This window comes from Streptomyces lushanensis (genome assembly GCF_001700515.1).
GTDB classification, from domain to species: Bacteria; Actinomycetota; Actinomycetes; order Streptomycetales; family Streptomycetaceae; genus Streptomyces; species Streptomyces lushanensis.
Genome location: NZ_MAUD01000120.1, coordinates 1 through 43,731, shown reverse-complemented (window position 1 = coordinate 43,731; position 43,731 = coordinate 1). Strand labels below are relative to the sequence as shown.

38 protein-coding genes are annotated in these 43,731 nt (G+C 68.0%); 17 read left to right on the top strand and 21 right to left on the bottom strand.

The window, feature by feature from the left end; all coding sequences use genetic code 11:
• Window positions 1–225: 225 nt before the first annotated feature.
• The 5 genes from BFF77_RS11250 to dnaA all read right to left on the bottom strand — a co-directional run bounded on the left by BFF77_RS11250 (window position 226) and on the right by dnaA (window position 7,021).
• Window positions 226–810 (bottom strand): DciA family protein, encoded by a 585-nt coding sequence (locus BFF77_RS11250; RefSeq protein WP_066947180.1) that lies wholly within the window; start codon window positions 808–810, stop codon window positions 226–228.
• Window positions 807–2,024, bottom strand: a complete 1,218-nt coding sequence (gene recF, locus BFF77_RS11245) for a DNA replication/repair protein RecF (protein ID WP_066947178.1) — start codon at window positions 2,022–2,024, stop codon at window positions 807–809. The genes BFF77_RS11250 and recF overlap by 4 nt, the downstream gene beginning before the upstream one ends.
• Before the next feature lie 137 nt (window positions 2,025–2,161).
• On the bottom strand, window positions 2,162–3,049 hold the full coding sequence (gene gnd / locus BFF77_RS11240; protein WP_066947176.1) for a phosphogluconate dehydrogenase (NAD(+)-dependent, decarboxylating): 888 nt from the start codon (window positions 3,047–3,049) through the stop codon (window positions 2,162–2,164).
• 78 nt (window positions 3,050–3,127) lie between these two features.
• Window positions 3,128–4,258: a DNA polymerase III subunit beta gene (dnaN, locus tag BFF77_RS11235; RefSeq protein ID WP_066947173.1), complete on the bottom strand. Its 1,131-nt coding sequence runs from the start codon at window positions 4,256–4,258 to the stop codon at window positions 3,128–3,130.
• Between the two features lie 957 nt (window positions 4,259–5,215).
• Window positions 5,216–7,021, bottom strand: coding sequence for a chromosomal replication initiator protein DnaA (dnaA, locus tag BFF77_RS11230; RefSeq protein ID WP_079125034.1), 1,806 nt, complete (start codon window positions 7,019–7,021; stop codon window positions 5,216–5,218).
• Between the two features lie 362 nt (window positions 7,022–7,383).
• Between dnaA and rpmH the strand changes: the two genes are divergently transcribed.
• The 9 genes from rpmH (at window position 7,384) to BFF77_RS11190 (ending at window position 14,262) form a co-directional block, all read left to right on the top strand.
• Window positions 7,384–7,521, top strand: coding sequence for a 50S ribosomal protein L34 (gene rpmH, locus BFF77_RS11225; protein ID WP_003949374.1), 138 nt, complete (start codon window positions 7,384–7,386; stop codon window positions 7,519–7,521).
• 18 nt (window positions 7,522–7,539) lie between these two features.
• Window positions 7,540–7,911: a ribonuclease P protein component gene (rnpA, locus tag BFF77_RS33080; RefSeq protein WP_079125033.1), complete on the top strand. Its 372-nt coding sequence runs from the start codon at window positions 7,540–7,542 to the stop codon at window positions 7,909–7,911.
• Window positions 7,908–8,267 carry a membrane protein insertion efficiency factor YidD gene (gene yidD, locus BFF77_RS33075; RefSeq protein WP_079125032.1) on the top strand — a complete coding sequence of 120 codons (360 nt, stop codon included), beginning with the start codon at window positions 7,908–7,910 and terminating at the stop codon, window positions 8,265–8,267. Before rnpA ends, yidD begins: the two co-directional genes overlap by 4 nt.
• A gap of 3 nt (window positions 8,268–8,270) precedes the next feature.
• A complete protein-coding gene (gene yidC, locus BFF77_RS11215; protein WP_066947165.1) occupies window positions 8,271–9,554 on the top strand; it encodes a membrane protein insertase YidC in 1,284 nt (427 codons plus the stop codon).
• A 14-nt stretch (window positions 9,555–9,568) separates the two neighbouring features.
• On the top strand, window positions 9,569–10,078 hold the full coding sequence (locus BFF77_RS11210) for a Jag family protein (protein ID WP_066947163.1): 510 nt from the start codon (window positions 9,569–9,571) through the stop codon (window positions 10,076–10,078).
• Between the two features lie 105 nt (window positions 10,079–10,183).
• Window positions 10,184–10,900, top strand: coding sequence for a 16S rRNA (guanine(527)-N(7))-methyltransferase RsmG (gene rsmG, locus BFF77_RS11205; RefSeq protein ID WP_066947160.1), 717 nt, complete (start codon window positions 10,184–10,186; stop codon window positions 10,898–10,900).
• A gap of 265 nt (window positions 10,901–11,165) precedes the next feature.
• The gene (locus tag BFF77_RS11200; protein WP_079125030.1) at window positions 11,166–12,242 is read left to right on the top strand and encodes an AAA family ATPase; all 1,077 of its coding nucleotides are present in this window, start codon (window positions 11,166–11,168) and stop codon (window positions 12,240–12,242) included.
• Window positions 12,239–13,342, top strand: coding sequence for a ParB/RepB/Spo0J family partition protein (locus BFF77_RS11195; RefSeq protein ID WP_079125029.1), 1,104 nt, complete (start codon window positions 12,239–12,241; stop codon window positions 13,340–13,342). Before BFF77_RS11200 ends, BFF77_RS11195 begins: the two co-directional genes overlap by 4 nt.
• Before the next feature lie 302 nt (window positions 13,343–13,644).
• The gene (locus tag BFF77_RS11190) at window positions 13,645–14,262 is read left to right on the top strand and encodes a GNAT family N-acetyltransferase (RefSeq protein WP_066947157.1); all 618 of its coding nucleotides are present in this window, start codon (window positions 13,645–13,647) and stop codon (window positions 14,260–14,262) included.
• Window positions 14,263–14,371: 109 nt separating this feature from the next.
• Here BFF77_RS11190 and trxA read toward each other — a convergent pair whose 3' ends face one another.
• The 7 genes from trxA to BFF77_RS11155 all read right to left on the bottom strand — a co-directional run bounded on the left by trxA (window position 14,372) and on the right by BFF77_RS11155 (window position 23,973).
• Window positions 14,372–14,704, bottom strand: coding sequence for a thioredoxin (gene trxA / locus BFF77_RS11185; RefSeq protein ID WP_066947153.1), 333 nt, complete (start codon window positions 14,702–14,704; stop codon window positions 14,372–14,374).
• Between the two features lie 44 nt (window positions 14,705–14,748).
• Entirely contained in the window at window positions 14,749–15,720 is a 972-nt protein-coding gene (trxB, locus tag BFF77_RS11180) for a thioredoxin-disulfide reductase (RefSeq protein ID WP_066947151.1), read from the bottom strand.
• Between the two features lie 118 nt (window positions 15,721–15,838).
• The gene (locus BFF77_RS11175) at window positions 15,839–16,825 is read right to left on the bottom strand and encodes an anti-sigma factor family protein (RefSeq protein WP_066947149.1); all 987 of its coding nucleotides are present in this window, start codon (window positions 16,823–16,825) and stop codon (window positions 15,839–15,841) included.
• A complete protein-coding gene (gene sigM, locus BFF77_RS33070) occupies window positions 16,822–17,526 on the bottom strand; it encodes an RNA polymerase sigma factor SigM (RefSeq protein ID WP_079125028.1) in 705 nt (234 codons plus the stop codon). The genes BFF77_RS11175 and sigM overlap by 4 nt, the downstream gene beginning before the upstream one ends.
• A gap of 43 nt (window positions 17,527–17,569) precedes the next feature.
• Window positions 17,570–19,285, bottom strand: coding sequence for a protein kinase family protein (locus BFF77_RS11165; protein ID WP_066947141.1), 1,716 nt, complete (start codon window positions 19,283–19,285; stop codon window positions 17,570–17,572).
• A 119-nt stretch (window positions 19,286–19,404) separates the two neighbouring features.
• Window positions 19,405–21,543 (bottom strand): murein biosynthesis integral membrane protein MurJ, encoded by a 2,139-nt coding sequence (murJ, locus tag BFF77_RS11160; protein WP_066947139.1) that lies wholly within the window; start codon window positions 21,541–21,543, stop codon window positions 19,405–19,407.
• Window positions 21,544–21,588: 45 nt separating this feature from the next.
• The gene (locus tag BFF77_RS11155; protein WP_079125027.1) at window positions 21,589–23,973 is read right to left on the bottom strand and encodes a DUF6049 family protein; all 2,385 of its coding nucleotides are present in this window, start codon (window positions 23,971–23,973) and stop codon (window positions 21,589–21,591) included.
• A 213-nt stretch (window positions 23,974–24,186) separates the two neighbouring features.
• Here BFF77_RS11155 and BFF77_RS11150 point away from each other — a divergent pair, with 213 nt between their 5' ends.
• A complete protein-coding gene (locus BFF77_RS11150; RefSeq protein ID WP_211280198.1) occupies window positions 24,187–25,665 on the top strand; it encodes a CCA tRNA nucleotidyltransferase in 1,479 nt (492 codons plus the stop codon).
• Window positions 25,666–25,790: 125 nt separating this feature from the next.
• Here the strand turns inward: BFF77_RS11150 and BFF77_RS11145 are convergent, their stop codons facing one another.
• The 3 genes from BFF77_RS11145 to BFF77_RS11135 all read right to left on the bottom strand — a co-directional run bounded on the left by BFF77_RS11145 (window position 25,791) and on the right by BFF77_RS11135 (window position 29,104).
• The gene (locus tag BFF77_RS11145) at window positions 25,791–27,053 is read right to left on the bottom strand and encodes an MFS transporter (RefSeq protein WP_066947185.1); all 1,263 of its coding nucleotides are present in this window, start codon (window positions 27,051–27,053) and stop codon (window positions 25,791–25,793) included.
• Between the two features lie 191 nt (window positions 27,054–27,244).
• On the bottom strand, window positions 27,245–28,327 hold the full coding sequence (locus BFF77_RS11140) for an inositol-3-phosphate synthase (protein ID WP_066947135.1): 1,083 nt from the start codon (window positions 28,325–28,327) through the stop codon (window positions 27,245–27,247).
• Window positions 28,328–28,387: 60 nt separating this feature from the next.
• A complete protein-coding gene (locus tag BFF77_RS11135) occupies window positions 28,388–29,104 on the bottom strand; it encodes a PadR family transcriptional regulator (protein ID WP_066947133.1) in 717 nt (238 codons plus the stop codon).
• Between the two features lie 370 nt (window positions 29,105–29,474).
• On the opposite strand from BFF77_RS11135, the gene BFF77_RS11130 reads away from it, so the two are divergent.
• Window positions 29,475–32,183: a transglycosylase domain-containing protein gene (locus tag BFF77_RS11130; RefSeq protein WP_066947132.1), complete on the top strand. Its 2,709-nt coding sequence runs from the start codon at window positions 29,475–29,477 to the stop codon at window positions 32,181–32,183.
• 189 nt (window positions 32,184–32,372) lie between these two features.
• On the top strand, window positions 32,373–33,863 hold the full coding sequence (locus tag BFF77_RS11125) for a glycosyltransferase family 87 protein (RefSeq protein ID WP_066947129.1): 1,491 nt from the start codon (window positions 32,373–32,375) through the stop codon (window positions 33,861–33,863).
• Window positions 33,864–33,998: 135 nt separating this feature from the next.
• Here BFF77_RS11125 and BFF77_RS11120 read toward each other — a convergent pair whose 3' ends face one another.
• The 3 genes from BFF77_RS11120 to BFF77_RS11110 all read right to left on the bottom strand — a co-directional run bounded on the left by BFF77_RS11120 (window position 33,999) and on the right by BFF77_RS11110 (window position 36,688).
• Window positions 33,999–35,030 carry an alanine racemase gene (locus BFF77_RS11120; protein ID WP_066947126.1) on the bottom strand — a complete coding sequence of 344 codons (1,032 nt, stop codon included), beginning with the start codon at window positions 35,028–35,030 and terminating at the stop codon, window positions 33,999–34,001.
• A 114-nt stretch (window positions 35,031–35,144) separates the two neighbouring features.
• A complete protein-coding gene (locus BFF77_RS11115; protein ID WP_066947116.1) occupies window positions 35,145–36,263 on the bottom strand; it encodes a lipid II:glycine glycyltransferase FemX in 1,119 nt (372 codons plus the stop codon).
• A 110-nt stretch (window positions 36,264–36,373) separates the two neighbouring features.
• Entirely contained in the window at window positions 36,374–36,688 is a 315-nt protein-coding gene (locus tag BFF77_RS11110; protein WP_066947113.1) for a hypothetical protein, read from the bottom strand.
• 273 nt (window positions 36,689–36,961) lie between these two features.
• Here BFF77_RS11110 and rpsF point away from each other — a divergent pair, with 273 nt between their 5' ends.
• The 4 genes from rpsF (at window position 36,962) to rplI (ending at window position 38,662) form a co-directional block, all read left to right on the top strand.
• The gene (gene rpsF / locus BFF77_RS11105; RefSeq protein WP_006604399.1) at window positions 36,962–37,252 is read left to right on the top strand and encodes a 30S ribosomal protein S6; all 291 of its coding nucleotides are present in this window, start codon (window positions 36,962–36,964) and stop codon (window positions 37,250–37,252) included.
• 74 nt (window positions 37,253–37,326) lie between these two features.
• On the top strand, window positions 37,327–37,917 hold the full coding sequence (locus BFF77_RS11100; protein WP_066947110.1) for a single-stranded DNA-binding protein: 591 nt from the start codon (window positions 37,327–37,329) through the stop codon (window positions 37,915–37,917).
• A gap of 43 nt (window positions 37,918–37,960) precedes the next feature.
• Entirely contained in the window at window positions 37,961–38,197 is a 237-nt protein-coding gene (gene rpsR / locus BFF77_RS11095) for a 30S ribosomal protein S18 (protein ID WP_003967857.1), read from the top strand.
• Between the two features lie 18 nt (window positions 38,198–38,215).
• Complete coding sequence (gene rplI, locus BFF77_RS11090; RefSeq protein WP_066947107.1) at window positions 38,216–38,662, top strand: 50S ribosomal protein L9; 447 nt, start codon at window positions 38,216–38,218, stop codon at window positions 38,660–38,662.
• Between the two features lie 165 nt (window positions 38,663–38,827).
• Here the strand turns inward: rplI and BFF77_RS11085 are convergent, their stop codons facing one another.
• On the bottom strand, window positions 38,828–40,165 hold the full coding sequence (locus tag BFF77_RS11085) for an MATE family efflux transporter (protein ID WP_066947104.1): 1,338 nt from the start codon (window positions 40,163–40,165) through the stop codon (window positions 38,828–38,830).
• Between the two features lie 441 nt (window positions 40,166–40,606).
• On the opposite strand from BFF77_RS11085, the gene dnaB reads away from it, so the two are divergent.
• Window positions 40,607–42,067, top strand: coding sequence for a replicative DNA helicase (dnaB, locus tag BFF77_RS11080; protein WP_066947102.1), 1,461 nt, complete (start codon window positions 40,607–40,609; stop codon window positions 42,065–42,067).
• Window positions 42,068–42,193: 126 nt separating this feature from the next.
• Here dnaB and BFF77_RS11075 read toward each other — a convergent pair whose 3' ends face one another.
• Window positions 42,194–42,757, bottom strand: a complete 564-nt coding sequence (locus BFF77_RS11075) for a dihydrofolate reductase family protein (RefSeq protein WP_066947100.1) — start codon at window positions 42,755–42,757, stop codon at window positions 42,194–42,196.
• 101 nt (window positions 42,758–42,858) lie between these two features.
• On the bottom strand, window positions 42,859–43,569 hold the full coding sequence (locus BFF77_RS11070; RefSeq protein WP_066947098.1) for a maltokinase N-terminal cap-like domain-containing protein: 711 nt from the start codon (window positions 43,567–43,569) through the stop codon (window positions 42,859–42,861).
• Between the last annotated feature and the right edge of the window lie 162 nt (window positions 43,570–43,731).

The following is a 43,731-nucleotide window of genomic DNA, read 5'->3' as shown; positions in this document are numbered from 1 at the left end:
CCGGTGGGGAGGGCGGAGGAGGGGCGGGGAGTGTCCCGCGTCAGGAAGGTTTCCCTGGTCACGTCACAGCGGATCCGCTCCTTCACTCGTAGGGGTGAGGCGCCGCCCGCTGCTCCCGGCAAGCCGCACGGCCGGCCCGGCAGAGCGCCGTACGACCGATCCGTACGACCGGGCCCGTACGGGGTGGTCCGTCCGGCCGGTCCGGGAGGCCGGCTCCCGGGGCCGTCAGCCGTAGGTGTCGCCCGGTCCCTTGCTTCCCGGCGCGCGCAGCCGGCCGTACCGCTGCGGCGGGCCACCGGGCCCCAGCACCTTGATCGTCCGTACGGTGCCATGGCCCAGATCCTCGTTCAGCCGGGCCACCAGCCGGGGCGCCAGCAGCCGCAACTGCGTCGCCCAGGCCGTCGAATCGCACTGGACCGTCAGGACCCGCTCGTCCTTGCCGTCGTCGTAACGCTGCGGCACACAGTGCTTCGCCACGTCCTCGCCGACGATCTGCGGCCAGCGGCCCATCACCCCGCCCACGGCGGCCGGCGTCTCCCAGCCCCGCTCCGTGATCAGCCGGTTGATCGCCGCGCCGAGCGGCAGGGGATCACGGCCGTCGGCCCCGGACCCCGACCGCAGCCCGCCGCCCCATCTGGCCTGCTTCTTCTGCTGTACGGCGGCACCACGCGCCCGTGCCTGCTCCTTGGCCGCGCGCAGCGCGACCCGCGCCAGATCCACACCGGAGGACCCGGCAACCGGCGGCGGCACCGCGCCGGACGGCCCGGTGGGCAGCTGCGCGGGCGGCTCCGAGCCTCCGAAGCCGGTCATACGCGCTCCACCGCGCCCTCGGCCACCATGAAGCGGGCGCCCGCCAGCACTCCGGGGACGTCGTCGTCCACCGCCGCGGTCACCAGCACCTGCTCACCCGGAACCACCAGTTCCGCGAGCCGCTCCCGCCGTCGGGCGTCCAGCTCGGCGAACACGTCGTCCAGCACCAGCACCGGCTCATTGCCCTCGGCGCGCAGCAGATCGTACGAGGCCAGCCGCAGCGCCAGCGCGTACGACCAGGACTCGCCGTGGCTGGCGTACCCCTTCGCGGGCATACGGCCCAGATTCAGCACCAGGTCGTCGCGGTGCGGACCGACCAGCGTCACACCGCGCTCGATCTCCTGCTTGCGCACACCGGCCAGAGCGGCCAGAAGCTGCGCGTACAGCTCGTCGCGTGTGTGCGCGGACGCGGCGCTGTACATGTCCACGCCCGTGCCCACACCAGGGACCGGATCCGCGCCGGAGACCGCGAGACCGGCCGCGGCGTCGTCGAGCGCGACGGCGTCCAGGGCGGAGGAACGGTACTCCAGCGCCACCGGTCCGCCACCGGGCGCCAGTTGCTCGTACGCCTTGTCCGTGAGCGGCTGAAGGGTCGCGATCAGATCGACCCGCTGCGCCAGCAACTCCGCACCCGCGCGCGCCAGATGCTGGTCCCACACGTCCAGCGTGGACAGATCCATGCCACGCCCACCGTGCCGCCGGGCCATCGCCGCGGATTTCAGCAGGGTGTTGCGCTGTCTGAGCACCCGGTCGTAGTCGGAGCGCACGCCCGCCATCCGGGGTGAGCGGGCGGTGATCAGTTCGTCGAGGAACCGGCGGCGCTCGCCCGGGTCGCCCTTGACCAGCGCCAGATCCTCCGGCGCGAACAGCACGGACCGTACTATCCCCAGCACATCACGCGGTCTGACCTGCGAGGACCGATTGATACGGGCGCGGTTGGCGCGACCGGGATTCAGTTCGAGCTCGATCAGCTGCGAACGCTCACCCTGGGTGACCGAGGCCCTGATCACCGCGCGGTCCGCACCCATCCGTACCAGCGGCGCGTCGGACGACACCCGGTGGCTGCCGAGGCTGGCCAGATACCCGACGGCCTCGACCAGATTGGTCTTTCCCTGGCCGTTCGCCCCGACGAAAGAGGTCACGCCCGGATCGAGCGGCACCTCGACCCGGGCGTAGGAACGGAAGTCGGCCAGTGACAGATGCGTGACGTGCATGGGTGTGCGTCGGCCTCCCCCGGCTCGGTGCTCTGTTCTCCACTGCGGCTGCTTCGTCTCCGCCGCTCTTTCGCTGTCTCGTCGGCCTCCGCCGCTTCAGCGGCGCCGGCGGCTTCGGCCGCTGATCGCCGAAGCGTTCACTTCTTCGGTTCGCTCGACTCGACCGCGTGGCCGCCGAACTGGTTGCGCAGCGCCGCGACCATCTTCATCTGCGGCGAATCGTCCTGCCGGGAGGCGAAGCGCGCGAACAGCGACGCGGTGATCGCGGGCAGCGGCACCGCGTGGTTGATCGCCGCCTCGACCGTCCACCGGCCCTCGCCGGAGTCCTCCGCGAAGCCCCGCAGCCGGTCCAGGTGCTCGTCCTCGTCCAGGGCGTTGACCGCCAGGTCCAGCAGCCAGGAGCGGATGACCGTGCCCTCCTGCCAGGAGCGGAAGACCTCCCGGACATCGGTGACCGAGTCGACCTTCTCCAGCAGCTCCCAGCCCTCGGCATAGGCCTGCATCATGGCGTACTCGATGCCGTTGTGGACCATCTTGGCGAAGTGGCCCGCACCGACCTTGCCCGCGTGTACGGAGCCGAAGTCGCCCTCGGGCTTGAGCGCGTCGAGGATCGGCCGCACCTGCGCCACATGCTCCGGGGTACCGCCGTACATCAGCGCGTAGCCGTTCTCCAGGCCCCAGACACCGCCGGAGACCCCGCAGTCGACAAAGCCGATGCCCTTGATGCCGAGCTCCACGGCGTGCTTCTCGTCGTCCGTCCAGCGGGAATTGCCGCCGTCGACCACGACATCGCCGGGGGACAGCAGCGCGGCCAGCTCGTCTATGGTCGCCTGGGTCGGCGCACCCGCCGGGACCATCACCCAGATGGCCCGAGGTCCCTTGAGCTTGCTCACCAGCTCCTGAAGGCTGTGCACATCGGCAAGGTCCGGATTGCGGTCGTACCCGATGACGGTGTGGCCCGCGCGGCGGATGCGCTCGCGCATGTTGCCGCCCATCTTGCCGAGACCGATGAGACCGAGCTCCATCAGGGATTCCTTAAGCGTTGAGGCGATTGCGTACCCGGATCCGAGCCTACGCCCGGACCCGGCCACTCACCTGTGGGGTCAGCCGCTCAGGCGTACCGGCATGATCAGGTACTTGTACGCCTCGTTCGCCTCGGCGTCGACCGCCGGCCGGCCGCTGAGCAGCGCCGGCTTGGTGGAGGTGGTGAACGCGAGCTGCGCCACCGGCGAGTCGATCGCGCTCAGACCGTCCAGCAGGAAGGTCGGGTTGAAGGCGATGGAGATGTCGTCGCCCTCCAGCTGCGCGTCGACGCGCTCCACAGCCTGTGCGTCGTCGCTGGAACCGGCCTCCAGGATCAGCACGCCCTGCTCGAAGCTGAGCCGCACCGGGGTGTTCCGCTCGGCGACCAGGGCCACGCGCTTGACGGCCTCGACGAACGGGGCGGTCTCGATCACCGCGACCGAGTTGAACTCGGTGGGGAACAGCGTGCGGTACTTCGGCAGGTCGCCTTCGAGCAGCCGGGTGGTGGTGCGCCGTCCGGCGCCCTCGAAGCCGATCAGCCCCTCACCGGCACCGGACCCGGAGAGCGCCAGGGTGACGGTGTCGCCGTTGGTGAGCGCCTTGGCGGTGTCCAGCAGCGTCTTGGCGGGCACGAGGGCGACCGCGGAGATCTCCGGGGACTCCGGCTTCCAGAGGAACTCACGGACCGCGAAGCGGTAGCGGTCGGTCGAGGCCAGGGTGACCGTGTCGCCCTCGATCTCGATCCGTACGCCGGTGAGCACCGGCAGCGTGTCGTCGCGCCCGGCGGCGATGGCGACCTGGGCGGCGGCCGAGGCGAAGACCTCACCGGGGACGGTGCCGGTGGCCGTCGGCATCTGCGGCAGCGCCGGGTACTCGTCCACAGGGAGTGTGTGGAGCGTGAAGCGGGAGGAGCCGCAGACGACCGTCGCCCGGACACCGTCCGTGGAGATCTCCACCGGGCGGTTGGGCAGGGCGCGGCAGATGTCGGCGAGGAGCCGGCCGGAGACGAGGACGGTGCCGTCCTCCTCGACCTCGGCGTCCACCGAGACCCGTGCCGAGACCTCGTAGTCGAAGCTGGAGAAGCTCAGAGCGCCGTCCTCGGCCCTCAGCAGAAGGCCCGCAAGTACGGGCGCCGGCGGACGGGCCGGGAGGCTGCGGGCCACCCAGGCCACCGCCTCCGCGAGTACATCGCGCTCCACCCGGATCTTCACCGGAACCGCCTCCTGCTGTTGCTGGCTCGCCCTGCTGGCCTTCGTCGTCGGCTGTGATGCCGGGGACCAGTCTGACGTACGGCGCCGACAGTCGGTGCGGCTGCGGGTCAAGTCGGTGCGAGCGGCGGCGGAGGCTCGGAGGCCGAGTTGTGCACAGGGCCCACTTCCAAGCGGATTCCCAGCTAACTCTGAGTGGGAGTAGTAGTAGGGCCTGTGGAAACCGTGGATAACGTCGTTTCCGCAGGTCAGACCCGCTTTTTTGTCCACCGGTCCTGTGGGCGCCGCCCGTGGACAACTCGGTGGTTCTGTGGACACGCGAAAGTTCTGCACAACCGATGCACAGGCCACAGGGAGTTCTCCCCAGAGCTGTCCCCAGCTTTACCCAGGTTCCCCACAGCCCAATCCGCCTTCTTGGTGTGACGCCTTTCACTCGATTCAGCGATCCTGGGTGTTTCGTTGCCGAACAGTGGACAGGGATGTGGACAGCCTGTGGGCAACGCGGGTCCGCCTGTGGGTCGCCGGTGGACAACCGAGACGCCGCCCTGTGGAAGATTTTTTCGTCCACAGTCTGTGGAGGGGCGTCAGCCACAATTCCACAGGGGCCTGACCTGGCCCGATGGATCTCCGGCCGGTGAGCCTGTGGACACAGTCTGAACAACTTCCCGGTCCCCAGGCTGTGGACGGAAGATCGCTCCCGAATCTGTGGAGAAGGCCCTCGGCCGGGCGCTGATTCGAACAGCTCAGGAGCGGGACCGACGCGCCGGCGACGTCGTCGAGAGGTCCGGGCGGGGTTTCGCGGCAGGAAAAAGGGCGCCCGGGACCGTCTCGGACGGTGTCCCGGGCGCCCTTCGCCCACAGATGGCGCGTCGGCCGAGCCGGCCGTGTCAGCCGCGGCCGGCCGTGCTGGGCGTGACGAGTGCGTCGGCCGTGCTGGGCGTGACGGCTGCGCCGGCCGTGTCAGCCGTTCTTGATGCGGTTCGTGAGTTCGGTGACCTGGTTGTAGATGGAGCGCCGCTCGGCCATCAGCGCCCGGATCTTCCGGTCCGCGTGCATCACGGTCGTATGGTCACGGCCGCCGAACTGCGCACCGATCTTGGGCAGCGAGAGATCGGTCAGCTCCCGGCAGAGATACATCGCGATCTGGCGGGCCGTCACCAGCACCCGGCTCCGCGAGGAACCGCAGAGATCCTCCACCGTCAGACCGAAGTAGTCGGCGGTCGCCGCCATGATGGCGGCGGCGGTGATCTCCGGAGCCGAGTCCTCGCCGCCCGGGATCAGGTCCTTGAGCACGATCTCGGTGAGCCCGAGATCCACCGGCTGCCGGTTGAGCGAGGCGAACGCCGTGACCCGGATGAGCGCGCCCTCCAGCTCGCGGATGTTGCGTGAGATACGGGAGGCGATGAACTCCAGGACCTCGGGCGGTGCGTTGAGCTGCTCCTGCACCGCCTTCTTGCGGAGGATCGCGATACGCGTCTCCAGCTCCGGCGGCTGCACATCGGTGGTCAGCCCCCACTCGAAGCGGTTGCGCAGCCGGTCCTCAAGGGTGATCAGCTGCTTGGGCGGCCGGTCCGAGGACAGCACGATCTGCTTGTTGGCGTTGTGGAGCGTGTTGAAGGTGTGGAAGAACTCCTCCTGCGTCGACTCCTTGCTCGCCAGGAACTGGATGTCGTCGACCAGGAGGATGTCGACATCGCGGTACCGCTTGCGGAAGGTGTCGCCCTTGCCGTCACGGATCGAGTTGATGAACTCGTTGGTGAACTCCTCCGAGCTGACGTATCTGACGCGGGTGCCCGGGTAGAGGCTGCGGGCGTAGTGCCCGATGGCGTGGAGCAGATGCGTCTTGCCGAGCCCGGACTCCCCGTAGATGAAGAGCGGGTTGTACGCCTTCGCCGGCGCCTCGGCGACGGCGACGGCCGCCGCGTGCGCGAACCGGTTGGACGCGCCGATCACAAAGGTGTCGAAGAGGTACTTGGGGTTGAGCCGGGCGTGCGGCTCGCCGGGGCCCGCCGGGGCGGGCTGGGCGCCGAGCGGTCCCGGAACGCCACCGCGGGGTCCGCCGTGCGGTCCTCCTCCGGGTCCGCCGCCGGGCCCTCCCCCCGGCCCGCCGCCGTGGCGCGGCGACGGCGGCTCCTGGAGGTCGTGACGGTCGTGCCGGTCGGGACGCTGTTCGTACGGCGAGGGGTCGAGGCCCTGCGGCTGCCGGTAGTCGTGCTGCTGCTGCGGGCGGACGGTGGCGTACGGATCGTGCTCCTGGTAGCCGCCGAGCCGGGGCTGCTGCCAGGACAGGTCCTCCTGGGTACGCGGCCAGGCACCGGGTTCGGGGCGCTGCTGCTGGTAGTCCGGGTAGGCCGGGCGTACGGAGGGCATGCCGTCGTCGGACGGGCGGTGCCCGTAGCTGTCGTATGTATCGCTCTGCCGCTGTTCGTCGTGCTGCGGGCCCTGGTAGCGGTGCTGCTGAGGCACGGCGGGAGCCGGCGGTGTGGGCTCGCCCGCCGAGTCGTCGACGGTGATGGCGATGCGGATGGGCCGGCCGCACTCATGGCTCAGGGTCTCGCTGATGAGAGGGGCGAGCCGTCCCTCCAGGACGCGCTTCCCCCACTCGTTGGGGACGGCGAGCAGGGCGGTGTCGGCCACGAGGGCCAGGGGCTGGCAGCGCTCGATCCACTGCTTGTCCTTGGGCTCGACGCCCTGCTGGCCCTCCCTGAGGAGCTGCTCCAGCACTCGTGGCCACACTGCGGCAAGATCGGCAGGTACATCAGCCACAAGGCACGCTCTCTCGCAGGTCCCACGAATGTGTGGTTCTCGGGACGGGATGGGAAGACCGGCAGGAAACGAAGCCGGAGTTCAGCCACGGTAGTCACGGCGACCCACGCGGTTCAAGTTGTTGTCCACAGCCTGTGCACAATGGAGCCCGGCACGGAGCTGGTTTGACCGGATGGCGTAGCCGCGCGTACCGTGACCAGGTCGAGTTGTCGATGGCTGCTGCCGCCTGCCTCCGATGGGCAAAGATCACGATCTGTGGTTGTGAAGCGGTGCACTCGGGCGTAAACGCGAGCTACTCGTGGGCGCACGGTGACAGCCAGGCGATGTCCCGCCATCACACACATCATCTCTGGAGCCCCCGAGTGAGCAAGCGCACCTTCCAGCCGAACAACCGTCGTCGCGCCAAGACCCACGGCTTCCGGCTGCGGATGCGTACCCGTGCCGGCCGCGCGATTCTCGCGTCCCGCCGTGGCAAGGGTCGCGCCCGTCTGTCCGCCTGATCGCCGTCAGGTCATGACGTGCTGCCTACCGAGAATCGGCTGAGGCGGCGCGAGGAGTTCGCGGCCGCGGTTCGCCGAGGACGCCGGGCCGGACGCCCGCTTCTTGTCGTCCATCTACGCAGCGGTGCAATGGACCCGCACGCGCCTGGGGAGAGCGCCTCCCCGACGCGTGCGGGTTTCGTCGTAAGCAAGGCCGTGGGCGGTGCCGTCGTACGTAACCAGGTGAAGCGCAGACTTCGTCATCTGATACGTGAACGACTGCCCGAGCTGCCCCCCGGTAGCCTGGTTGTCGTACGGGCGCTGCCCGGAGCGGGTGACGCCGATCATGCACAACTGGCCCGAGACCTGGATGCCGCTCTCCGGCGGCTGCTGGGAGGGGGCACGCGATGAAATACCCGCTGCTGGCTCTTATCAAGCTGTACCAGTGGACGATCAGCCCGCTGCTGGGGCCCGTCTGCCGGTACTACCCGTCGTGTTCGCACTACGGATATACGGCCATCGACCGGCATGGCGCGGTGAAGGGCACGGCGCTGACCGCTTGGCGCATCCTGCGGTGCAATCCGTGGTCGCCGGGCGGTGTGGACCATGTCCCGCCGCGTAGACGCCCACGGTGGCACGAACTGCTGCGCAATGCGTGGCGCGGCAGTAAGGGCGGGCACTCCGCCGCTGGCGTGCCTTCCGGGGGACCGGCCCCCGAAACTCCCGGTCCAGCCGCAGAGACCTCGTCCAAAGCTCAAGGAGCCTGATTAGTGGACACGATTGCCAGTTTTTTCAGTTTTATCACCACACCTGTTTCATGGGTCATTGTCCAGTTCCACTCGCTGTACGGGACGATCTTCGGCCCCGACACGGGCTGGGCCTGGGGACTGTCCATCGTGTCCCTGGTGGTGCTGATCCGGATCTGTCTGATTCCGCTCTTTGTGAAGCAGATCAAGTCGACCCGGAACATGCAGGTGCTCCAGCCCAAGATGAAGGCGATCCAGGAGCGCTACAAAAACGACAAACAGCGTCAGTCCGAAGAGATGATGAAGCTGTACAAGGAGACGGGCACCAACCCCCTCTCCTCATGTCTTCCCATCCTGGCGCAGTCACCGTTCTTCTTCGCCCTGTACCACGTGCTCTCCAGCATCGCGAGCGGCAAGACGATCGGCGTCATCAACCAGTCGCTGCTGGACAGCGCGCGTCAGGCGCATATCTTCGGCGCCCCGCTGGCCGCCAAGTTCACCGACAGCAGTGACAAGGTCGCGTCCCTGAGCGCTTCGCTGACCGATGTGCGCGTGGTCACCGCGATCATGATCGTTCTGATGTCGGCCTCGCAGTTCTACACCCAGCGCCAGCTGATGACCAAGAACGTCGACCTCACGGTCAAGACGCCGTACATGCAGCAGCAGAAGATGCTCATGTACATCTTCCCGCTGATCTTCGCCGTCACCGGTATCAACTTCCCCGTCGGTGTGCTCGTCTACTGGCTGACCACCAACGTGTGGACCATGGGCCAGCAGATGTATGTGATCAACCAGAACCCGACGCCGGGCAGCAAGGCGCAGGACCAGTACCTTCAGCGGCTGCTCAAGAGCATCACCGCCCACAGCGAGGTCCGCTCCCGTCGTAAGCGCAATATCGTCAAGGCGATCGTGGCCAAGGGGCCCGACCGCAACGACAACGAGCGCAAGTTTGTGACGGGTCTGGCCAAGGTGGGTCTGGCCGCCCAGGCCGACGGCACGGTGATCAAGAGTGAGACCACCTCTGCCGACGCCGAGTCCGGCAGCGCGGCGAGGCGGCAGCAGCCGAAGCGCCAGACCAAGGCGCAGCGGCAGGCCGCCGCCGCTGCCCACCCGGGTACGGAGAAGCCGGCCGAGGACAAGGACTCCGAGGCCGCCGACGACATGGCGAAGACCTCGTTGCAGAAGAAGGACGAGCCGCAGGACACCACGTCCAAGCCGACGGGCAAGCCCGCCGCCGGTTCCGCACGCCAAGCCAAGTCGGGGCAGCGTAAGGGCCAGCAGCGGCCCAAGCACCCGTCCAAGAAGTAAGAAGGAGTCCATCCGTGACGGAAGGCACCATCTCCGCCGCCGAGGGGGGCGACACCCTGACCCGCCTGGAGCAGGAAGGGGAGATCGCGGCCGACTACCTCGAAGGCCTGCTCGACATCGCTGATCTCGACGGCGACATCGACATGGACGTCGAGGCCGACCGGGCCGCGGTCTCGATCATCAGCGACTCGGGCGGCCGGGATCTGCAGAAGCTGGTGGGACGCGACGGTGAAGTGCTGGAGGCGCTTCAGGAGCTGACGCGGCTCGCGGTCCATCGGGAGACCGGGGACCGCAGCCGGCTGATGCTGGACATCGCGGGCTTCCGGGCCAGGAAGCGCACCGAGCTGGCCGAGCTGGGTGCCAAGGCCGCGGACGAGGTGAAGAGCACCGGTGAGCCGGTGAAGCTGAACCCCATGACACCCTTCGAGCGGAAGGTTGTGCATGACGCGGTTGCCGCCGCGGGTCTGCGCAGCGAGTCCGAGGGCGAGGAGCCCCAGCGTTTCGTCGTGGTGCTCCCGGCCTGACCGGTCCACCGCTTTCCGGCCCCGTCTGTTCCGCAGGCGGGGCCGATTTTTGCCAGCCTGATAGTCAGCCACCGCTCGGTGGTTCGGTATGGAAGGACGGTTCCCGTGACGGAAGCAGCAGAGCTTCCCCCTGCACCGGACGCGGCTCGTGCTGTCTTCGGTGAGTTCTTTCCCGAGGCTGTCCGCTACGCGGAGCTGCTGGCGGACGCGGGGGTCAAGCGCGGTCTGATCGGTCCACGCGAGGTACCACGGCTGTGGGAACGCCATCTGCTGAACTGCGCGGTGCTCTCCGAGGTCGTGCCCGAAGACGTCATGGTCTGCGACGTCGGTTCGGGGGCGGGGCTTCCCGGGATCCCGCTGGCGCTCGTACGGCCGGATCTGAAGATCACGCTGCTGGAGCCGCTGCTGCGGCGGACCAACTTTCTCCAGGAGGTGGTCGAGCTGCTGGGCCTGGACCATGTCACGGTGGTGCGTGGCCGTGCCGAGGAGGTCCTCGGCACACTCCAGCCGGTGCATGTGGTGACGGCACGTGCGGTGGCTCCACTGGACCGGCTGGCGGGCTGGGGGGTGCCGCTGCTCCGTCCGTACGGCGAGATGCTGGCGCTCAAGGGCGACACGGCCGAGGAGGAGATCAAGGGGGCCCGTGCGGCGCTGAGCAAGCTCGGTGTCCTGGAAACCTCGGTGCTCCAGGTCGGAGAAGGTATCGTCGATCCGCTGGCCACCGTGGTGCGGGTCGAGGTCGGGGAGAGTCCCGGTGGGGTGAGGTTCGCCACGAAGCGGGCCAAGGCCGCCCGGGCGGGCCGTGCGCGGCGACGCCGCTGAGCGGTACCGGACTACGCTGCTACCGGTGGTGCTCCATACAAGCTGCCCTGCCCATGCGGTGCGGAGTGTCGTGACGATGTAGCCCTGCGGCGCGTGCATCGTGTTTCACGTGAAACGTCGCTCACTGCTACAAGGAATCATCGGCCGTGGCCGCGCGGCTTCCACACCACGCGGCCGAAAGCCCCTCGTAAGGGGCACGGGGTTGTCCACAGATGTGGATTCATCCACAGAACCACGGGCCTCGCTGGTTCACGACCCCGAAAGCATGGCAGGCTCTCTTCATTGCGAGTCTGAAGTCGAGGAGAGTGAATCCTTGCGGTCCGACGCCAACATCGCGGGACCGATGACCGATCCGGTCCCCGGTCCCCGCACCGAGTCGGTGGGGGAGGATGTTTCACGTGAAACGCCACCCCCGATGGACGACACCCCCATTGGTCGCGCTGCCCAGCTGGCAGTCGAGGCACTGGGCCGAGCCGGCGAGGGTCTGCCCCGTCCTGAGCAGACGCGTGTCATGGTCGTTGCCAATCAGAAGGGCGGCGTAGGGAAGACCACCACCACGGTCAACCTTGCCGCCTCGCTCGCGCTCCACGGCGCGCGCGTGCTGGTGATCGACCTCGATCCCCAGGGCAATGCCTCCACGGCGCTCGGTATCGACCATCACGCCGAAGTCCCCTCGATCTATGACGTCCTGGTGGAGAGCAAGCCACTCTCCGAGGTGGTCCAGCCCGTTCCGGACGTCGAAGGCCTCTTCTGTGCCCCCGCCACCATCGATCTCGCCGGTGCGGAGATTGAGCTGGTGTCGCTGGTGGCACGGGAGAGCCGGCTTCAGCGGGCGATCGAGGCCTATGAGCAGCCGTTGGATTACATCCTGATCGACTGCCCACCCTCGCTCGGCCTGCTGACCGTCAATGCGATGGTCGCCGGCGCGGAGGTGCTGATTCCCATCCAGTGCGAGTACTACGCGCTGGAAGGGCTGGGTCAGCTCCTGCGGAATGTCGACCTGGTGCGGGGGCATCTCAATCCCTCGCTGCATGTGTCGACGATCCTTCTCACCATGTACGACGGCCGGACTCGGCTCGCCTCGCAGGTGGCGGAAGAGGTGCGGAGTCACTTCGGTAACGAGGTGCTGCGGACGAGCATCCCTCGTTCCGTGCGTATCTCGGAGGCGCCGAGTTATGGCCAGACGGTGCTGACGTACGATCCAGGATCCAGTGGATCCTTGTCCTATCTCGAAGCCGCCCGCGAAATCGCACTCAGGGGGGTCGGGGTGCACTATGACGCCCAGCAGGCCCATGTGGGCAGCCAGAACAGTCAGCAGAGTATGTCGGAGGGGATCCAGTGAGCGAGCGACGTAGAGGATTGGGGCGTGGGCTCAATGCGCTGATTCCTGCCGCTCCGCAGGAGAAGCAGGTACCCGCTCCAGGAGTGGCCCCGGCGGCTCCCGGAGCGGCTCCGGTGCTGACCGCGCACCGCGGTGTGGCCGCTGCGAAGGCGACCTCGCTGCCACAGGCGGCCATGGCGCCGGACGACGAGACGGTTTCACCCGAGTCCGAGACGGTGCCCGAGTCGACGGGGACCGATGTGGCGCACTTCGCCGAAGTGCTGATCGGCTCCATCACACCGAATCCCCGTCAGCCACGTGAGGTGTTCGACGAGGACGCCCTGGCCGAGCTGGTCACCTCCATCAATGAGGTGGGGCTCCTCCAGCCCGTGGTCGTACGGCAGGTGGGCCCGGAGCGCTATGAGCTCATCATGGGCGAGCGGCGCTGGCGGGCCTGCCGGAAGGCGGGGCTGGAGCGTATTCCGGCGATCGTCCGTGCGACGGACGACGAGAAGCTGTTGCTCGACGCGCTGCTGGAGAATCTGCACCGCGCCCAGCTCAACCCGCTGGAAGAGGCCGCGGCGTACGACCAGTTGCTCAAGGACTTCAACTGCACGCATGACCAGCTCGCCGACCGGATCGGCCGCTCCCGTCCGCAGGTCTCCAACACGCTGCGGCTGCTCCGGCTCTCTCTCCCGGTACAACGCAGGGTTGCCGCCGGAGTGTTGTCGGCCGGTCATGCGCGGGCCCTGCTGTCGGTGGACGACTCCGAGGAGCAGGACCGGCTGGCGCATCGCATCGTGGCTGAAGGGCTCTCGGTGCGTGCGGTGGAGGAGATCGTGACCCTGATGGGGTCGCGTCCGCAGAGCACGCCCAAGGCGAAGGGACCCAGGGCCGGTGCGCGGCTGTCGCCGGCGCTGACCGACCTCGCATCACGTCTCTCCGACCGCTTCGAGACCCGGGTGAAGGTCGACCTGGGTCAGAAGAAGGGAAAGATCGTGGTCGAGTTCGCCTCGATGGACGATCTGGAACGGATTCTCGGCACCCTCGCTCCTGGCGAGGGACGCGTCCTGGACAAGGGACTTTCCGGGGATTCCGCGGAGGACGACGACGAGAGCTGAGATTCTCGCGCTGCCATCGGGCGGGCTGTGTTCCATGCTTACCGGAACACAGCCCGCCCTTTGCTGTCCCTCGGTGTGCCAGATACCTCTGGGTGGATACGATGCGTTCTGGTATGGCGCATCCACCTTGATCACCTCAGAAGGAGAACGAGGGCCATGCGATCGGTGAGCCGCAGTCATCTGGTGTCAGCAGGACTGAGTCTTGGGGTGATCGGCGGCTTTGTCGGTGGCCTGCTTCGGGAACGGGGTGCGCTGGCAGCCGCCCGTGGTGCGGCAGGCGAAGGAAGTGGAGAACAGCCTTCATGGGGCGTCGGCTCGTACCGCTCACGCTGGACAACCTTCCGGATCTTCCCAAACGCTGTCGTGCGTGTGTCTTCTGGGAGCTCGATCCGGTCAGCGGAGAAGCCGCGGTAGGAGCCGGCAGATCCGAGATGGAGAAGGAAGCCTGGATCTCGGCCGTCCTGCTGGAATGGGGATCCTGCGGCCGTGTCGTCTATGTGGACGATCTGCCGGTGGGCTTTGTGCTCTACGCGCCGCCCGCATATGTGCCGCGCTCGATGGCCTTTCCGACGAGTCCCGTCTCTCCGGACGCGGTTCAGCTGATGACCGCCTGGATCAAGCCGGGCTATCAGGGACAGGGGCTCGGCCGGGTGATGGTGCAGACCGTGGCCAAGGATCTGTTGCGGCGGGAGTTCAAGGCGATCGAGGCGTTCGGTGATGCCCGGTGGAAGGAACCGGCCTGTGTACTGCCCGCGGATCATCTGCTGGCGGTGGGCTTCAAGACCGTACGTCCTCATCCACGGCATCCACGGCTGAGGCTGGAGCTACGGACTACGCTCTCCTGGAAAGAGGATGTGGAGCTGGCGCTGGACCGGCTGCTGGGCGCGGTGAAGAAGGAACCCGCGCTTCGACCGCTCTGATCGCTCGCCAGTCCGGGCGGCCTGAGGCACAGGAAAACGGGCCCATTCCCAACCGGGGAATGGGCCCGTTTCACGTGAAACATTGGAGTCGGCCAGCGGCTGCCGTCGACTACTCGCTGATGAAGCTCTCCAGGTCGCGGACGAGCGCGGCCTTGGGCTTCGCACCGACGATGGTCTTGGCGACCTCGCCGTTCTGGTAGACGTTCAGCGTCGGGATGGACATGACGCCGTACTTGGCTGCGGTGGCCGGGTTGTCGTCGATGTTGAGCTTGACGATCTCGATCTTGTCACCGTACTCGGCCGCGATGGCTTCGAGCGACGGGGCGATCTGGCGGCAGGGTCCGCACCAGGCGGCCCAGAAGTCCACCAGTACGGGCTTGTCGCTCTTGAGGACATCCTGCTCGAACGATTCGTCGGTCACATGCTTCAGGTCGCCGGCCACGGCGGCCTCCTTAGGTTTATGAGGTGTGGGGTTGCTACAGAGGTTCAGACGGTGGCGGTCTTCTCCGGCTCGGCGTGCTCGCTGTCGCTCAGCGCAGCGAGGAAGCGCTCGGCGTCGAGAGCCGCGGAGCAGCCGGTGCCCGCGGCGGTGATCGCCTGACGGTAGGTGTGGTCCACGACATCACCGGCACCGAAGACGCCGGACAGGCTGGTCCGTGTCGACGGTGCATCGACGGTGAGGTAGCCCTCGCTGTCCAGATCGAGCTGCCCCTTGAAGAGCTCGGTCCGCGGGTCATGGCCCACCGCGATGAACAGGCCGGTCACCGGGAGAGCCGAGAGCTCACCGGTCTTGGTGTTGCGGAGGGTCAGTCCGGAGAGCTTCTGATCGCCGTGAATCTCCGCGACCTCGCTGTCCCAGGCGAACTTGATCTTCGGGTCGGAGAAAGCGCGGTCCTGCATGGCCTTGGAGGCACGCAGCGTGTTCCGGCGGTGGACGATCGTGACGGACTTGGCGAAGCGCGAAAGGAAGGTGGCTTCCTCCATCGCGGTGTCGCCACCGCCCACCACAGCGATGTCCTGCTCCTTGAAGAAGAAGCCGTCACAGGTGGCGCACCAGGAGACACCGCGACCGGAGAGAGTGTCCTCGTTCGCCAGGCCGAGCTTGCGGTGCTGGGAGCCGGTCGTGACGATCACGGCCTTCGCCCGGTGTACCGTGCCCGCCGTGTCGGTGACCGTCTTGATGTCACCGGCGAGGTCGACGGAGATGACATCGTCCGGGACGAGCTCGGCGCCGAAGCGCTCCGCCTGTGCCCGCATGTTGTCCATCAGGTCCGGACCCATGATGCCGTCGCGGAACCCCGGGAAGTTCTCCACATCGGTGGTGTTCATCAGCGCACCACCAGCGGTGACGGCGCCCTCGAAGACCAGCGGCTTCAGCGATGCACGCGCGGTGTACAGCGCGGCCGTATAGCCGGCGGGCCCGGAGCCGATAATGATCACATTGCGGACGTCGCTCACGGGATTCTTCCTCGTCTCTGCAGACTGCCTACTGGGGCCGGATCAACGACTGTCACCCCATCCAACGGATCCTACGGGTCCCGCATTCCCGAGGATCCCCGCGGCACCGCCGGTGTCGTCAGCGGCGAGGGTAGGCGTGTGTCAGCAGGACTCTCCCTTTGGCCGAGGAACGGTTGTCCACACAGGTGGCATCGACCACATACGCCTGGATCTGACTGCTGTCGGTGGAGTGGGAGAGGACGACGAGATAGGCACGGCTGCCCTGATACATACCCTGCTGGGCGGCGAGTACGGGCTCGGTACGGCCGATTCCCTGCTCGATACAGAGCGGGACCTCGGGCGCGGGCTGGAGCAAAGGCGTATTCGAACCGCTCCGCTCACGCGGAGGGACTTCCTGTTCACCGCCGGGCTCCTTGGCGCCCGGGTCCGCTGCCCAGCCGGAGGCCAGTAGTGCGTCCACACTGTTCTGGAGTCGGTCCTCGGTGAACTCTTCACCGTCGCTCTTGGTGGAGCTGAGCGCCGAGCCGGTCTGAGCGTCGTTGTCGGCGCTGCCGGAATGGAGTGACTGAAGCAGTAGAACACTCACACCCACGGCGGCTGTCCCGAAGACGGCCCCCAGAACGGCGGTACGGCGGCGACGGCGCGCCTGCGCCGTGCGACCGGGACCCGTGGCCGCCCTCGGCCGCCCGGCAGGACGTCCTGCCCGTACGGCCTCGGCCGGTGAGGTGTCCACCGACGACATGTCCGGATGCGCGCTCTCCGTCGATACGGAGGAGGCGTCTGACTCGGCGGGCGGCTCGGAGGGCGGCGATGTTTCACGTGAAACATGGGTGGCCCCGTCGGGTGCGGTCGCGTTCAGTAGCGCCTCTGCCGCCAGTGCCGCATCGATGCGCTCGGCGACATCGGTCGGCATCCGCGACGGTCCGGGCAGGGTGCCGAGGAGTCCCCTGATCTCTTCGAGCGAGTCATGAACATCGGCGCAGAGCGCGCAACCGTCGAGATGGTCCCTTATATCGGCGGCACGGGACGGCGGGAGCAGGCCTTCCGCCAGGTCGGAGATCTCCGAGACATCCGGGTGCTGAGCCATGTCGGTCGTCGATGTCATGCGCGCCCACCTCCGCCCTTCACTCCAGCGGGATCACTTGGTCCTGAATCCCTTGGTGCTGATGCCGGTGGGACGGATGCCCCTGGCGTCCGGTTCCTTCCCCCGCCGAGTTCGCCGCTACCCCCGGTGTCTGCTCGTAGATGAGTGAGCATGGGGAGCAGTCTCGCCCGGCCGCGGGCGCAGCGGCTCTTCACCGTTCCGGTGGGGACACCCAGGATCGTGGCGGCCTCCGCCACCGGGTAGCCCTGCATGTCGACCAGCACCAGGGCCGCCTGCTGGTCGACGGGAAGTTTGGCCAGGGCCGCCAGCAGCTCACGGTGGAGGTCCTGGCGCTCGGCAGGGGCCTCCGCCGATTCGTGAGGCTCCAGGAGCTGCTCCAGCCGCTCGGTGTCGTCGACGGGAGAGGTCCTGCGGGAAGCTGCTTTGCGGGCCCGGTCGAGACAGGCGTTGACGGTGATCCGGTGCAGCCAGGTGGTCACCGCGGACTGACCACGGAAGGTATGAGCCGCCCGGAAGGCGGAGACGAGAGCGTCCTGCACCGCGTCCGCCGCTTCCTCCCGGTCGCCGAGCGTCCGCACGGCGACGGCCCAGAGCCGGTCGCGGTGGCGCCGTACCAGTTCACCGAAGGCATGAGGGTCGCCTGCGACATGAGCGCTCAGCAGGTCGTGGTCACTTGAATCGCCGAGTGCGACGTCGTCCAACGGTGAGCCCCCTCCCCTGGTCCGGTCGGCTCTCCTGGTCCGGTCAGCCGGTGATCTTGATCTCCGAGATACCGCCCCGGAAGAGATAGGCGGATGTGTCGTTGGGCAGTTCGGTGATGTGGATCAATACGTATCGGGTTCGCACGGGCTTGTCGAGCGCGCGTTTGAGGGTCTTTCCGACCGTCTCCAGCTTGGTGAGGCGCTGGGGGAAGTCCGAGAGGCCGGTCGGAGCCGACGCGTCCGGGTCGGCGGCGAGCACTTCCGCCGTGTGTCCGGCGCGGTACATGTCGAGGTCGATGCCGGACACATCCCGCACGCTGCCGAGATCAACGATTATCCCGCTGCCGTCCTTGCGGTTCGGGAGATTGCCGAAGTTGGCGTAGCCCTTGTACTGGAGCGTGATCCACGCGGTGCCGGATTTCCCGTCGACGGCGTTCGGTACGAGTTCCGGCTTTATTCCAGCCCCGCTCGGCATGAATTCGGTCGCGCCGGCGATCCGGAGCGGCTTCACGGGCTTGGCCGGCTTGTCGCCGTCTCCGGTGGTGGTCTCGGTGGGCGGGGCGTCGCCGCCCTTGTTGCCCCCGTCCAGAAGGCGGTCGGCGACCTGCCAGCTTCCGAGGCCCAGGGCGGCAATGAGGAGCGCGGCGACGGTCCATTTGAGGGCCTTGCCGGTACGGCCCTGGAGCGGGGGCGGAGGAGGCGTCACCGGCGGGGCGGGCATCGCTCCGAGGCCCGTCTGCGCGCGCCCGTAGGTGCCCTGCTGGTACGTGGTGCGCTGGTACTCCGGAGGGGCCGTGAAGGTGGGCTCGGGCCGGCGGATACGGGGCATCTCCGCGACCGCGGCGGCCAGCTCGTCCGGGGTGGTGCAGGGCGGTTCCTGACGGGACGCGGTGGCACCGTCATTGATCAGGGCCCGCATGGCGAGCTCCGAGAGACCGCGATGGACTCCCGCGCGCACCTGGTCGGGCGCGATCAGCCCGACGCCCTTGGGCAGGCCCGAGAGACCGTAGGCATCGGTCTCGTACGGCCAGCGCTGGGTGAGCGCGGCATAGAGAAGCGCGCCGATGGCCTCGGTGTCGGTGCGCTGCGGCCGGTCGGCGCGGATTCCGCGGAGCGCGGCGTTCACGGCCAGACCGCGGATCCGGTACTGGCCGGTCGATGTCCGCAGGACCGCTCCCGGAGTCAGCCGCAGATGGGCGAGACCTTCACGGTGGGCCGCCGCCATGGCCTGGGAGACCTGGCTCACCAGCTGGTAGGCGTCGTGGGCCTCCATCGGCCCCGAGGCGAGGAGCGCGGTGAGTTCCACGGCGTCCGGCAGCCACTCGTGGACGACATAGACGAGGTCGTTCTCCTCGACCGCGTCCAGGACCTGGACGAAGCGCGGGTCGCCGAGCAGGGCGGCGGAGCGGGCCGCGGCGAGCACGGAACGGGCCCGTGGATGGTCCGCGGGGAGGAGATGCACGCCGACGGCACGGCGCAGCTTCTCGTCCACGGCACGCCAGCTGCTGAAACCGTCCAGACGGGTGACGCACTCCTCCAGGCGGTACCGTCTGGCGAGTTTGTGGCCGCTGTGCAGCTCGGGCGTCGCGATGCCCGGCACGGCGCTCCGCTGCTCGCCGCCCGTGTCCGGTGCGGACTTCTCCGCCGTGTCCTGGGCTTTCGCCACCCCGTCGGCCGTGGCCTTGTCCGCCTTGGCGGTCAGCGGCTCATCGCCACTGTTGTCGGCCACGTCGACGGCAGCCGTGCTACGTTCCGCCACCGTCGCTCCTGCCTCCCCATCCGTTGCGCGCTATCCAACAGCCAAGCCAATTGTGCCCACAGTCGGACGCTATGCACGACACGCGGCAGCCGATGATGGTTGTGCTCGGCCGCGCCGTTCTACCGGCCGAGGCGTCCGCGCACCATGCCGACCATGGAGTTCAGTTCTTCGATCCGCATCTTCTTGGCCGCGACGAAGAAGATGCCCAGCAGGACGATGCCACCGCCGACCAGTGCCACCAGCGAGGCCAGAGCGCCGCCGCCGAGCGTGTTGAGGACGACGTACGCGAGCGCGCCGGCCGCGAGGGCTCCGGGTACGGACGCCAGGCAGAGCCGGGCGTACGTGCGCAGGACGCGCCCGCCGTCCAGATCCCCGCCCAGCCGGTTGCGCAGCCTGCGCCAGGCGATACCGACACCGACCGCGTAGGCCAGACCGTACGAGGCGGCCATGCCGACCACGGCCCAGCGGGACGGCAGCACCACATAGCAGCCGGCCGAGGCCGCGGCGTTGACCACGGCGACGATGACGGTGTTGTAGAAGGGGGTCCGGGTGTCCTCGTAGGCGTAGAAGCCACGCAGCACCACGTACTGCACGGAGTAGGGGATCAGTCCGAGGGCGAACGCCATCAGGATGAAGCCCATGGACCGTGCCGATTCCAGACCGCTGGACGAGAACATCAGGATCGACGTCGGAACGCCGAGCGAGAGGAACGCGAAGGCGATCGGGACGATGGCGACCGCCGAATTGCGCAGCCCCTGGGAGATGTCGTCGCGCACCGCGCCCGGGTCGCCGTCATGCGCGGCGCGGGAGATCCGCGGCAGCAGAGCGGCCATGACCGAGACGGTGATGATGGCCTGCGGCATGCCCCAGATCAACTGGGCGTTGCTGTAGGCGAGGATGCCGGTGCCGTCCTTGCCGGAGGCCTCGCCGGCGGCGGTGGCGAGCTGGGTGACGACGAGCACACCGGCCTGGTTGGCGAGCACGAACAGGACGGTCCACTTGGCCAGCTTCACCGTCTTGCCCAGGCCGTGGCCCTTCCAGTCGAAGCGCGGGCGGAAACGGAACCCGGTCTCACGCAGATACGGGATCATCGCCAGGGCCTGGACGGCGAGGCCGAGGAGCGTACCGATGCCCAGCAGCCGCACCCCGTCCGCCGGGATGGTCTTGACCGTCATGTCCGAGTCGCCGGCGGTGCCGTACACCCAGATGAAGAGACCGAACGTGGCGATCATGACGATGTTGTTGAGGACCGGGGTCCACATCATCGCGCCGAACTTCCCGCGCGCGTTGAGGATCTGGCCCATCACCACATGCACGCCCATGAAGAAGATCGTGGGCAGGCAGTAACGGGCGAAGGTGACGGCCACGTTGTTGGCGGCGGGATCACCGGCGATGGTGTCCGACATCAGCCGGACCAGCAGCGGCGCCCCGAACACGGCGAGAGCCACGATCGCCCCGAGGGCCACCATGACGAGCGTCAGCAGCCGGTTGGCGTAGGCGACGCCGCCGTCCTTGTCATTCTTCATCGCCCGCACGAGCTGCGGGACGAAGACGGAGTTGAGGCCGCCGCCGACGGTGAGGATGTAGATCATCGTCGGCAGGGTGTAGGCGACGGTGAAGGAGTCACCGAGCAGCGCGGCGCCCAGGGCGGCGGTGATCACCAGGCTCCGTACGAAGCCGGTCAGCCGGGACACCAGCGTGCCCGCGGCCATCACCGCACTCGACTTGAGCAGTCCCGCGGCCTTGCCCTGCTTCTTCGCCGGGGGCGGAGCCGGCGCGGCCACCGGTTCCGGCTCGGTGAGCGTCTGTCCCGAGCCCTGCTGGTCGCGGTAGAGATGCGCGAACGCGTCCTGCTCCGGGATCTCGTCACCGGCCCAGGAGACGAGGTCGTCGACGCCCGTGTACTGGGTGGTCCTCGGGTCGTCCCCGTAGGGCAGACGGCGGGAGGGGCCGGAGGGCTCGGGCGGCGGGGTCTGCGCCCAGACACGGGGATCGGGGGCGTACTGCTGCGCGGGCGGCTGCTGGTACAGCGTCTGCGAATCCGGATAGGTGCCCGGGGGCGGAGGCGGGTGCGAGGCGCGGTCGTACAGCGCCTCGGTCACCGGATCCTGCGCGGAGAGGTCCTGCGCCCAGTAGGGGTCCCGGTTGTAGGCGTCCTGGACATAGGGATCCTGGGCGGACGGCGCGGAAGGCGGAACCTGGCCTGCCGGATCGCCGCCCGCGCCCTGTCCGCGGTCACCGTCGTACGGCGCGTTCATGGTTACCCCACCTCATCGTCCCCGGCCGACCGGCCACGACATCGCTCAACGGTCCACTTTCTCACCCGGGCCCGACGCGTCCGCGCTTTCCGGTGCGGTGTCCGGTGTCGGGTCACTCGGCTGCTCGGGTTCCGTGTCCTCCACGGCCCGCGCGGCGTCCGTGTCCTTCGTGTCGTGCGCGCCCTCCGTGCCGTCGGCGGCGGACCCGTCGGTGGTGCCGCTGCCGTCGTCCAGGGGCTCGGCGGCGGCTTTGCGGGCCACCGCCCGCTTGCGCTGGCTGTACATCTTGACACCGGCGAGGACCAGCAGAAGCACACCGCCGGCGATGACGAGCATCACGGTGGGCGTGATCTCGGAGACCCTGACCTGGAAGGTCATGGGCCCGCCGTAGAGCTTGCCGTCCTCGGTGTAGAGCTGTGCGGTCACCTGGACCGGGCCGTTGGCATTGCCCGCTCCGGTGAACTTCACCGACTGGCTGTGCCCGCCGTCGATCTTGATGGGCCGCTCCGCCATCCGCGCGCCGCTGTCGAGCTTGAGGCGCGTCGGCTTCTCGGAGGTGAGGCGCAGCGTCAGATTCTGGACGCCCTGCACCAGCTTGTTCTGGACGGTCACCGGGATGGTCGCGCTGCGGCCGGACAGGGTGAGGACGGACTTCGGGATGAGCTGCACCTCGTTGGTGAGGTCCAGCAGATAGTCCTCCACCGTGGTGCGGTACTGCTGTGCCGGGTCCGGGGTGCCACGCCAGGATGTCGACACCGCACGGCCGATCGCGTTGCCGAAGGGAGCCGCCACCCGGTCCGGTGAGCTCAGGATGGCCTTGAAGTTGTCCAGTCGGCTCTGCGTCCTCTGGATGTCGAGGAACGCCTGTGTGGGCAGCTCCTGGCCGCGCAGTTCCTTCGGGTACCGGCCGGATCCGGGGACCTTGGTCGTGGCGTCGTCGTCGGGCGTGGCCGCCGCCGCGGTGATCAGATCGGACGGTTCCGTCCAGCGCTCGGTGTCCAGCCCGCGCAGCGCACGTGCCATCGCCTGCGCCTGGGCCGCCGTCGGCATCCGCTGCGGGGCCACCACGATGCTGCGCTGGTTGTCGGGCTCCTGAAGAGTCAGGGCCAGCGACTGTGCGAGGAACTTCTGTACCGCGAGGGTGGAGCTGCCCGTCGCCGTCATATCGCCCTGGAAGGCGGTGGAGAGCCGGGTGTCGGCGACCACGGCCGTCGTCCCGCCACCGATGGGCCGTGCGGCGCTGGCGGTGTACGAGAGATTGTCCTGGAGGCTGTCGCCGCGGGTGATGACATGGTGGGCGCCCGCCGAGGTCGCGACATCGACGATCGAAGGGTCGATCGCGCCGTCCACGGGCCAGGCGAAGTCGACGGACGGTTTCACATGGAGGATGGTCTCCACGGTCTTCGCGGCCACATCCGTGGCGGGCTGGAGATGGCTGAGCGCGCCGGAGACGTCCTTGCCGCGGTGGGCCAGCGACGCCAGATCCGGATCCCCGAACGGCAGGGCGACGACCTTCCGGCCCTGTACGGCCTTCTCGAGTTCGTTGAGCCACTTGAGGGCCATCGCCTGGTTGGCGCCGGGGACGGTGGTCTTCCCGCTTCTGACGCGGTAGTTCCCGGTCATCGCGTCGGCGGTCGCGAGCAGATCGGGGTCGATGACCCAGGTGACCGGGAGCTGGTTGCCGAGGGAGACCATTTGCTCCAGTCGGCCGCCGGGGGCCAGCTCCTCGGCGAGGTCGTCGTTCTCGAAGACCGGCGTCTGCTGATCGTCCGAACCGGTCTCCGCGGAGAGATGCGTCGACGAGATCAACGGCCAGAGGTAGGTGAGCTCGGTCCTCTTCTCGGTGGCCTCGGGCTGCCAGGGCAGGAAGGTGCGCTGGATGCCCAGGAGCTGGGCGTACGGCGCGGAGGAGGTCTGGCCGGTCAGTGAGACACCGACCTGGTAGACGCCCTCGTCGTCCAGCCCGAGCTTGTTGACCGGTACGGAGAGGGTGAAGTCCTGCGGGATGCCCGAGGCGAGCTTCGGGAGAGTGACCTTGTACTTGTCGCCGATCGGGGCCGTATCACCCGTGGACTCGCTGGAGCGCGCCGAGACGTCGTCGATGGCGGTTCTGCCGAAGAGCCGCGGACCCACCCGGAGATCCACCTGGGCGTCGGTGACGGTCTTCTTGCCCTTGTTGGTGACCGTGCCGGAGATCGTGAGCGTGTCGCCCTGCACCGGCGCGCCCGGCGTCAGTGTGTTCAGCGCCACAGCGACCGTACGGGAACCATCGGCCGCCGGCGCGCCGACAGCGGCATGGGCCGCGGGAGCCGCCGCGCCTGCCACCAGGCCCGCCAGGAGCGGTGCTCCGGCGAGCAGGGAGGCTGTGCGCCGCAGCCACCGGCGGGCAGGAGAGTGACCCGTCCCCTGGAAGTCTGCCGCCTCCGCCACGCGCTCGCCCGTCCCTCGTCATCGTTTGCTGCCGTCGGTGGTCTGTCCGTTCCTGCGTCCACGCATGGTAACGATGTGCGCTGTGGCGAAGTGCTGGGGACTGCTCCACATGATCGGAAGAATCTCATGCGACGCCGGAATCCCCTGCATCGGAGGTCGGGAGCCCGGAAACCGGGCCGCTCGCGGCAGCCACGGCACGTACCCTTTTCTGTTGTGCCGAACGCCAATGAAGTCAGTCCCAGTGCACTCAGCCAGGTGCAGCGCCGCGCGGTCAGTGAACTGCTGCGGGTTTCCCCCGTCGCCGATGATCTGGCGCGCCGATTCCAGGATGCCGGATTCGGTCTCGCTCTGGTCGGCGGTTCGGTCAGGGATGCCCTTCTCGGCCGGCTCGGCAACGATCTGGACTTCACCACCGATGCCCGTCCCGAGGACATCCTGAAGATCGTCAGGCCATGGGCGGACGCGGTCTGGGAGGTCGGCATCGCCTTCGGCACGGTCGGTGTCCAGAAGGACGCCCGGGTCGGAGACACCGATCAGCGGTTCCAGATCGAGGTGACGACCTACCGTTCGGAATCCTACGACCGGACGTCGCGCAAACCTGAGGTGTCGTACGGGAACTCCATCGAGGAAGACCTCGTACGCCGGGACTTCACGGTGAACGCGATGGCCGTCGCGCTGCCGCAGAAGGAGTTCATCGATCCTCACGGCGGGCTGGAGGATCTCTCCGCGCGGGTGCTGCGCACCCCCAGTACTCCTGAGGAGTCCTTCTCCGACGATCCGCTGCGGATGCTCAGGGCCGCCCGGTTCGCCGCGCAGCTGGACTTCGAGGTGGCCCCGGACGTGGTCGCGGCCATGAAGGCGATGTCCGGCCGGATCGAGATCGTCTCCGCCGAGCGGGTGCGTGACGAACTGAACAAGCTGACCCTCTCCGTACATCCGCGCAAGGGGCTGGCGCTGCTCGTCGACTCCGGGCTCGCCGACCGGGTACTGCCGGAGCTGCCGGCCCTGCGGCTGGAGAGCGACGAGCATCACCGGCACAAGGATGTGTACGAGCACTCGCTGACCGTTCTGGAGCAGGCCATCGATCTGGAGGCGGACGGGCCGGATCTGGTGCTGCGGCTGGCCGCTCTGCTGCATGACATCGGCAAGCCCAGGACACGGCGGTTCGAGCAGGACGGCCGGGTCTCCTTCCATCACCATGAAATCGTGGGCGCGAAGATGGTCAAGAAGCGGTTGACCGCGCTGAAGTACTCCAACGATGTGGTGAAGGACATCTCACGACTGGTGGAGCTGCATCTGCGCTTCCACGGCTACGGGACGGGAGAGTGGACCGACTCCGCGGTGCGGCGGTATGTGCGTGACGCCGGTCCACTGCTGGACAGGCTCCACAAACTGACCCGCTCGGACTGCACCACGCGCAACAAGCGCAAGGCGAGCGCGCTCTCCCGCGCGTACGACGGCCTGGAGGAGCGCATCGCCCAGCTTCAGGAGCAGGAGGAGCTGGATGCGATCAGGCCCGATCTGGACGGCAACCAGATCATGGAGATCCTGGGTGTCGGGCCAGGCCCGGTGATCGGCGCGGCCTACACATTCCTGCTTGAGCTGCGGCTGGAGAACGGGCCGATGGAGCATGACACGGCTGTGGCCGCTCTCAAGGAGTGGTGGGCGACTCAGAAGGCCACCCAGAGCTAAGGGCCTGTCCGGACCGACGGCGGGGTCGGGCGATGTGACGAACCTCTGCCGTCGGCGCAGCGACTGCGTGGGTCATGTTTCACGTGAAACATGACCCACGCGGTGTGTGTTTCGGAGGCGATGTTTCACGTGAAACATCGCCTTCCGCGCGCCAGGGCCACGGACGCAGCCGCATAGAGAACGGCGACCGTCAGTACGAGCGGCACCGACCGGCCGTCCGGAGGCAGCATCAGCGCGGCGACCGCGGCGGCGCCGACGAAGGCCACATTGAAGAGCACGTCATAGAGCGAGAAGATCCGGCCGCGGAAGGCATCGTCCACCGCCGTCTGCACCACCGTGTCCGTGGCGATCTTCGCGCCCTGTGTGATCAGTCCGAGGACGAACGCGGCCACGAGGGTGGGCGCGGGAGCGAAGGGAAGCCCCAGGGCGGGTTCAAGGAGGGCGGCCGTGCCCGAGCACACAGCCATCCAGCCGTACGGTCCGAGTCGGCCCGCCGTCCACGGGGTCAGCACCGCAGCGGCGAAGAAGCCCGCCCCGGAGACGGCCACGGCGAGTCCGAGCAGCGCCAGCCCGTCGGAGTCCCGGTCGGTCCAGGCGTACCGGCAGAGCATCAGCACCATCACGGTGAGGGCTCCGTAGCAGAAGCGCATCACCGTCATGGCGGCCAGCGCGCCGGCCGCCGCCCGCCGTTCCCTGAGATGCCTGAGTCCGCCCGCGAGTCCGCGCGCGGTGGAGACCAGCGTGGCGCCCAGGCGTGTCTGCGTGGGTGCCTGCTCGGGACCGAGCAGTTCGCGTGCCAGCAGCAGCGAGGTGAGTGCCGCACCGAGATAGAGGACGGCGCCCAGCAGCATCACGGCGGCATCGGAGTCCGAGACGGTCAGCCGTACGGTGAAGGCGAGGCCGCCTCCCGCGGTGGCGGCGAGCGTGCCGGCGGTCGGGGAGAGGGAGTTGGCGAGGACGAGACGGTCTTCGTCGACGACCCGCGGCAGGGCGGCCGAAAGCCCGGCCAGCACGAACCGGTTGACGGCGGTCACGGACAACGCCGAGACATAGAAGCACCAGTCGGGCACGGCGGCCAGGATCAGCAGCGCCGTGCAGCCCGCCAGCAGGGCCCGCAGCAGATTGCCGTACAGAAAGACCTGGCGGCGCTGCCAGCGGTCGAGCAGCACGCCGGCGAACGGGCCGACCAGTGAATACGGCAGGAGCAGTACCGCCATTGCGGAGGCGATCGCGGCGGGCGAGGTCTGCTTCTCCGGGGAGAAGACGACATAGGTGGCGAGCGCGACCTGGAAGACTCCGTCGGCCGCCTGGGACAGCAGACGGACCGTGAGCAGCCGACGGAAAGCACTGAGGCGCAGGAGTACGCGCAGATCACGTCCTACAGGCATGTGGGCCAGCGTCACACACGGCTCTGCCGGAACGTTCGGCGGGACATGCGAGCGGGGGCGCCTCGGCGGACACCGGCGCACGCCTCGGCGGACACCGGCGGACATACGAGAAGGGTCGCCGGACGGCTGCCGGAGACCCTTCTCGTATGGCTCACCTATGGCTCGTACGCCCGCACGAAGGTGAGTGATCTCTAGCGGTCGACCTCGCCCCTGATGAACTTCTCGACGTTCTCACGCGCCTGGTCGTCGAAGTACTGCACAGGCGGGCTCTTCATGAAGTACGAGGACGCCGACAGGATCGGGCCGCCGATGCCACGGTCCTTGGCGATCTTCGCCGCACGCACGGCGTCGATGATGACACCCGCGGAGTTCGGGGAGTCCCAGACCTCGAGCTTGTACTCCAGGTTCAGCGGGACATCGCCGAAGGCGCGGCCTTCAAGGCGGACATACGCCCACTTGCGGTCGTCGAGCCAGGCCACATAGTCCGACGGGCCGATGTGGACGTTGTCCGCACCGAGGTCGCGGTCGGGGATCTGGGAGGTGACGGCCTGTGTCTTGGAGATCTTCTTGGACTCCAGGCGCTCACGCTCGAGCATGTTCTTGAAGTCCATGTTGCCGCCGACGTTGAGCTGCATCGTGCGGTCCAGGACGACGCCCCGGTCCTCGAAGAGCTTCGCCATGACGCGGTGCGTGATGGTCGCGCCGACCTGGGACTTGATGTCGTCACCGACGATCGGGACACCGGCCTCGGTGAACTTGTCCGCCCACTCCTTCGTGCCGGCGATGAAGACCGGGAGGGCGTTGACGAAGGCGACCTTGGCATCGATGGCGCACTGCGCGTAGAACTTCGCGGCGGCCTCGGACCCCACGGGCAGATAGCAGACGAGGACGTCGACCTGCTGGTCCTTGAGGGTCTGGACGATGTCCACCGGTGCCTCGGGGGACTCCTCGATCGTCTGGCGGTAGTACTTGCCCAGACCGTCGAGGGTGTGACCGCGCTGGACGGTGACGCCCGTGGTCGGCACATCGCAGATCTTGATGGTGTTGTTCTCGCTGGCGCCGATGGCGTTCGCGAGGTCGAGGCCGACCTTCTTCGCGTCGACGTCGAAGGCGGCCACGAACTCGATGTCCCGCACGTGGTACTCGCCGAACTGGACGTGCATCAGACCCGGTACCTTGCCCGCCGGGTCGGCGTCCTTGTAGTACTCGACGCCCTGCACCAGCGAGGCGGCGCAGTTGCCCACGCCGACGATGGCTACGCGAACCGAACCCATTCCGGTTGCTCCCTGTGTGATCTCAGTGTTCATGATGAGACCCTGCGGAGATGCAGGACCTCACTTGGTGGTGTCCGCGGACGGATCCGGCGGTCCGGGACGTGCCGAGGGCGTGCCCCCGGGAGACGCAGCGTCCCGGTGCCGGGGCAGGCCATCCGCTTCCCCCGGTGTGTCTTCCTGCTCTGCGAGGCCCTCGGGGCCGGACCGTCGCTGGTCCCGTCCCGCCCGCTCGCTCTCGATGAGCTCGTTCAGCCAGCGCACTTCGCGCTCCACGGACTCCATTCCGTGGCGCTGGAGCTCAAGCGTGTAGTCGTCGAGGCGCTCGCGCGTACGGACCAGGGAGGCGCGCATCTTCTCCAGACGCTCCTCCAGCCGGCTGCGCCGCCCTTCCAGCACCCGCATCCGCACCTCGCGCTCCGTCTGGCCGAAGAAGGCGAACCGAGCCGCGAAGTGCTCGTCCTCCCAGGCATCGGGACCGGTGTGCGACAGGAGTTCCTCGAAGTGCTCCTTACCTTCCGCCGTCAACCGATAGACGATCTTGGCGCGGCGTCCCGCCAGTGAGGCGGCGAGCGCGTCCTCAAGGGCGCTGCCCGGCTCCTCGATCAACCAGCCGTTGGCGACCAGCGTCTTGAGGCAGGGATAGAGCGTCCCGTAACTGAAGGCCCGGAAGATCCCCAGCGAGGTGTTGAGCCGTTTGCGCAGCTCATACCCGTGCATGGGGGACTCGCGGAGCAGACCGAGGACAGCGAACTCAAGGATGCCCGAGCGTCTGCTCACCCTTCGCCTCCTCCATGATCCGGGACCCTTATGGCGTTCTGATGTATCGACTCGATACATCCCGACGATAGAGCGGAGATGCAGTTGGGACAAGTGGGGTCAAGGTGAACGGCGTCACATTGACAATTCTCAGGGTGCAACTTGCCTGGTTTGAGACGAACTTCAGCTCTCGGAGGCTTTTGACCGTGCGTAGTCTGTGCGGCATGCAGACCACTGGGAACCGAACGACGCGGCTGAGCGTCAAGACTGTCGGCTTACCGGCTGTCTGCCGGATGAGCTCCCAACCGGGCTGGTCCGTATTCATTTCGGGGGGACCGGAACTCAACTGCCGCTTCCAGGCGTCCGCGCCTGCCCGAGGAGTAGTCGTTCGATGAGCGAGCACCGTCGCAAACAACCGCAGCCGCAGGGTGGCGGACGTGCAGCGGCCAGGCGTGCTGCCCAGCAGCCATCAGGCCGCCGCGCTGCCCCTTCCCAGGAAACCGTTTCGGTTTCGCACTCCGATCCGTACGAGGAGGAGCGTCCCTACGGCGGACGCGCCGCCGCCAGGCGTGCTGCCCAGCGGGGAGGCCGTCGACGCGCGCCGGACGGCGGTGGGCCGGGCCGTGGCGGGCCCGGCGGCGGCCGGCGTGGCGGTGGCGGGGGGGCCGAAGGGCCCGGCCGCGGTGGTCAGCCGGGCAAGAAACGGCTGATCGACTACCCGCGCTTCGGCAAGTACGGCTGGCGCCGGTGGGTGCCGTCCTGGAGGCAGACCACCGCTCTGTCGATCGGCTTCCTCGGCTCCGTCCTCGCCGCGGGGACGATCGCGTACGCCGTGGTCTCGGTGCCCAAGGACAGCCAGGCGTCGCAGGCCGAGAACAATGTCTACTACTGGGACGACGGCACCCAGATGGTCGCCACCGGTGGTGAGGTCAACCGGCAGATCGTCGGGATCGAGAGCATCCCGAAGGCGATGCAGTTCGCGGTGATCTCCGCGGAGAACAAGTCCTTCTACGAGGACCCCGGCGTCGACTTCATGGGCGTCGGCCGGGCACTGTTCAACATGGCCATGGGCGGCGACACACAGGGTGGCTCGACCATCACCCAGCAGTACGTCAAGAACGCCCGGCTCGGTGACCAGAGCCAGACGCTCAGCCGTAAGTTCAAAGAGATGTTCATCGCCATGAAGGTCGGCACGGACATGGAGAAGTCCGACATCCTGGCGGGCTATCTGAACACCTCGTACTACGGACGCGGCGCCTACGGCATCCAGGCGGCGGCCCGTACGTACTACGGCAAGGACGCCTCGAAGCTGAACCCGAGCGAGTGCGCCTTCCTTGCCGCGCTGCTCAAGGGCGCGACCCTCTACGACCCCGCCGGCGCCACCGAGATCAACCCGATCGCCACCCCGACGGCCAATACCGAGCGCGCCACGGAGCGCTGGGCCTGGATCCTGAACGAGATGGTCAAGGACGAGCATCTCGACGCTGCCGAGCGCGCCAAGTACACCGAGTTCCCGATGCCGGACCCGCCGAAGAAGAACGCGCAGCTCGGTGGGCAGATCGGCTATCTGGTCGACCTCGCCAAGGCGTACTTCGTCAACAACAACAAGCGCGACGTCACGGCCGACCAGCTCGCCACGGGCGGCTACGAGATCCACACGACCTTCAACAAGAAGAAGGTCGAGCAGCTCAGGACGGCGGTCGAGAAGGTCTACGACGCCAATATCGACCCCAAGAAGCGCCCCAAGACCGATACGCATGTCCAGTTCGGTGGCGCTTCCGTCGAGCCCGCCACGGGGAAGATCATCGCCATCTACGGCGGTCAGGACGCCACCAAGCACTTCACCAACAACGCCGACCAGACGGGTGCGCAGGTCGGATCGACCTTCAAGCCGTATGTCCTGGCCGCGGCGATGGACAAGGGTGTGCGCGATCCCCAGGGACTCCCGGGCCAGAGTGATGCCGAGCGCACCCGGGTCTCGCCGGACAAGACGATCTACAACGGCGACAACAAGCTGAAGATCAAGAACTACGACGGTTCGATCTGGACCAACGAGGAAGGGAAGGAGTGGCTCCAGAGGAACGACGGCGACAAGTCGTACGGCGACATCGATCTGCGTGAGGCGATGCGGGACTCCGCCAACTCCCCCTTCGTCCAGCTCGGCATGGATGTGGGCATCCCGGTGGTGCGGGACTACGCGATGCGGGCAGGGCTTCTGGAGGGTTCTCTCAGCAAGTCCGACGTGCCGTCGTTCTCGATCGGGATCTCCGACCCCAGCGCCATCCGAATGGCGGCCTCGTACGCCACGTTCGCGTCCAGCGGCAAGCAGCGCGATCCGTACTCCGTCACCAAGGTGACGAAGGGCGGCGAGACCCTCTACAAGCACGACACGACAGGAGGGAAGACGGCGTTCTCCGCGGCGGTCGCGGACAACGTCACGGACGTCCTGAAGACCGTGGTGGAGAAGGGCACCGGTACGAATGCCCAGCTCGAGGGACGCGAGGTGGCGGGCAAGACCGGTACCACCGACGGCAACAAGTCGGCCTGGTTCGTGGGCTACACCCCGCAGCTCTCGACCGCCATCGACATGTACCGGATGGACGACGACGCGAAGAACAAGAAGCGCGAGTTCCTGCAGATGTTCGGCACCGGCGGCCAGGACAAGATCCACGGTGCGTCGTTCCCGTCCGAGATCTGGCACGACTACATGGCGGAAGCGCTGAAGAACGAGCCGGCCAAGGACTTCCCCACGCCTGAGCCCATCGGTGAGTCCTACTGGGGCGGAGGCGCCGCCAGCCCGACCCCGACGCCGAGCGAGACGCCGTCCGAGACGCCGTCGGAGACTCCCTCCGAAACGCCGTCCGAGACGCCGTCCGAATCCCAGCCCACCCCGAGCGACACCTGCGAGCAGATCTTCGGCTGTGGTGACAACGGCGGAGGCAATCAGGGCGGCAACAACGGAGGCGGCGGCAATCAGGGCGGTGACAACGGCGGCGGAGGGCCCGGCGGGGCCAGTACGTCCCCGTCGGCGACCGGCACCGATCCAGGCGGCCAGGACGGCAATGGCGGCGGCGGCTTCTTCGGCGGCTCCGGGGGGTAGCCGCCCAGGGCCGGGGGCAGCGGTGGCCGCCCGGCCCGACCGACGCCCCCGCCCCTGACGGCGTCCGCCTCCGGCGGCGCCCGACGCGCCCGGCACGAGGGCCGTCGCACCGGTCACGTACAGGCTCACTGTGCGTACCGTGCGGCGGCCCTCGCCGCGTCCACAGCCCCGTACGGCAGGATGGGCGCCATGCCGAGCGCAGAAGAGACAACCGTGCACCAGGACCGGTCGGTCGTGTCCCCCACCCGGCGGGACGAGATCGCCGCGGCCGGCAGCGAGCTGATCGGGGGCCCGGTCGGGCGCTGGGCCTGGCTCGGCAGCAGCCGGCTCACACCCGTGCGTGTCGTCGCACTGGTGGCGATCGGCATGTTTGCACTGGGAATGGCGCAGAAGATGCCCTGTTACGAATGGGCCTGGTTCCGGGGCGCCAGCTCCCAGTACACCCACGCCTGCTACTCGGACATCCCGCACCTCTTTCTGGGGCGTGGCTTCGCCGACAACCTGGTGCCGTACTTCGACCGGCTGAACGGCGACATGCAGTACCTGGAATACCCGGTACTGACCGGCCTCTTCATGGAGGTCGCCTCCTGGCTCACCCCGGGCGGCTCCCTCCAGTACCGCGAGCAGATGTACTGGATGGTCAACGCCGGGATGCTGATGATCTGCGCCGTGATCATCGCGGTCTGTGTCGCCCGCACCCACCGGCGCCGCCCCTGGGACGCCCTGCTGGTCGCTCTGGCGCCCGCCTTCGCGCTCACCGCCACCATCAACTGGGATCTGCTGGCCGTGGCGCTCACCGCCGCGGCGATGCTGATGTGGTCCCGCGGCCGGACGCTGGCCTTCGGCGTCCTCATCGGGCTCGCGACCGCCGCCAAGCTCTATCCCGTCCTGCTGCTGGGGCCGCTGTTCGTGCTGTGCTGGCGGGCGGGGAGGTTCCGGGAGTACGGGACGGCCCTGCTGGGCACGGCGGGCGCGTGGCTGGCGGTGAATCTGCCGGTGATGGTGCTCGCGCCCGAGGGGTGGAAGAAGTTCTACACCTTCAGCCAGGAGCGCCAGGTGGACTTCGGTTCCTTCTGGCTGATCATCACACAGCGCACGGGCAAGTCACTGGAGGTCGAGACCGTCAACACCTATGCGATGGTGCTGATGGTGCTGGCCTGCGGGGGCATCGGGCTGCTGGCCCTGACGGCCCCGCGCCGGCCGCGTTTCGCGCAGCTCGCCTTCCTGGTCGTCGCCGCGTTCATCCTGACCAACAAGGTCTACTCGCCGCAGTACGTACTGTGGCTGATTCCGCTGGCCGCCCTGGCCCGGCCACGCTGGCGGGACTTCCTGATCTGGCAGGCCTGCGAGGTCATGTACTACCTGGGCATCTGGATGTACCTCGCGTACACGACGAGCGGTGACGCCCACAAGGGCCTGCCCACGGAGGGGTACCAGCTCGCGATCGCCCTGCATCTGGCGGGCACGCTGTATCTGTGCGCACTGGTCGTACGGGACGCCCTGCTGCCCGAGCGGGACGGTGTACGGACCGACGGCACGGACGACCCCTCCGGCGGCGTGCTGGACGGCGCCAAGGACGTGTTCGTCCTCGGACAGGCCCGCGGCTCGTCGGAGCACCTGGCCCAGACGGTGCAGGCGCCACGCGTCGAGTGGGGCGTACGGCCGCCCGGAGAGGCCTGAGGGCGGTTCAGCGGGTTTCTCCGGGCTTCTCCGTGTCCCGTGCTCCTGACGCCTCTCAGGCGCTCAGAGCGCTGGTGAGGGCGCTCTGAGGCCGGTGCGGGCAGCGGTGCGGGGCGTGGGGCCGTGAGCCGGGAGTCAGCGGTCGACGAGCCGGTCGAACTGGGTCGTCGTGTGGCGAAGATGGGCCACCAGCTCGTCGCCGACCTTCGGCTCGTCGGCGTCCGAGGGCACGAACAGGATCGACACCTGCATGTGCGGCGGCTCGGCGAACCAGCGCTGCTTCCCGGCCCAGACGAACGGCGAGAGATTGCGGTTGACCGTGGCCAGGCCGGCCCGGGCGACGCCCTTGGCGCGGGGCATCACGCCGTGCAGGGCCTTGGGGGCCTCCAGCCCGACGCCGTGGGACGTACCTCCGGCGACCACCACCAGCCAGCCGTCGGAGGCGGCCTTCTGCTGGCGGTAGCCGAACCGGTCGCCCTTGACGACCCGGGTGACGTCCAGAACGGAGCCGCGGTACTCGGTGGCCTCATGGTCGCCGAGCCACAGCCGCGTGCCGATACGGGCGCGGAAACGGGTCTGCGGGAACTGCTGCTGCAACCGGGCCAGCTCACTGGAGCGCAGATGGCTCACGAACATGGTGTGCAGAGGGAGCCGTGCCGCCCGCAGCCGGTCCATCCAGCCGATGACCTCCTCGACCGCGTCGGAGCCGTCCGTACGGTCCAGCGGCAGGTGCAGGGCGAAGCCCTCCAGACGTACGTCCTCGATGGCCGCGTGGAGCTGGCCCAGCTCCTCCTCCTTGACGCCGTGGCGCTTCATGGAGGACATGCACTCGATGACGACACGGGCGCCCACCAGCGCGAAGACCCCGTCGACGGACGAGACGGAGCGGATGACGCGGTCGGGCAGCGGAACCGGCTCCTCGCCCCGCCTGAAGGGGGTGAGCACCAGAAGGTCGCCGCTGAACCAGTCCTTGATCCGGGCCGCCTCGTAGATGGTGCCGACGGCGAGCGTGTCGGAGCCGAAACGGGTGGTCTCGTCGGCGAGGCGCTCATGGCCGAAGCCGTAGCCGTTGCCCTTGCAGACCGGGACGAGCCCCGGGAACTGCTCGATGACCGACTTCTGGTGCGCCCGCCAGCGCGCGGTGTCGACGTAGAGGGAGAGCGCCATGCCGGTCCGGAACCTTTCTCGGGGCTGCGGTGTAAGGAGGATATGGGTGGTCTTGGGAATCCTGAGGGCTTTACGGACATGTCCACCGCATGTGTCCGCGGCCCATCATCGCGGTCAACGGCGCGACATGTAGATGTCGAGCGCCTTGTGGAGCAGTTTGTTGAGCGGGAAGTCCCACTCGCCGATGTACTCGACGGCCTCGCCGCCGGTGCCCACCTTGAACTGGATCAGACCGAAGAGATGGTCGGTCTCGTCCAGCGAGTCGGAGATACCGCGCAGGTCGTAGACGGTGGCGCCCATGGCGTAGGCGTCGCGCAGCATCCGCCACTGCATCGCGTTCGAGGGCCTGACCTCGCGCTTGTGGTTGGCGGACGCGCCGTAGGAGTACCACACATGGCCGCCGACGATCAGCATCGTCGCCGCCGCGACGTTCTCACCCTCGTGCCGGGCGAAGTAGAGGCGCATCCGGTTGGGGTCCTCGGCGTTCAGGACGGACCACATCCGCTGGAAGTACGAGAGCGGGCGCGGCCGGAAGTGGTCGCGCTCGGCCGTGATCTCGTAGAGCCGCTGCCACTCGGCGAGGTCGTCGTAGCCGCCCTGGACGACATCGACCCCGGCCTTCTCCGCCTTCTTGATGTTGCGCCGCCAGAGCTGATTGAAGCCCTTGAGGACGTCGTCCAGCGAGCGGTTGGCCAGCGGCACCTGGAAGACGTAGCGCGGCTGTACGTCCCCGAAGCCGGCGCCGCCGTCCTCGCCCTGCTGCCAGCCCATCTTGCGCAGCCGGTCGGACACCTCGAAGGCGCGCGGCTCGATGTGCGTGGCCTCGACATCGCGCAGACGCTTGACGTCCGGGTCCTGGATGCCGGACTTGATGGCGCCGGCGTCCCAGCGGCGGATGACGACCGGCGGGCCCATCTTCACGGAGAAGGCGCCCTGGTGCCTGAGGTGCGCCAGCATCGGCTGGAGCCAGTCGTCCAGATTGGGGGCGTACCAGTTGATCACCGGGCCCTCGGGCAGATACGCCAGATACCGCTTGATCTTCGGGAGTTGACGGTAGAGCACCAGTCCGACACCGACGAGCTGGTCGTTCTTGTCGAACCAGCCCAGGTTCTCGGAGCGCCACTCCGTCTTGACGTCAGCCCATGCCGGGACCTGGCAATGACTCGCCGCGGGCAGGTTCTGGATGTATGCCAGATGCTGCTCTCGGCTGATGGTCCTCAGGGTCAGGCTCATGCGGGGCGCTCCTCGGCAGGTGTGTCCCCATGGATACAGGGGCTCCGGCTCTCGCGCCGAAGCCTACTGCGCCGATGGAGCGCCCGGTCTGGCCGTGTGTGGAGCGGCTGTCAGCCGAGGACTCCGCCGAACAGCCCGCCGTGTGCCATTCCGAGGAAGAAGCCGACCGCCGAGGCTCCCAGCCCGAGGATGGTGAGGAAACGTTCACGGGTCGTCACGGAGATGAACTGCCCGTACGCGCCCGTCAGGATCCCGATCAGTCCGGCCCATGAGCTGAGCAGATGCAGGTTGTAGAAGAAGGCCGAGAAAAAGGCGAGAAGCCCCAGCGTCAGCGTCAGCACGACCAGCGTGTCCTGGCGGGGATGACGTTTGCCGTCGGTGGAGAAGAGAGAGGTGGCGGAGTTCGGTCGCATTGCCTGTGCCATGTGGCACCTCCTGGCCATAGCCGGAAGGCGGCGCATCGTAGCGTCGCACACACCCGATGTGTACAGATTGCGGCCGAGGGCGGCCGGATTTCAAGCGGAAGCCGCAGTGCGGGTAGTCTGTACGGTCTGCACCGGTGTCTGCCCAGGCCAGCACACGATCTCTCGCATCAGCGAGCCGGATTGTCAGTGGCGGCCGATACCGTTGCTCACGCATCACGACCCTCCTGCCACGGAACGACCGTGGCCGCTGAGTCCAAAGGAGGTGGGTTTTACATGCGTCACTACGAGGTGATGGTCATCCTCGACCCCGATCTCGAGGAGCGCGCTGTCTCCCCGCTGATCGAGAACTTCCTCTCCGTCGTCCGTGAGGGCAACGGAAAGGTCGAGAAGGTCGACACCTGGGGCCGTCGTCGTCTCTCTTACGAGATCAAGAAGAAGCCCGAGGGCATCTACTCGGTCATCGACCTCCAGGCCGAGCCTGCGGTCGTCAAGGAGCTCGACCGACAGATGAACCTGAACGAGTCGGTCCTCCGGACCAAGGTCCTCCGTCCCGAGACCCACTGAGCGTCTAGCTCAGAGGTCATCGGGTCCGAGCAGCAGCAAGCAGCCAGAAGCAATCCCCGCCGAGAGGTTCACCCATGGCAGGCGAGACCGTCATCACGGTCGTCGGCAATCTCGTCGACGACCCCGAGCTGCGCTTCACCCCGTCCGGTGCGGCGGTCGCGAAGTTCCGCGTCGCGTCCACTCCTCGCACTTTCGACCGTCAGACCAATGAGTGGAAGGACGGCGAGAGCCTGTTCCTGACCTGCTCGGTTTGGCGTCAGGCGGCGGAGAACGTCGCCGAGTCGCTCCAGCGAGGCATGCGCGTCGTCGTGCAGGGCCGGCTGAAGCAGCGGTCGTACGAGGACCGCGAGGGCGTCAAGCGCACGGTCTACGAGCTGGACGTCGAGGAAGTCGGCCCCAGCCTCAAGAACGCCACGGCCAAGGTCACCAAGACCACCGGTCGCGGCGGCCAGGGCGGCTACGGCGGCGGCCAGGGCGGCGGCGGCAACTGGGGCGGCGGCCCCGGTGGCGGAGGCCAGCAGGGCGGTGGCGGTGCTCCCGCCGACGACCCGTGGGCCACCAGCGCGCCGGCCGGTGGCGGCCAGCAGCCGCAGAGCGGCGGGGGCAATGGAGGCGGCTGGGGCGGAAGCTCCGGCGGCGGCTACTCGGACGAGCCCCCCTTCTAGGGCGGGCCCGTACCCCACTTCTTGATCACACAGGAGAAACACCATGGCGAAGCCGCCTGTGCGCAAGCCTAAGAAGAAGGTCTGCGCTTTCTGCAAGGACAAGACCCAGTACGTGGACTACAAGGACACGAACATGCTGCGGAAGTTCATTTCCGACCGTGGCAAGATCCGTGCCCGCCGCGTCACCGGCAACTGCACGCAGCACCAGCGTGATGTCGCCACGGCCGTCAAGAACAGCCGTGAGATGGCGCTGCTGCCCTACACGTCCACCGCGCGATAAGGGAAGGGTGACCGACTCATGAAGATCATCCTCACCCACGAGGTCTCAGGCCTCGGTGCCGCCGGCGACGTCGTCGACGTCAAGGACGGCTACGCTCGCAACTACCTGGTCCCGCGCGGTTTCGCGATCCGCTGGACCAAGGGCGGCGAGAAGGACGTGGCGCAGATCCGCCGCGCCCGTAAGATCCACGAGATCGCGACCATCGAGCAGGCCAACGAGATCAAGGCCCGTCTTGAGGCCGTCAAGGTGCGGCTGGCCGTTCGCTCCGGCGACGCCGGGCGCCTCTTCGGCTCCGTCACTCCGGCCGACCTCGCTTCGGCGATCAAGTCCGCCGGTGGCCCGGACGTCGACAAGCGTCGTATCGAGCTGGGTACGCCGATCAAGACCCTGGGCTCGCACCAGGTGTCTGTGCGTCTGCACCCCGAGGTCGCCGCGAAGCTCGGCATCGAGGTCATCGCCGCGTAAGCGCTGCGCTCGGCAGAGCATGGAGAGGGCCGCACCCGTCACGGGTGCGGCCCTCTCGCTGTTGCTGCTGTTGTTTCACGTGAAACAGGCGACCGTATGTCGGGCTCCCGGATGTTTCACGTGAAACGGCGGCCACTGCCGACACACTGTGCACTGCTCTCCGCGTCAGCGCGTAGCACCCGTGACGAGCCAGCGGCCGGAGCGCGTGCGCAGCCAGAGCGTCAGCATGCGGACCGCCATCATCAGTCCCATCGCCCACCAGAGCGCTGTCAGACCACCACCGAGAGCGGGGACGAGCAGAGCGACCGGTGCGAAGACCGCCAGTGTCACCAGCATCGCTCCGGCAAGATACGTGCCGTCCCCCGCGCCCATCAGTACGCCGTCCAGAACGAAGACAATGCCCGCGATCGGTTGGGAGACGGCCACGACCAGCAGGGCCGGCAGCAGGGTGTCCCGTACCGTCTGGTCGCCGGTGAACAGCGGGATGAACAGCGGGCGCGTGAGTACGATCAGGGCGCCGAGCAGTACACCGGAGACAATTCCCCACCGCACCATGCGCCGACAGGCCTCCTGGGCGCCCTTGATGTCATCGGCGCCGAGATAGCGGCCGATGATCGCCTGGCCCGCGATCGCTATGGCGTCGAGCGCGAAAGCCATCAGGCTCCACAGCGAGAGGATGATCTGGTGTGCGGCCACATCCGCGTCGCCCAGACGCGCGGCGACCGCGGTGGCGATCATCAGTACCGCGCGCAGCGAGAGCGTACGGATCAGCAGGGGTACGCCGGCCTGCGCGCTGGCCCGTATCCCCGCGGAGTCCGGTCGCAGCGAGGCGCCATGGCGACGCGCTCCTCGTACGACAACGACGAGATAGACAGCGGCCATTGCACACTGGGCGATGACCGTGCCCCAGGCCGAGCCCGCGATACCGAGACTGGCGCCATAGACGAGTACGGCGTTGAGCGCCGCGTTGGCGCCGAATCCGCCGATGGCGACATACAGCGGGGTCCGGGTGTCCTGAAGTCCGCGCAGTACTCCGGTCGCGGCCAGGACGACCAGCATGGCTGGGATACCCAGACTGGAGATCCGCAGATAGGTGATGGCGTACGGGGCCGCGGTGTCCGACGCTCCGAAGAGATCGACGAGCCAGGGTGCGGTGGGCAGGGCGGTGGCGATGACAGCGGCGCCGAGAAGAAGGGCGAGCCAGATGCCGTCCATGCCCTGACGGATGGCGCCCTGGAGATCGCCGGACCCGACGCGACGGGCGACGGCGGCGGTGGTGGCGTAGGCCAGAAAGACGAAGACGCTCACCGCGGTGGTGAGCAGGGCCGCCGCGATACCCAGTCCGGCCAGTTGCGGGGTGCCGAGATGGCCGACGATCGCACTGTCCACCATCACGAAGAGCGGCTCGGCGACAAGCGCGCCGAAGGCGGGAACGGCGAGTGCGAGGATCTCGCGGTCGTGCTGTCGCCGTAGCGTTCTGGATCCCGCGGGGGCCTGTGTCATGCGGTCAATCTAATCTTCCACAGGTAAGCGACGCAATGCACTTGGGCTCCTTACCTGGCTCGTCGATGGAGGCTCCGCTGTGTGCTGTTTGTTCTGATCTTGATCCAGTCGGGAAAGTTTTTCTCCCCCACAGCCGGTGGATGGAAAAAGGCCAGCTCAGATGGGGTGCAACGAGGTTGCCGCGACTTTGTCCACAGTGCTGTCCCCCGGTCCGTGCACAGGTTCGCCGGGGTTCTCCACAGCATCTGGTCCGTCGTCCACATGGCCTGTGGATAACCAGATTGGCTGACGGTGCGGAGGGGCCTACCGTGGACCGGCGTCCGACGCGCCGGAACCGGAGTCAGGCCTCTCGTTTTGTCAGTGTCGTGCCGTAGAAAGAGTGGGCACGGCGAGGTCCGCAGGGCGGACGTGAGGAGGTGGCCGGTGAGCATTCCCGAGCCATTGGACGAGCCTTGGACCGATGCCGGTCCCAGTGACCGTCCGTCTGTCTCCCGGCAGCGCCGTGGTGAGGGCCGGGGCCGCGAGGAGCAGCACGACCGCGGCCGTGACACCGGGGTCTGGGACGGCGGATCAACGGGTTTCGAGCGGGTTCCTCCGCAGGATCTCGACGCCGAGCAGTCCGTCCTCGGCGGCATGCTGCTGTCCAAGGACGCCATCGCCGATGTCGTGGAGATCATCAAGGGCCATGACTTCTACCGGCCCGCGCACGAGACCGTTTTCCAGGCCGTCCTCGACCTCTACGCGAAGGGCGAGCCGGCCGACCCGATCACGGTGGCGGCGGAGCTGACCAGGCGCGGGGAGATCACCCGCGTCGGCGGCGCCTCGTATCTGCACACACTCGTCCAGTCGGTGCCGACCGCGGCCAACGCGTCGTACTACGCGGAGATCGTCCATGAGCGGGCGGTGCTGCGCCGGCTGGTCGAGGCCGGCACCAAGATCACGCAGATGGGATACGCGGCCGACGGCGATGTCGACGAGATCGTCAACTCCGCCCAGGCCGAGATCTATGCCGTCACCGAGCAGCGGACCAGTGAGGACTATCTGCCGCTCGGCGACATCATGGAGGGCGCGCTCGACGAGATCGAGGCGATCGGCTCCCGCAGCGGAGAGATGACCGGTGTGCCGACGGGCTTCACGGACTTCGACTCCCTCACCAACGGTCTGCACCCCGGCCAGATGATCGTCATCGCCGCCCGTCCCGCGATGGGCAAGTCCACGCTCGCGCTGGACTTCGCGCGCGCCGCGTCCATCAAGAACAACCTGCCCAGCGTGATCTTCTCCCTCGAAATGGGCCGCAACGAGATCGCGATGCGCCTGCTGTCGGCGGAGGCCCGGGTGGCGCTGCACCACATGCGCTCCGGCACGATGACGGACGAGGACTGGACCAGGCTGGCCCGCCGTATGCCGGACGTGTCGCAGGCCCCGCTCTATATCGACGACTCGCCGAATCTCTCGATGATGGAGATCCGGGCCAAGTGCCGTCGGCTGAAGCAGCGCAACGATCTGAAGCTGGTGGTCATCGACTATCTCCAGCTGATGCAGTCCGGCGGTTCGAAGCGCGCCGAGAGCCGTCAGCAGGAGGTGTCGGACATGTCGCGAAACCTCAAGCTCCTCGCCAAGGAACTGGAGCTGCCGGTCATCGCGCTCTCCCAGCTCAACCGTGGCCCCGAGCAGCGTACGGACAAGAAACCGATGGTCTCCGACCTGCGAGAGTCGGGCTCCATCGAGCAGGACGCGGACATGGTGATCCTGCTGCACCGCGAAGACGCGTACGAGAAGGAATCCCCCCGCGCGGGCGAGGCGGACCTCATCGTCGCCAAGCACCGCAACGGCCCGACGGCAACGATCACCGTCGCCTTCCAGGGCCACTACTCCCGGTTCGTGGACATGGCACAGACCTGACGCGGCGGTGCAGGTTCTCACATTTCGTGTCGGAATCTCACGGCCGGTGTCGGATGGAAGCCGGATCCGACACCGAGCCGGGATTCGCGGGTCGCCGGGCGCGGCCGTGAGACAGCCGGAAGCTGCTCAGCGTCTCGTCTCGTACCTGGTCAGGATCACGCCGCCGGGGAGCGTCCGCGTCTCCACCAGGTTCAGGTTCACCCAGTTGTCCAGCGCGGTGAAGAACGGCGTGCCGCCGCCCGCCAGGACCGGCGCGGTGGCCAGCACGTACTCGTCGATCAGCCCGGCGCGCATGGCCGCCCCGGCGAGCGTCGCGCCGCCGATGTCCATCGGGCCGCCGTCCTCGGCCTTGAGCCGGGTGATCTCGGCGACCGCGTCGCCGGTGACCAGGCGGGTGTTCCAGTCGACCTTGTCGGTCGTCGAGGAGAACACCACCTTCGACATGTCCCGCCAGCGGCGTGCGAACTCGATCTCCGCCGGGGTGGCGTTGGGCTGCTGGTCGCCGGTCGGCCAGTAGGAGCTCATCGTCTGCCACAGCTTGCGCCCGTACAGCGTCAGGTCGGTCGCCTGCAACTGGTCGGACCAGAACTGGAACAGCTCGTCGCTCGGCACGCTCCAGCCGATGTCGTCGCCGGGCGCGGCGATGTAGCCGTCCAGGGTCAGGTTCATGCCGTAGATCAGTTTCCGCATGGCGCCAGCCTTCCGTGAGTCGGTCTCACGCGTACAGACCGGCGCGGCGCGGGAAACTCATCGGTGTCATCGGCGGCGGGACCCTGCAGCGGGGCAGCAGGCTACTCGGTGGGGGCCTGGGGTGTGGTGTCGTGCGCGGCGGCGAAATGGCCGCGGGAGGTGGAACCGTCCGGCAGGAGCCAGTTGGCGGTGACGTGGCCCAGGGCGTCTGCCGCGTGGGCGGCTGGGGCGTCGGCGGTGGGCCGGAGAACGCGGTTCACCCGAATGGTCAGATGGCCGGCCGGTGAGGCGGGCCGGGCCGTCGTGGTGGTCCGTATGAGGAGATCGGTGCCGTGCGCTCCGTCGGTCACCGCCGTGAGGTGGACCGGCGCTCCATGGCCGGTCGGCTCGAAGTGGCCGGTGACAGTCGGGTCGGGGCTGTTGCTCGTGCTCTGGGCCTGCGGTTCGGCCACGCCCGTCATGAGGGCGAACAGCTGGGCGACCAGGACCGGATCGTGGGTTCCGTCGTAGACCCAGCGCCGTCCCAGCACACCGTGCTCGGTGGTACCGATCAGTGCCTGCCCGGCGTCGTCGAGTGGTGCCCCGCGGTAGGTGAGCGGTACGTGGTAGGCGACCGGCTGGTCTCCGGAACCGTCGGCGATCACCATGAACTCCATCCCGACCTCTCCCTCCGGGTCGTCGAGCCGGAAGCCGCCGACCTTGGTCAGCTCCGGCTCCCGCCCGTTGCCGAGGTACCACGGCTGCGCGGGAAGCCATGGTGCGAGAAGCTCCAGCTTGCTCGGCGCCAGTGTCGTTCTGTGGATGACCGCCATGTCCCCGACCCTTCCTTGCCTGCCAACACGCGCTCGCCGTCCGCCGAGCGATACGGGAACCTATCAGCCCGTTCACGGCGGGACGCGGGGGCGGTGCGCGCCCGCGAGGACGAAGGGGAGACGCCCGTCCCCGGGTGCAGAGGACGGGCGTCTCCCCTTCGT

Coding starts and splice junctions, on each gene's coding strand:
- BFF77_RS11250 (WP_066947180.1), bottom strand. CDS start 810: ATGACCGGCTTCGGAGGCTCGGAGCCGCCCGCGCAGCTGCCCACCGGG.
- recF (WP_066947178.1), bottom strand. CDS start 2,024: ATGCACGTCACGCATCTGTCACTGGCCGACTTCCGTTCCTACGCCCGG.
- gnd (WP_066947176.1), bottom strand. CDS start 3,049: ATGGAGCTCGGTCTCATCGGTCTCGGCAAGATGGGCGGCAACATGCGC.
- yidD (WP_079125032.1), top strand. CDS start 7,908: ATGAAATACCCGCTGCTGGCTCTTATCAAGCTGTACCAGTGGACGATC.
- BFF77_RS11200 (WP_079125030.1), top strand. CDS start 11,166: ATGGCAGGCTCTCTTCATTGCGAGTCTGAAGTCGAGGAGAGTGAATCC.
- BFF77_RS11190 (WP_066947157.1), top strand. CDS start 13,645: ATGGGGCGTCGGCTCGTACCGCTCACGCTGGACAACCTTCCGGATCTT.
- BFF77_RS11175 (WP_066947149.1), bottom strand. CDS start 16,825: ATGACATCGACGACCGACATGGCTCAGCACCCGGATGTCTCGGAGATC.
- murJ (WP_066947139.1), bottom strand. CDS start 21,543: ATGAACGCGCCGTACGACGGTGACCGCGGACAGGGCGCGGGCGGCGAT.
- BFF77_RS11145 (WP_066947185.1), bottom strand. CDS start 27,053: ATGCCTGTAGGACGTGATCTGCGCGTACTCCTGCGCCTCAGTGCTTTC.
- BFF77_RS11140 (WP_066947135.1), bottom strand. CDS start 28,327: ATGGGTTCGGTTCGCGTAGCCATCGTCGGCGTGGGCAACTGCGCCGCC.
- BFF77_RS11130 (WP_066947132.1), top strand. CDS start 29,475: ATGAGCGAGCACCGTCGCAAACAACCGCAGCCGCAGGGTGGCGGACGT.
- BFF77_RS11125 (WP_066947129.1), top strand. CDS start 32,373: ATGCCGAGCGCAGAAGAGACAACCGTGCACCAGGACCGGTCGGTCGTG.
- BFF77_RS11120 (WP_066947126.1), bottom strand. CDS start 35,030: ATGGCGCTCTCCCTCTACGTCGACACCGCGCGCTGGCGGGCGCACCAG.
- BFF77_RS11115 (WP_066947116.1), bottom strand. CDS start 36,263: ATGAGCCTGACCCTGAGGACCATCAGCCGAGAGCAGCATCTGGCATAC.
- BFF77_RS11110 (WP_066947113.1), bottom strand. CDS start 36,688: ATGGCACAGGCAATGCGACCGAACTCCGCCACCTCTCTCTTCTCCACC.
- rpsF (WP_006604399.1), top strand. CDS start 36,962: ATGCGTCACTACGAGGTGATGGTCATCCTCGACCCCGATCTCGAGGAG.
- BFF77_RS11100 (WP_066947110.1), top strand. CDS start 37,327: ATGGCAGGCGAGACCGTCATCACGGTCGTCGGCAATCTCGTCGACGAC.
- rpsR (WP_003967857.1), top strand. CDS start 37,961: ATGGCGAAGCCGCCTGTGCGCAAGCCTAAGAAGAAGGTCTGCGCTTTC.
- rplI (WP_066947107.1), top strand. CDS start 38,216: ATGAAGATCATCCTCACCCACGAGGTCTCAGGCCTCGGTGCCGCCGGC.
- BFF77_RS11085 (WP_066947104.1), bottom strand. CDS start 40,165: ATGACACAGGCCCCCGCGGGATCCAGAACGCTACGGCGACAGCACGAC.
- BFF77_RS11075 (WP_066947100.1), bottom strand. CDS start 42,757: ATGCGGAAACTGATCTACGGCATGAACCTGACCCTGGACGGCTACATC.
- BFF77_RS11070 (WP_066947098.1), bottom strand. CDS start 43,569: ATGGCGGTCATCCACAGAACGACACTGGCGCCGAGCAAGCTGGAGCTT.